Source organism: Loktanella sp. M215 (genome assembly GCF_021735925.1).
Lineage (GTDB): Bacteria > Pseudomonadota > Alphaproteobacteria > Rhodobacterales > Rhodobacteraceae > Loktanella.
This window is the reverse complement of record NZ_WMEA01000001.1, coordinates 1,084,303-1,139,949: the sequence shown is the minus strand read 5'-3', so window position 1 is coordinate 1,139,949 and position 55,647 is coordinate 1,084,303. Positions and strand designations below refer to the sequence as shown.

General features: G+C 63.8%; 54 protein-coding genes, 1 tRNA gene and 2 pseudogenes (2 of these 57 cut by a window edge). 24 read left to right on the top strand and 33 right to left on the bottom strand.

Annotated features, from left to right (window positions below; all coding sequences use genetic code 11):
- From GLR48_RS05500 to GLR48_RS05485, 4 genes are all read left to right on the top strand, one after another.
- A protein-coding gene (locus GLR48_RS05500) for an Hsp70 family protein (protein ID WP_237059456.1) crosses the window boundary here: on the top strand, window positions 1-354 show its 3' end. The gene continues 873 nt to the left of window position 1, outside the view; 354 of the gene's 1,227 nt are visible here — the last part of the coding sequence; its start codon lies off the left edge, out of view; its stop codon occupies window positions 352-354.
- A 32-nt stretch (window positions 355-386) separates the two neighbouring features.
- A complete protein-coding gene (gene trhO, locus GLR48_RS05495; protein ID WP_237064380.1) occupies window positions 387-1,292 on the top strand; it encodes an oxygen-dependent tRNA uridine(34) hydroxylase TrhO in 906 nt (301 codons plus the stop codon).
- The gene (locus GLR48_RS05490; protein WP_237059446.1) at window positions 1,289-2,335 is read left to right on the top strand and encodes an AbrB family transcriptional regulator; all 1,047 of its coding nucleotides are present in this window, start codon (window positions 1,289-1,291) and stop codon (window positions 2,333-2,335) included. Before trhO ends, GLR48_RS05490 begins: the two co-directional genes overlap by 4 nt.
- A gap of 110 nt (window positions 2,336-2,445) precedes the next feature.
- Window positions 2,446-2,898 carry a tellurite resistance TerB family protein gene (locus GLR48_RS05485; RefSeq protein ID WP_237059445.1) on the top strand — a complete coding sequence of 151 codons (453 nt, stop codon included), beginning with the start codon at window positions 2,446-2,448 and terminating at the stop codon, window positions 2,896-2,898.
- A 24-nt stretch (window positions 2,899-2,922) separates the two neighbouring features.
- On the opposite strand, the gene GLR48_RS05480 is transcribed toward GLR48_RS05485, so the two are convergent.
- Genes GLR48_RS05480 through GLR48_RS05470 form a run of 3 tightly spaced genes read right to left on the bottom strand, consistent with a single transcriptional unit; the run spans window position 2,923 to window position 4,248 of the window.
- On the bottom strand, window positions 2,923-3,426 hold the full coding sequence (locus GLR48_RS05480; protein WP_237059443.1) for a helix-turn-helix transcriptional regulator: 504 nt from the start codon (window positions 3,424-3,426) through the stop codon (window positions 2,923-2,925).
- Complete coding sequence (locus GLR48_RS05475; protein WP_237059441.1) at window positions 3,407-3,964, bottom strand: cytochrome b/b6 domain-containing protein; 558 nt, start codon at window positions 3,962-3,964, stop codon at window positions 3,407-3,409. The genes GLR48_RS05480 and GLR48_RS05475 overlap by 20 nt, the downstream gene beginning before the upstream one ends.
- 20 nt (window positions 3,965-3,984) lie before the next feature.
- A complete protein-coding gene (locus GLR48_RS05470; protein WP_237059440.1) occupies window positions 3,985-4,248 on the bottom strand; it encodes a PepSY domain-containing protein in 264 nt (87 codons plus the stop codon).
- Between the two features lie 179 nt (window positions 4,249-4,427).
- Here GLR48_RS05470 and pncB point away from each other — a divergent pair, with 179 nt between their 5' ends.
- The 3 genes from pncB to GLR48_RS05455 all read left to right on the top strand — a co-directional run bounded on the left by pncB (window position 4,428) and on the right by GLR48_RS05455 (window position 7,299).
- The gene (gene pncB, locus GLR48_RS05465) at window positions 4,428-5,720 is read left to right on the top strand and encodes a nicotinate phosphoribosyltransferase (protein WP_237059439.1); all 1,293 of its coding nucleotides are present in this window, start codon (window positions 4,428-4,430) and stop codon (window positions 5,718-5,720) included.
- Window positions 5,721-5,908: 188 nt separating this feature from the next.
- Window positions 5,909-6,295: a hypothetical protein gene (locus GLR48_RS05460; RefSeq protein ID WP_237059438.1), complete on the top strand. Its 387-nt coding sequence runs from the start codon at window positions 5,909-5,911 to the stop codon at window positions 6,293-6,295.
- A 14-nt stretch (window positions 6,296-6,309) separates the two neighbouring features.
- The gene (locus GLR48_RS05455; RefSeq protein WP_237059437.1) at window positions 6,310-7,299 is read left to right on the top strand and encodes a phosphorylase family protein; all 990 of its coding nucleotides are present in this window, start codon (window positions 6,310-6,312) and stop codon (window positions 7,297-7,299) included.
- A 6-nt stretch (window positions 7,300-7,305) separates the two neighbouring features.
- Here the strand turns inward: GLR48_RS05455 and arfB are convergent, their stop codons facing one another.
- The 5 genes from arfB to GLR48_RS05430 form a co-directional block, all read right to left on the bottom strand.
- Window positions 7,306-7,731: an alternative ribosome rescue aminoacyl-tRNA hydrolase ArfB gene (gene arfB / locus GLR48_RS05450; RefSeq protein WP_237059436.1), complete on the bottom strand. Its 426-nt coding sequence runs from the start codon at window positions 7,729-7,731 to the stop codon at window positions 7,306-7,308.
- A gap of 382 nt (window positions 7,732-8,113) precedes the next feature.
- Window positions 8,114-8,743, bottom strand: coding sequence for a queuosine precursor transporter (locus GLR48_RS05445; protein ID WP_237059435.1), 630 nt, complete (start codon window positions 8,741-8,743; stop codon window positions 8,114-8,116).
- Between the two features lie 85 nt (window positions 8,744-8,828).
- Entirely contained in the window at window positions 8,829-9,692 is an 864-nt protein-coding gene (locus GLR48_RS05440) for an esterase-like activity of phytase family protein (protein WP_237059432.1), read from the bottom strand.
- Between the two features lie 2 nt (window positions 9,693-9,694).
- Window positions 9,695-10,627, bottom strand: a complete 933-nt coding sequence (gene mepA / locus GLR48_RS05435) for a penicillin-insensitive murein endopeptidase (RefSeq protein WP_237059431.1) — start codon at window positions 10,625-10,627, stop codon at window positions 9,695-9,697.
- Window positions 10,624-11,991: an MFS transporter gene (locus tag GLR48_RS05430; RefSeq protein WP_237059429.1), complete on the bottom strand. Its 1,368-nt coding sequence runs from the start codon at window positions 11,989-11,991 to the stop codon at window positions 10,624-10,626. Before GLR48_RS05430 ends, mepA begins: the two co-directional genes overlap by 4 nt.
- Before the next feature lie 183 nt (window positions 11,992-12,174).
- Between GLR48_RS05430 and GLR48_RS05425 the strand changes: the two genes are divergently transcribed.
- Entirely contained in the window at window positions 12,175-12,462 is a 288-nt protein-coding gene (locus tag GLR48_RS05425) for a YggT family protein (RefSeq protein ID WP_237059427.1), read from the top strand.
- 42 nt (window positions 12,463-12,504) lie between these two features.
- On the opposite strand, the gene GLR48_RS05420 is transcribed toward GLR48_RS05425, so the two are convergent.
- Complete coding sequence (locus GLR48_RS05420) at window positions 12,505-13,683, bottom strand: acetyl-CoA C-acyltransferase family protein (protein ID WP_237059426.1); 1,179 nt, start codon at window positions 13,681-13,683, stop codon at window positions 12,505-12,507.
- Window positions 13,684-13,828: 145 nt separating this feature from the next.
- On the opposite strand from GLR48_RS05420, the gene GLR48_RS05415 reads away from it, so the two are divergent.
- From GLR48_RS05415 to selD, 5 genes are read left to right on the top strand one after another with little or no spacing between them, the layout of a single operon-like run.
- On the top strand, window positions 13,829-14,485 hold the full coding sequence (locus GLR48_RS05415; protein WP_237059424.1) for an ABC transporter ATP-binding protein: 657 nt from the start codon (window positions 13,829-13,831) through the stop codon (window positions 14,483-14,485).
- Complete coding sequence (locus GLR48_RS05410; RefSeq protein WP_237059422.1) at window positions 14,482-16,869, top strand: ABC transporter permease; 2,388 nt, start codon at window positions 14,482-14,484, stop codon at window positions 16,867-16,869. The genes GLR48_RS05415 and GLR48_RS05410 overlap by 4 nt, the downstream gene beginning before the upstream one ends.
- Window positions 16,859-17,890, top strand: a complete 1,032-nt coding sequence (locus GLR48_RS05405; RefSeq protein ID WP_237059420.1) for a lipocalin-like domain-containing protein — start codon at window positions 16,859-16,861, stop codon at window positions 17,888-17,890. The genes GLR48_RS05410 and GLR48_RS05405 overlap by 11 nt, the downstream gene beginning before the upstream one ends.
- A complete protein-coding gene (locus GLR48_RS05400) occupies window positions 17,883-18,440 on the top strand; it encodes a pyridoxamine 5'-phosphate oxidase family protein (protein ID WP_237059418.1) in 558 nt (185 codons plus the stop codon). Before GLR48_RS05405 ends, GLR48_RS05400 begins: the two co-directional genes overlap by 8 nt.
- The gene (gene selD, locus GLR48_RS05395; RefSeq protein ID WP_237059416.1) at window positions 18,437-20,599 is read left to right on the top strand and encodes a selenide, water dikinase SelD; all 2,163 of its coding nucleotides are present in this window, start codon (window positions 18,437-18,439) and stop codon (window positions 20,597-20,599) included. Before GLR48_RS05400 ends, selD begins: the two co-directional genes overlap by 4 nt.
- On the opposite strand, the gene mnmH is transcribed toward selD, so the two are convergent.
- From mnmH to GLR48_RS05375, 4 genes are all read right to left on the bottom strand, one after another.
- Entirely contained in the window at window positions 20,596-21,648 is a 1,053-nt protein-coding gene (gene mnmH, locus GLR48_RS05390; protein WP_237059414.1) for a tRNA 2-selenouridine(34) synthase MnmH, read from the bottom strand. The genes selD and mnmH overlap by 4 nt on opposite strands.
- Before the next feature lie 3 nt (window positions 21,649-21,651).
- The gene (locus GLR48_RS05385) at window positions 21,652-22,443 is read right to left on the bottom strand and encodes a metallophosphoesterase (protein ID WP_237059412.1); all 792 of its coding nucleotides are present in this window, start codon (window positions 22,441-22,443) and stop codon (window positions 21,652-21,654) included.
- A 135-nt stretch (window positions 22,444-22,578) separates the two neighbouring features.
- Window positions 22,579-24,171 carry a phosphoglycerate dehydrogenase gene (gene serA / locus GLR48_RS05380; protein WP_237059410.1) on the bottom strand — a complete coding sequence of 531 codons (1,593 nt, stop codon included), beginning with the start codon at window positions 24,169-24,171 and terminating at the stop codon, window positions 22,579-22,581.
- Between the two features lie 59 nt (window positions 24,172-24,230).
- A complete protein-coding gene (locus GLR48_RS05375) occupies window positions 24,231-25,370 on the bottom strand; it encodes a phosphoserine transaminase (protein WP_237059408.1) in 1,140 nt (379 codons plus the stop codon).
- Window positions 25,371-25,576: 206 nt separating this feature from the next.
- On the opposite strand from GLR48_RS05375, the gene GLR48_RS05370 reads away from it, so the two are divergent.
- The 4 genes from GLR48_RS05370 (at window position 25,577) to GLR48_RS05355 (ending at window position 28,576) form a co-directional block, all read left to right on the top strand.
- Window positions 25,577-26,323, top strand: coding sequence for a class II aldolase and adducin N-terminal domain-containing protein (locus GLR48_RS05370; RefSeq protein WP_237059406.1), 747 nt, complete (start codon window positions 25,577-25,579; stop codon window positions 26,321-26,323).
- Window positions 26,320-26,805, top strand: coding sequence for a DUF1810 domain-containing protein (locus tag GLR48_RS05365; RefSeq protein ID WP_237059405.1), 486 nt, complete (start codon window positions 26,320-26,322; stop codon window positions 26,803-26,805). Before GLR48_RS05370 ends, GLR48_RS05365 begins: the two co-directional genes overlap by 4 nt.
- A 12-nt stretch (window positions 26,806-26,817) precedes the next feature.
- On the top strand, window positions 26,818-27,672 hold the full coding sequence (locus GLR48_RS05360; protein ID WP_237059403.1) for an SDR family oxidoreductase: 855 nt from the start codon (window positions 26,818-26,820) through the stop codon (window positions 27,670-27,672).
- A gap of 100 nt (window positions 27,673-27,772) precedes the next feature.
- Window positions 27,773-28,576, top strand: a complete 804-nt coding sequence (locus tag GLR48_RS05355; RefSeq protein ID WP_237059401.1) for an ion transporter — start codon at window positions 27,773-27,775, stop codon at window positions 28,574-28,576.
- Here GLR48_RS05355 and dxs read toward each other — a convergent pair.
- The 6 genes from dxs to GLR48_RS05325 all read right to left on the bottom strand — a co-directional run bounded on the left by dxs (window position 28,573) and on the right by GLR48_RS05325 (window position 33,842).
- Window positions 28,573-30,486 carry a 1-deoxy-D-xylulose-5-phosphate synthase gene (gene dxs, locus GLR48_RS05350; RefSeq protein ID WP_237059398.1) on the bottom strand — a complete coding sequence of 638 codons (1,914 nt, stop codon included), beginning with the start codon at window positions 30,484-30,486 and terminating at the stop codon, window positions 28,573-28,575. The genes GLR48_RS05355 and dxs overlap by 4 nt on opposite strands.
- Window positions 30,487-30,495: 9 nt before the next feature.
- Window positions 30,496-31,359, bottom strand: a complete 864-nt coding sequence (locus tag GLR48_RS05345) for a polyprenyl synthetase family protein (RefSeq protein ID WP_237059397.1) — start codon at window positions 31,357-31,359, stop codon at window positions 30,496-30,498.
- Entirely contained in the window at window positions 31,359-31,598 is a 240-nt protein-coding gene (locus tag GLR48_RS05340; protein WP_237059396.1) for an exodeoxyribonuclease VII small subunit, read from the bottom strand. The genes GLR48_RS05345 and GLR48_RS05340 overlap by 1 nt, the downstream gene beginning before the upstream one ends.
- Window positions 31,579-32,520: a histone deacetylase family protein gene (locus GLR48_RS05335; protein WP_237064378.1), complete on the bottom strand. Its 942-nt coding sequence runs from the start codon at window positions 32,518-32,520 to the stop codon at window positions 31,579-31,581. Before GLR48_RS05335 ends, GLR48_RS05340 begins: the two co-directional genes overlap by 20 nt.
- A 112-nt stretch (window positions 32,521-32,632) precedes the next feature.
- Window positions 32,633-33,340: a response regulator gene (locus GLR48_RS05330; RefSeq protein ID WP_237059393.1), complete on the bottom strand. Its 708-nt coding sequence runs from the start codon at window positions 33,338-33,340 to the stop codon at window positions 32,633-32,635.
- Window positions 33,330-33,842 (bottom strand): MarR family winged helix-turn-helix transcriptional regulator, encoded by a 513-nt coding sequence (locus tag GLR48_RS05325; protein ID WP_237059391.1) that lies wholly within the window; start codon window positions 33,840-33,842, stop codon window positions 33,330-33,332. Before GLR48_RS05325 ends, GLR48_RS05330 begins: the two co-directional genes overlap by 11 nt.
- A 150-nt stretch (window positions 33,843-33,992) precedes the next feature.
- Between GLR48_RS05325 and GLR48_RS05320 the strand changes: the two genes are divergently transcribed.
- Entirely contained in the window at window positions 33,993-34,862 is an 870-nt protein-coding gene (locus GLR48_RS05320; protein ID WP_237059389.1) for a branched-chain amino acid aminotransferase, read from the top strand.
- Here the strand turns inward: GLR48_RS05320 and GLR48_RS05315 are convergent, their stop codons facing one another.
- On the bottom strand, window positions 34,863-35,054 hold the full coding sequence (locus tag GLR48_RS05315; RefSeq protein WP_237059387.1) for a hypothetical protein: 192 nt from the start codon (window positions 35,052-35,054) through the stop codon (window positions 34,863-34,865).
- Window positions 35,055-35,218: 164 nt separating this feature from the next.
- Here GLR48_RS05315 and GLR48_RS05310 point away from each other — a divergent pair, with 164 nt between their 5' ends.
- A complete protein-coding gene (locus GLR48_RS05310) occupies window positions 35,219-36,151 on the top strand; it encodes a formate/nitrite transporter family protein (RefSeq protein WP_237059385.1) in 933 nt (310 codons plus the stop codon).
- Here the strand turns inward: GLR48_RS05310 and GLR48_RS05305 are convergent.
- From GLR48_RS05305 to GLR48_RS05250, 11 genes and pseudogenes are all read right to left on the bottom strand, one after another.
- Window positions 36,148-37,071 (bottom strand): DMT family transporter, encoded by a 924-nt coding sequence (locus GLR48_RS05305; RefSeq protein ID WP_237059383.1) that lies wholly within the window; start codon window positions 37,069-37,071, stop codon window positions 36,148-36,150. The genes GLR48_RS05310 and GLR48_RS05305 overlap by 4 nt on opposite strands.
- Window positions 37,072-37,115: 44 nt before the next feature.
- Window positions 37,116-37,675 (bottom strand): annotated as a pseudogene (locus GLR48_RS05300) (phosphatase domain-containing protein).
- Between the two features lie 437 nt (window positions 37,676-38,112).
- Window positions 38,113-39,270, bottom strand: coding sequence for a PQQ-dependent sugar dehydrogenase (locus GLR48_RS05290; protein ID WP_237059378.1), 1,158 nt, complete (start codon window positions 39,268-39,270; stop codon window positions 38,113-38,115).
- The gene (gene queG / locus GLR48_RS05285) at window positions 39,243-40,307 is read right to left on the bottom strand and encodes a tRNA epoxyqueuosine(34) reductase QueG (protein ID WP_237059376.1); all 1,065 of its coding nucleotides are present in this window, start codon (window positions 40,305-40,307) and stop codon (window positions 39,243-39,245) included. Before queG ends, GLR48_RS05290 begins: the two co-directional genes overlap by 28 nt.
- A gap of 81 nt (window positions 40,308-40,388) precedes the next feature.
- On the bottom strand, window positions 40,389-41,054 hold the full coding sequence (gene fzlA / locus GLR48_RS05280; RefSeq protein ID WP_237059374.1) for an FtsZ-binding protein FzlA: 666 nt from the start codon (window positions 41,052-41,054) through the stop codon (window positions 40,389-40,391).
- A 53-nt stretch (window positions 41,055-41,107) separates the two neighbouring features.
- Window positions 41,108-41,827, bottom strand: coding sequence for a monofunctional biosynthetic peptidoglycan transglycosylase (mtgA, locus tag GLR48_RS05275; protein ID WP_237059372.1), 720 nt, complete (start codon window positions 41,825-41,827; stop codon window positions 41,108-41,110).
- Window positions 41,828-41,930: 103 nt separating this feature from the next.
- Window positions 41,931-46,463 (bottom strand): glutamate synthase large subunit, encoded by a 4,533-nt coding sequence (gene gltB, locus GLR48_RS05270; protein WP_237059370.1) that lies wholly within the window; start codon window positions 46,461-46,463, stop codon window positions 41,931-41,933.
- Window positions 46,450-47,163 (bottom strand): hypothetical protein, encoded by a 714-nt coding sequence (locus tag GLR48_RS05265; RefSeq protein ID WP_237059368.1) that lies wholly within the window; start codon window positions 47,161-47,163, stop codon window positions 46,450-46,452. Before GLR48_RS05265 ends, gltB begins: the two co-directional genes overlap by 14 nt.
- Complete coding sequence (locus GLR48_RS05260; RefSeq protein WP_237059365.1) at window positions 47,160-48,629, bottom strand: NAD(P)-dependent oxidoreductase; 1,470 nt, start codon at window positions 48,627-48,629, stop codon at window positions 47,160-47,162. The genes GLR48_RS05265 and GLR48_RS05260 overlap by 4 nt, the downstream gene beginning before the upstream one ends.
- A gap of 153 nt (window positions 48,630-48,782) precedes the next feature.
- Window positions 48,783-49,589, bottom strand: a complete 807-nt coding sequence (locus GLR48_RS05255) for an undecaprenyl-diphosphate phosphatase (protein ID WP_237059364.1) — start codon at window positions 49,587-49,589, stop codon at window positions 48,783-48,785.
- 4 nt (window positions 49,590-49,593) lie between these two features.
- Window positions 49,594-50,577 (bottom strand): complex I NDUFA9 subunit family protein, encoded by a 984-nt coding sequence (locus GLR48_RS05250; protein ID WP_237059363.1) that lies wholly within the window; start codon window positions 50,575-50,577, stop codon window positions 49,594-49,596.
- A gap of 156 nt (window positions 50,578-50,733) precedes the next feature.
- On the opposite strand from GLR48_RS05250, the gene GLR48_RS05245 reads away from it, so the two are divergent.
- The 3 genes and pseudogenes from GLR48_RS05245 to GLR48_RS05235 all read left to right on the top strand — a co-directional run bounded on the left by GLR48_RS05245 (window position 50,734) and on the right by GLR48_RS05235 (window position 52,464).
- A tRNA-Leu gene (locus GLR48_RS05245) sits at window positions 50,734-50,819 on the top strand.
- A 197-nt stretch (window positions 50,820-51,016) separates the two neighbouring features.
- Window positions 51,017-51,187: a hypothetical protein gene (locus GLR48_RS05240; protein ID WP_237059362.1), complete on the top strand. Its 171-nt coding sequence runs from the start codon at window positions 51,017-51,019 to the stop codon at window positions 51,185-51,187.
- Between the two features lie 29 nt (window positions 51,188-51,216).
- Window positions 51,217-52,464, top strand: a pseudogene (locus tag GLR48_RS05235) (IS3 family transposase).
- Here the strand turns inward: GLR48_RS05235 and GLR48_RS05230 are convergent.
- Both GLR48_RS05230 and GLR48_RS26030 read right to left on the bottom strand, forming a co-directional pair.
- Window positions 52,461-53,000, bottom strand: a complete 540-nt coding sequence (locus GLR48_RS05230) for a hypothetical protein (RefSeq protein WP_237059361.1) — start codon at window positions 52,998-53,000, stop codon at window positions 52,461-52,463. The pseudogene GLR48_RS05235 and the gene GLR48_RS05230 overlap by 4 nt on opposite strands.
- A complete protein-coding gene (locus GLR48_RS26030) occupies window positions 52,966-53,430 on the bottom strand; it encodes a DUF6538 domain-containing protein (RefSeq protein WP_442915759.1) in 465 nt (154 codons plus the stop codon). Before GLR48_RS26030 ends, GLR48_RS05230 begins: the two co-directional genes overlap by 35 nt.
- Window positions 53,431-53,832: 402 nt before the next feature.
- Between GLR48_RS26030 and GLR48_RS05225 the strand changes: the two genes are divergently transcribed.
- Both GLR48_RS05225 and GLR48_RS05220 read left to right on the top strand, forming a co-directional pair.
- Window positions 53,833-55,152: an NAD(P)-dependent oxidoreductase gene (locus tag GLR48_RS05225; RefSeq protein ID WP_237059360.1), complete on the top strand. Its 1,320-nt coding sequence runs from the start codon at window positions 53,833-53,835 to the stop codon at window positions 55,150-55,152.
- Window positions 55,145-55,647, top strand: partial view of an Fpg/Nei family DNA glycosylase gene (locus GLR48_RS05220; protein WP_237059359.1) — the 5' portion only. It continues 280 nt past the right edge of the window; 503 of the gene's 783 nt are visible here — the first part of the coding sequence; it begins with the start codon at window positions 55,145-55,147; its stop codon lies beyond the right edge, outside the window. The genes GLR48_RS05225 and GLR48_RS05220 overlap by 8 nt, the downstream gene beginning before the upstream one ends.

Below are 55,647 nucleotides of genomic sequence, written 5' to 3'. Positions count from 1 at the left end.
GGCCACGATATCGCCTTTGCGGTCGAGGCGGGCAAGATTGCCGCCAACGACACGCCGCGTGGGCTGATCGACCTTGGCACGCTGGACCGGGGGCTGAGCGTGCCGCTGAGCGCGCAGGCGCTGGGCAACACGCTGTCCGACCTGACCGCCGACATCAAGGAAGCCGCGTGGGAGACGCTTGGCGACACCGCGCCGCGCGAGGTGACCGCCGTGGTCTTTGTCGGCGGGTCGAGCCTGATGGGGACGGTGACGCAGGCCATGGCAGAGCTCTTTCCGCAGGCACGGCAGGTGCGGGCGCAGGCCTTTACCGCCGTCAGCGACGGGCTTGCCATGGCGGCTGCCCGCCTGACTTGAAGGCCGCCGCGGGCAGGCGTATGGCAGATCCCATGTTCACCGTCGCCGCCCTGTATCACTTCACCCGGTTTCCCGATCCGGCCGCCCTGCGCCAGCCCTTGCTGGACCTGTGTGCGGAACAGGGCATCAGTGGCACCCTGCTGCTGGCCGGTGAAGGCGTGAACGGCACGATTGCCGGCAGCCGCGCGGGCATCGACGCCGTGCTGGCGCATCTGCGCGCCCTGCCCGGCTGTGCGAATCTGGTCCACAAGGAAAGCCATGCGGCGCAGCAGCCGTTCAACCGCATGAAGGTGCGGCTGAAGCGCGAGATCGTGACGATGGGCCAGCCCGACGTGGACCCGTTGCAGGGCACCGGCCATTACGTCGCCCCCGCCGACTGGAACGCGCTGATCACCGCCCCCGATGTGGCCGTCATCGACACGCGCAACGATTACGAGGTCGCGATCGGCACCTTCGACGGTGCCGTCGATCCGCAGACCCGCAGTTTCGGCGAGTTTCCTGCGTGGTGGGAGGCGAACAAGCATCGCTTTCACAACAAGCGGATCGCGATGTTCTGCACCGGCGGCATCCGCTGCGAGAAATCCACGAATTACCTGCGCGGCCAAGGGGTCGAGGATGTCTATCACCTGCAGGGCGGCATCCTGAAGTACCTTGAAGAGGTGCCGCAGGACGACAGCACGTGGCAGGGCGAATGTTTCGTCTTCGACGGGCGGGTCAGTGTCGGGCACGGTCTGGCCGAGGGTCCGCATATCCTGTGCCACGCCTGCCGCCGCCCCCTGCTGCCCACCGACCGCGATCACCCGCAGTTCGAGGACGGCGTCGCCTGCCACCAGTGCGCGGATGACACGACAGAGGCCGACAAGGCCCGGTTCCGCGAACGGCAGCGGCAGGTCGCGCTGGCCCGCGCGCGTGGCGAACGCCACATCGGATCCCTGTGAGGCAGATCCGGCGGCATCAGGATACCGGCCTTGCGCTGACGATCGGGGTGCTGTCGGGGCTGCTGGGCTACTGGTTGCGGATGCCGTTGCCGTGGATGCTGGGTCCGATGATCGGCACCACCACTGCCGCCATGCTGGGCTGGCCGGTGCGCGGTCCGGACAAGCTGCGGCCCATCGTCATTCCGGTGATCGGCGTGCTGCTGGGGTCCGGCATCACGGCAGAGCTGTTCGGCCAGCTGGGCAGCTGGGTCCTGACCCTGACGCTGCTGCCAATTTTCCTCTGCGTGGCCGCCGGGTTTTCCTATGTCGTCTATCGCAAGCTGGGCCACTACGACCCGGTGACCGCGTTCTATGCCGCCATGCCGGGTGGCTTGAACGAGATGCTGATCCTTGGCGGTGCCGCCGGTGGCGATGAAAAGAAGATCGCCCTTGCCCATGCGGCGCGGGTGCTTCTGGTGATCTTTCTGGTCGTGCTTTATTTCGGCGTGTTCCTTGGCGTGCGGTCCGGTGCGGGCGGGCGCGGGTTCGTGCCGCTGAACGCGCTGTCGCTGGCGGATTACCTGATCCTTGGGGCCTGCGCCGTGCTGGGCGTGATCGGGGCGCGGCGGCTGAACCTGCCCGCGGCGGCGGTCTTTGGCCCGATGATCCTGTCCGGTGCAGTGCATATCGCGGGCTGGGTCCATGTCGCGCCGCCGTCGGTCATCATCATCACGGCGCAGATCGTGATCGGCACCGTGATCGGTGCGCGTTTCGTCGGTGCCACGCTGAAAGAAATCAGCCGCGACATCGGTATCGCCGCCGTCGCGACATTCGGCATGCTGGCCATTGCCGTCGCCTTTGCCGAAACCGTGGCCCGCGTCATGGGCATGCCGCTGAGTCAGGCTTTCCTTGCGTATTCCCCCGGCGGGCTGACGGAGATGTCGCTGCTGACGCTGACGCTGGGACAGGACATCGCCTATGTCTCGGTCACGCATATCATTCGCATCACGATCGTCATCGCGATCGCGCCGACGGTCTTTCGTCTGATCCAGCGACGCCCCTGAGCGGGTCTGTTGCAGGCTTGCACCGTGCGGTCCGACATCGTGGCGGGCCTGTTCACTCTGCCCGTTAGCGGGCCTACACACAGGCAAACTGCGACAGACTGGATTTTGCCATGTTCGAACGCCTGCTTTCCCTGTTCCAAGCCGAACGCAAGGTCACGGAATTGCCCGAGGCCGATGCACGCCACGCACTGGGTGCGCTGCTGGTGCGTGCCGCGAAGGTCGACCGCGCCTATCTGTTCGAGGAGGTCGAGGAAATCGACAACCTGCTGGCGCATATGTATGGCCTGAACAAGCTGCAGGCGGCCAAGATGCGCGCCCAGTGCGAAAAGCTGGAAGAGGCGATGCCCGACACCGAGACGCTGGCCCGCGTCCTGCACGACGCCATTCCGCTGGCAGAGCGTGAGGCGGCGGTGAAATCGCTGTGGACCGTCGTGCTGGCCGATGGCAGCGAACAACCCGAGGAAGGCGAGTTCCTGCACCAGATCGAGCGGACGCTGGGTGTGTCGCCCAAGCGCGCGATGCATATCCATGCCGCCGCCGCGATGGAGGCGGGCCAACTTTAGGGCCCGCTCTGCAAGGCCCGATCGTTACGGCAACGGCACGCCGTCGATCAGATCCTCGATCAGGACCGAGATCATCTCGGCCCGGTTCGACACGCCGGCCTTGCGATAGATCGCGGCGGACTGCGCCTTGACCGTGCCGGTGGCCGTCTGGCGCAGGGCGGCAATGTCACCGACCGACAGCCCCTTTACCGACATCAGGGCGACGTCGTGTTCTGCCGCGGTCAGCCCCCAGCGGGTGAACTGCTCTTCCATCATCCGCGTAAATGCGCCGGTCGCGGCGTCCAGACGCGCCTCGACCCGGGCGTTGCGGCGCAGCATGCGGCGATATTCGCCCAAGGTGATCACGACGCTGACCAGCAGGCCCAGAACGCCGACACCTTCGACCGCGGTCATGCGATCGCCGCCGTCCATCTCTTTTGCGACGTCGAGCACGAAGAGGATCAGGCACAAGCCCTGCACCGTCGCCGCGCCCAGAAACAAGACGCGGCGCAGGCGGATGCGGGGACTTTCAGTGGGGGTTGGGATCATGCAGATCCTTCTGACCGTGGATCATCGCCGCGACAAGGTTTTCCTTGTGACGCAGGCTGGCCAGCAGAACGCCCGCCAGATGCAGGACGATCAGCACAAGAAGGCCGTTCACCAGCCCCTTGTGCCAGTGTTCGACCCAGTCCTGCCCGAAATAGCGGTCCATGCCCATCATCACGCCGGTCGCACAGATACCCGAGAGCAGCGCAAGCAGTGCCACGATCATCGCGGCCCCTGCGGGGTTATGCCCCAGTGTCCGCGCCTCGCGGCCCCGGACGATCGCGGCCAGATAGCGGATCAGGCGCCCCGGGCCGGGGATGAAATCGGCCCAGCGCGCGTGCCGTGTGCCGATCAGGCCCCAGACCAGCCGGAACGCGATCAACCCGATCACGACGTATCCGATGCGCCGGTGCAGCCAGCGCGGGTCGGTCAGGACCCAGGCCCCGCCGACCGAGGCCACCAGCGACCAGTGGAAAAGACGCACGCCAAGATCCCAGACCTTGACGCGGGTTCGATACGGTTTTGCGGTTCCGGCCATCATGGCGTGCGTCCTTTCAGCAATCAGGCGTCGATGCGGCCCAGCTCTTCGCCCGTGGTGGGGTCGAAGAAGACTTCCATGTTGGTGCCGTTCAGCGAGCCGTAGATCTCGTTGCAATTGCCGTCGTTGATCTTGAACGACCGCACGACGCCGCCTTCGTCCTCGAATGCCTTGATCGCTTCCCAGACAGGGGCGGCGGCGCCTTCGGCGGGTGCGGTGCATTCCGGTTCCGCGAAGGCAGCGGTGGCGGACAGGGTCATCAGGGCGGCGAGTGTTGCGAACTTCATGAGGGTTGGTCCTTTGACTGACCGGGATCGACATGACCCGGCGATGCGGCTGCCTAGCCCTGTGCCGGACTGTCCCACCATTGGCCAAAGGCTTAATCCGCACCCCCTCAACCCGGGCTTATGCGCTTGCCAGCGCCCGCCTGCCTTGGTCTAACCGCTTGAAACGCCCGGAGGACCCCATGGTCGACATCGCAACCCGTGTCTGGAACCACAAATGGAAGATCGACCCGATCGTCCGGTCCCTGATCGACACCGACTTTTACAAGCTGCTGATGTGCCAGTCGGTGTTCCGCAACAAGCGCGACGTGCAGGTCACATTCTCGCTGATCAACCGCACCAAATCCATCCGCCTCGCCGATCTGGTGGACGAGGGCGAGTTGCGCGAACAGCTGGATTACGTCCGGTCCCTGTCGCTGACCCGCGGCGAGTCGACCTGGATGCGCGGCAATACCTTTTACGGCAAGCGGTCGATGTTCACGCCCGACTTCATGGACTGGTTCGAGAAATTGCGCCTGCCGCCCTACCATCTGGAAAAGCGCGACGGGCAGTATGAACTGACGTTTCAAGGGTCCTGGCCAGAGGTCATGCTGTGGGAAATCCCGGCGCTGGCGATCCTGATGGAACTGCGGTCCCGCGCCGTGCTGCGCGACATGGGGCGGTTCGAGCTGCAGGTGCTGTATGCCCGCGCCATGACGAAGGTCTGGGAAAAGGTCGAACGCCTGCGCGCCCATCCGGGGTTGAAGATCGCGGACTTCGGCACCCGGCGCAGGCACAGCTTCCTCTGGCAGGACTGGTGCGTGCAGGCGCTGCAGGAGGGGTTGGGGGATGCCTTCACCGGCACCTCCAACTGCCTGATCGCCAAAAGCCGCGATATGGAGGCGATCGGCACCAACGCCCATGAATTGCCGATGGTCTATGCGGCCTTGGCCGACGGCGACGCGGCCCTGCGGCAATCGCCCTACGACGTGCTGTCGGACTGGCAGGCGGAACACGACGGCAACCTGCGGATCATTCTGCCCGACACCTATGGCACGCCGGGGTTCCTGTCGGGCGCGCCCGACTGGCTGGCGGGCTGGACCGGCGTCCGCATCGACTCGGGTGATCCGGCGGCGGGGGCAGAGGCCGCGATCCGCTGGTGGCAGTCGCACGGAGAGGACCCTTTGACGAAACTGGTGATCTTCTCCGACGGCCTTGACGTGGACAAGATCGTGGAGCTGCACACCCAGTTCGCCGGCCGCGTCCGCGTCAGCTTTGGCTGGGGCACGATGCTGACCAACGATTTTATCGGGTTGGTGGCGGACGACGCCTTGGCGCCGTTCTCGCTGGTCTGCAAAGCCGTCGCGGCCGACGGACGGCCCACGGTGAAGCTGTCGGACAACCCGAACAAGGCGATGGGACCGGTGGACGAGATCGCACGGTATAAGCGCGTGTTCGGGGTGGGGGCGCAGGAGCGGGTTGAGGTGCTGGTGTGAAGTTTGCCGCTGGCATTTCAAGATGTGGAACATCCATCGGTACCGTGAGTTCCATTAAAGAATCATTGAGTAGTTGTCGGTACAGTTTTAGCGTCCACATCTGATCTTAAAATTTGGCTTCACATTTGGTATTTCTATGGCATACTACCACAAAATATTGGGGCAAATACCCGATGAGGTAGGGCAAAATGGCTAGAGCGCAAGAGTTGGCTGCTTTTGAGTATGCCAGAAAATCATCTCCAATGTTTGTCGAGGTCGGCTATGGCGATAATGTCGATTCGATCATCGGATTTTTTGGAGAAATGAACTCAGCAGCCGTCAATCGTGTTTTATCTTTTCAAGGAACTTTGTACCGAGAATTTCGGTTGTTTTCGAAGATTTCGTCTATTCATGATGGGTGTTTTGAGATTGGGTTTAGTTTGGGTGGGAGGGGTGCTTCCGCTCAACTTTTGACGCTCGCAAAAAACGGGAATCTTGATCCGCTCGCCTATCGGCATAGAATACTCTTTATAAGAGCTTATGGTGCCGGTGGCGAAGAAGAAGTACATTTCCATCGCGACAGCCTGTATAGATAGAAATTGAGCGTTATATGACCATTGACAGGGACCTGAGTTCTTTTGATAAAACTCAGATTGAAGACTATGATGTATTAATTGTTACTGCACTTGATGATTTAGAGCAGGTTGCCGTGGATCTTCATCTGACAGCGAATTCGGCACGCAGAGTTCCGGCAACTGATGCTGAGCTAGACATCGGAATCACAAGGTGGCTGCTTCCGAATGCTCGGATTGGGATGGGCAGTGGTGACCTCAAGGTCTTGACTAAATGTCTTGGAGCTGCGGGAAACGCAAATTCGGCGTTAGAAGTCGCACAGTTGATTTACACGCAGCCTAGACCCAAGCTACTGATATTTTGCGGAATTGGTGGATCGCTTAACCCCACGAAAGCGCAATTGGGAAATGTTATTGTTTCTGAGTCGATTCATTGGCGCGGATACGATAAAATTTCAGGCAAGGAAATGTCCCAACGGATGAGATCTAAAAAGCACTTAGATTATCCTGTTAATGATGTACTGCTGCGACACCTTAGAAAGTATGCAAAAGATATTGAGACTGGTGACGCAAGTAAGTCAGTCGTGAGCTTTGATAGTTCGTCCCGAGATTTTATTCAAAAGGTAACAGCTTGGGCTCAAGCGGTTACGAAGGTAGATGATGCCCTTCGAGACGATCTCATTGGTTTTGACCCCTCAATCTATTTCAATAGAAAGGTGCCAATCGTAAAGTTCGGTAAAATATTTAGTTGGGATTTTGTTTTAAACCAAAAAGATGTGAGAGAGGAAATATATGCGGATGATAATGGATATCGGGTTGTAGAGATGGAGTCGGGCGGTATTTCTAAAGCCGCAAAATGGGCAACCGACTACTTCAAGAATACTCCAACCGTTAATGTTGTTTCTATCAGGGGAATATCTGATCTTTGCAATGAAAAAGTAGATGATTTTTTCAGGGATCTGTCGGCTGACCATGCTGCTTCGTTCTTAGTTGGATTTTTAGCGGAACGTTATAATCCCGATTTCTAATCTTGATCACTCCTCCACCGTCCCCCTTAAAGCCTTCACCTCACCCCTGACCTTCTTCGCTTTCAGGCGGCGCTTCACCGATCCGTAGGTCGGCTTCGTCGCCACGCGGCGTTTGGGTTTCTCAGTCGCGCGGACGATCAGCTCGGCGAGGCGCTCGCGGGCGAGGTCGCGGTTGCGGGCCTGTGACCGGGTGTCCTGCACGAAGAGCACCAGCGCGCCGTCCAGCGTCCAGCGCCGCCCCGCCAGCCGCTTTAGCCGCGCCTTGACCGGGTCGGGCAGGCTGGGCGAGCGTTCCGCCTCGAACCGCAGTTCCACCGCCGTCGAGACCTTGTTCACGTTCTGCCCGCCGGGACCGGAGGCGCGGGTGAACTGCTCTGTCAGCTCCCACCCCTGCAGGGTGATGGTGGGGGTGATGAAAAGGTCGTCGGCCATGGGGGACATCTAGTGGATTTGGGGGGTTTTGCCAGTGTGGTGTGTCACACGCCTGAGTGGGGCCACATTTGGCTGCGCCAAACGTTTACCCCCACCGCTTTTTTGTCATTTGCAATGCAAATGACAAAAAAAGGGCTACCCCGGCGATGGGATAGCCCTTTCCTGAATATCGGAGGTGGGTCGGTTAGGGACCACGCATGGCCACCCACCTGAGGGGAATCTCACCCAGGGGCTGCCCTAGATCAGAACCCCCCAAGCTGTCCCGACACACGTCTCCAGAACTTCATGATGCACTGGATCACCTCCTTTCAAATGTTTCGCCTAAGTCCGAAGGTGGCACACATAAAGTGTATGTCAAATTAAAATATACCACCCATCGCGATTATACGCGCGCCTGTGTGACCCGCCCAACAATCAGGCGAAATGGCACGAGCGCTATGAGGGCGACGGCGATTTTCACCGACCAGTCGGCCACGGCGAGTGACACCCAGAGCGGGACGACCGGCCCCATGTTCAGGAACGGCACGGCGTCCTGCGCCCAGATCACCTGATCGGCGGCCATGGCGCTGACGCCGTTGAAGGTGGCGGCAAAGGCGATGGAGAAGAAGATGACCGTATCGACGACGGAGGACACCAGTGTCGAGCCGAGGGGCGCCACCCACCAGACACCCATGCGCAGGCGGTTGAAGACGGCGATGTCCAGCAGTTGCGCCACACCGAAGGCGGTGGCCGAGGCGATGGCGACGCGGATCGGGACGGCGGGGCCGTATTCCAGCTGGATCTGGCTGCCGATCAGGGAACAGACGATGCCGACGATCAGGCCGACCCCCACGACGCGGCGGGCGGCGGAGACGCCGTAGATGCGGTTCATCAGGTCGGTGACGAGGAACGCCAGCGGATAGGTGAACGCGCCCCAGGTCAGCAGGCCGTCGGCGATGAGGAACTGCACGAGGATGTTGGAGGCCACGACAATGGCGGCCATGGCGATCACGCCGGGAAGGATACGAGTCATGATGTGGTCCGTTTTGACAAGGGTGCGGCACTTGGCCCCCGGATCATCCGGGGACGGCGCGGCTTAGCCCTCTGCCCTGTCCGCGTCAATCGGTGACGCGGTATTCGACGATCTGGGTTTGCTGGAAGAACTTGAAATTGTCGTCGGACACCATGGTTAGCCGGATCGCCCCGGTGGCGTCGCGCCAGACGCTGAGGCCTTCGAGGTTGTCGTAGGTGTTCGTGCTGGTCTGGAACAGGGTTTCGGCCTGACCGCCGGTCATGTCGAACCGCCGCACCCGGGACCGGAAGCCGATGCCGGTGAAATCACGCTCCAACAGATAGAACAGGCCGTCGGGGCCGATGTCGGCCCCCACCGGGACGAAGGCATCGGGGCGCGTGATACTGAAGGGCACCGACCAGACGTCGTTCAGAAAGCGGTAGACCGGAAAGGGGCGTGCGGCCTGCCCGGATCGTTCGGGCATGGTGTAGAGGGCGCCGTCGGGTCCAATCGCCAGCGCCTCCAGCGAGCCGTTCCGTTCCATTCCGTTGAAGTCGCGCGGACGCGGCAGATCGGTCCCCGGGCCATCCGGCGTGGTATAGGCGGCGACGCGGGCCGGACCCTCGAACGAGATGTAGATCGTGCCGTCCGGTGCGAGGGCGATGCCTTCGGAATCGCCATTGAGGCGGTTGTTGGCCGCGTCGTGCAGGCGCGATTTTGTCGTGACGTCCATGCCAGAGACGGCCGGCCCCGTGCGGTCGATGGTCCCCTGCCACACAGTGCCGCGATCGCTGACCGCGACATAGGTGAGACCGTCAGCGCTGAGGTCGATGCCGGACAGGCCGCCGAAGTCAGGATCGGGGTTCGTCCAGACAAAGCGGCCGACTTCGGTCACGCCGGGTGCAGCGGTTTCGCCAAAGACCTGACCGCACCCTGCGAGCAGGGCCAGCATGACCAGAAGATGTCGCACGATCAGTTGGCGACGACAGCCGCGCACTGGCCCGGCAAGCTGGCCATGGTCAATTCACGCTTTGGCGCGGGCCGGGGCGCATTCGGATCGGCGGGCGGCGCGGGGCGTGGATTCAGGATGTTGTTCACCCAGTCCTGCGCATCGGCGCAGCCGTCACCAGGCGGCGGCGGGTCCTGCGGTGCGCAGGTCGTGGACCCGGCCGGGCAGTTCAAGCGAACGTGGAAGTGATAGTTGTGACCGTACCACGGCCGCACCTTGCGCAGCCAGCTGCGGTCGCCGGTGGCAGTCTTGCACATCGCAACCTTGGCGCCCGGAAAGATGAAGATGCGTGCGACACGCGGGTCAGAGGCTGCGGCCTTGACGATCGCCTCTTGCTGCGGGGTCCAGCTGCTGTTGACGTAGGCGCCGCCGTTGCGGTCCATCCGGTCCGAGGAGATGTTCTCGCGCTCTGTCCGGGTCAGTCGCATGTTCGTGGCGGGCTTCAGCCAGATATCCGCGTCGAGGCCGATCTGGTGGCTGGCGTGGCCGGTCAGCATCGGGCCGCCGCGTGGCTGGCTCATGTCGCCGAAGTAAAGGCCGTTCCAGCCCGGCTGGGTGGCGGCGGATCGCGACAGGTCCTGCAGGAAATCGACGAGGACCGGCTGGCCCCAGTTCCGGTTGCGCGACAGGCGCATCGCCTGCCAGGTGGGTCCGGTTTCGGGCAGTTGCGCCGCACCGGCCTGACAGCCCTTGGAATAGAAGCCGACGGGTGCGGGGGCCTGCGCCGACGGGCCGGGGATCGTGCCGAAGACCTGCTTGGCAATCCGGGTGTCGTTGGTGTTCTGGCTGGAATAGACGGGCTGGGTCGCCGTGGCGGTTGCGGTGGCAACCTTGGCGTCCTGCTGGCAGGCGGCGAGGCCGGTCAGCAAGGCAATCAGTGCAGCATAGCGGATCATTCGGCGCGGTCTCCGTCCTTGTTGACCCATCTTAACAGGAACAACCCGAAGAGGAACAGGAAGATCACCGGCAAAAAGCCGAGTTGCACGTTGCCTGTCAGAAACGTGAAGAGCGAGATACTGGCGGGCGCGAGGAAGGCCGTGGCCTTGCCGGTCAGGGCAAAGAGGCCGAACGCCTCGGCCGGGCGATCGGGGTGGGTGTGGCGGACCATCATCGACCGGCTTGCGGCATAGATCGACCCGCCCGCGCCGCCGATGACGATTCCGCAGGCGTAAAAGATCAGGTCCGGCACCCGTGACGTATCGGTCAGCGGAAAGAGGAAGAGGTGATCGCGCGACATGCCGACGATCAGGCAGGCGACAACGATCAGCAGCCAGACGCAGACCCGGATGACAGGCTTCGGGCCGTATCTTTGATCCGCCAGACCGCCCGCCCAGGTGAAGATCGCGGCCGCGATGGCGGCGACGATGCCGAAGACGCCGATCTGGATCGTGGTCCATCCCAGCACGAGGGCAGCGTAGATCCCGCCGAAGGCGTAAAGCGCGTTCAAGGCATCGCGGTAGAACATCGAGGACAGCAGGAAATATTTCAGACTGGGGCGGTGCATCACACCGCGCAGGGTATCCTTTAGCTCGTTCCAGACGGCGCCGATCCGCGTGGACCCACCGCCCAGACGCGGGTCGTCGCGGACGAAAAGGAAGAAGGGGATCATGAAGATCGCATACCAGACGGCGATGAACGGACCGACGCTGCGGGTGCCTTCCATCTGCGCCGCGTCGAGACCGAGCGCCGGGGGGTGACCCAGCAGGGTCAGGCCCGTCTCGGGGCTTTCGACGAAGAGCAGCAGCAGGATGAAAAGCGACACCACGCCGCCCCAGTAGCCGAAGGCCGCGCCAGAGCCGGAGATGCGCCCGATCTCTTTTTCCGTGCCGAGGCTGGGCAGGATCGCGTTGACGAAGTTCAGGCCGGATTCGGCGGCGAAGAAGCCGACATAGAAGATGACGAGGATCGTGAAGAGGCCCAGACCGTCCGGCGTCAGGCCCCAGAGGGCCGCACTGGCGAGCACGTAAATCACGGAAAACCCGGCGATCCACGGCATCTTGCGCCCGGAATTATCGGCAAAGGCGCCAAGAAAGGGCGCGGTCAGCGCGATCAGCAAACCGGCGATCGTCTGTCCCGCCGACCAGATCGACTGCGCCTGCGCGTCGGCGGCCAGCTTTTCCATCCCGTCGGCCATGAAGGCATTGGTGGCGACCAGTGCGAAATAGGGACCGAAAACGAAGGTCAGGCCCAGAGTGTAATAGGGTTGCGACGCCCAGTCGAAGGCCATCCAGCCCCAGATCCGCCTTTTGGAAACCGCCACGCCGATCCTCCGCCCCGTGTGACGGGACTAGACACCGGTGTCGTAGGGACTGGCAAGGGCCGGTATCGCGTGGGCGGCGCCCCTGTGGCAAATCGGGCGTAGGGGCTGCGACGCGAGCCGGCGGGTCTTGCCTGATCGTCCCGCAGCCCTTAGGTCGGCGCAAGTGTTGAAGGAGAACCGCCGATGATGTCCCTGTTCCAGATCCTGATGCTGCTGCTGGGCATCGCGCGGTTCTTTATCTTTGCGCATTTCATCATGAGCTGGCTGATCAGTTTCGACGTGCTGAACGTCCGCCAGCCACTGGTGGGCCAGATCTGGTATACCCTGCAGCGGATTCTGGAGCCGATCTATCGCCCGATCCGGAACATTTTGCCCAGCATGGGGGGGATCGACCTGTCCCCTATCGTGGCGCTGATCACAATCGAGATCATCCGCATCCTGCTCGTGAACAACATCGCCTTGTTCTACTGACGCAGGGTTGGGGCGGAACGCTTTTCCGCCCCGTGTCTGCTGTCACGCGATCCGTTCGATGGCCAGCGCGATGCCCTGACCGCCGCCGATGCACATGGTGATCAAGGCGCGTTTGCCCTCGATCCGGTCGAGTTCGTACATCGCCTTGACCGTGATGATCGCCCCTGTCGCACCCACCGGATGACCCAACGCGATCGCGCCGCCGTTCGGATTGACCTTGGCGGGATCGAAGCCAAGCTCCTTGCTGACCGCGAGCGCCTGCGCGGCAAAGGCCTCGTTGCTTTCGATCACGTCGAAATCGTCGGCCTTCAGGCCGGTCCGGTCCAGCAGCTTGCGCACGGCGGGCACGGGGCCGATCCCCATCACCTCTGGCCGCACGCCGGCGTGGGCGTAGCCCAGCACGCGGAACCGCGGGGTCAGGCCCGCGCGTTCCGCCGCATCCATACGGGCGAGCGTGATCGCCGCCGCGCCGTCATTCAGGCCGGAGGCGTTGCCGGCGGTCACGGTGCCGTCCTTGCGGAAGGCGGGGCGCAGACCGGCCAGCGCTTCTGCCGTGGTGGCCTTGGGGTGTTCGTCAGTTTTGAAGTCATAGGTCTCGCGCCGGGTCTTCAGTTCCACCGGCACGATCTGGCTGTTGAAGCGCCCCTTTGCGATGGCCTTTGCCGCGCGTTGCTGGCTTTCGAGGGCGAAGGCGTCCTGCGCCGCGCGGCTGACGTCGTGTTCCGCGCTGACATTTTCCGCCGTGATCCCCATGTGGCCGGTGCCGAAGGGGCAATTGAGCGCGCCCAGCATCATGTCGCGGGTCTTGATGTCGCCCATCTTGGCGCCCCAGCGCTGGTCGCTGATGATGAAGGGGGACCGCGACATGTTCTCGGCCCCGCCCGCGAGGCCGAAGTCGGCGTCGCCCAGTTGCAGCGCCTGCACGATCGATACGATGGCCTGCACGCCGGACCCGCAGAGGCGGTTGACGTTCATGGCAGGCGTCGTGTCGGGCACGCCCGCCTCGATCGCCGCGACGCGGGACAGGTACATGTCCCGCGGTTCGGTGTTGATGACGTGACCGAAGGCGACGTGACCGATCTGCGCGGCCTCCAGCCCGCTGCGGGCGATGGCCGCGCGCGCGACGGTGGCGCCCAGCGTGATCGGTGGCGTGCCCGCCAACGCCCCGCCGAACGTGCCGATGGCGGTGCGTGCGCCGCCCAGAATAACGATGTCTGTCATGGAATGATCCCCCTGCTTTGGCGGCAAGATGGCAAGCGGTCGCCCCGGACACCAGAGAAACCTTTGGTCACCTGCGGCAAAGGGTACGTCCCCGCTGTGCCGCCTGCGCGGATGCCTTATGTAGCACGTGAAAGAAGGGGCCCAGATGTTGTTGACTGTCACGAACCTGCGCAAGACCTATGCCACCGCCGACGGCGCCTTTGACGTGCTGCGCGGCGTCGACCTGTCACTGGATGCGGGGCAGACGCTGGCCCTGACCGGTGAAAGCGGGTCCGGCAAAAGCACGTTGTTGCACCTGATCGGCGGGCTGGATGTGCCTGACGCCGGGCAGATCATGCTGGACGGCACCGATCTGACCGCGCTGGACGATGCCGGGCGCGCCCGGATGCGGCGCGAGACGGTCGGCGTCGTGTTCCAGCAGTTCAACCTGATCCCGTCGCTGCGGGTGGTGGACAACATCGCATTTCAGGCACGTCTGACGGGGCGTCACGATGCGGACTGGTGTGCGGCACTGGCCGCGCGCATGGGCCTGACCCCGCAGTTACGCAAATACCCCGAGCAGTTGTCAGGGGGTCAGCAACAGCGGGTGGCGATTGCCCGCACGTTGGCGCCGCGTCCACGACTGGTGCTGGCGGATGAACCCACCGGCAACCTGGACGAGGCGGCGGCGGCGCAGGTGCTGGCGCTGATGCTGGAACTGGTGACGGATACGGGCGCTGGCCTGCTGATGGTCACCCACTCTGACAGGCTGGCCGGGCAGATGCAGCGGCGGCTTCACCTGACGACCGGCGTGATTGCATGACGGTCACCGTTTTTCGTGCCTTGCTGTCTCACTGGTGGCGCAACCCGTTGCAATTGTTCACGCTGCTGGCGGGCCTTGCACTGGCGACGGCTCTGTGGTCCGGCGTGCAGGCGATCAATGCCGAGGCGCGCGCCAGTTACGACGCCGCCGCAGCCACGCTGGGTGAAGGCACATTCGATCAGCTGACCCGCACCGATGGCCAACCGATGACGCAAGAGGCCTATGTCGCCCTGCGGCGCGCGGGTTGGCTGGTGTCGCCCGTAACCGAAGGGCGGCTGGACGGCGTGCGGATCGTCGGTCTGGACCCGCTGACGGCCCCCGGCGGATTGGGGCCCGTGCGGATCGCCGACGGGGCCGAGGTCGGTGCGTTCCTGTCCGGCCCCGGTCAGGTCTTTAGTCGGGCAGAGGCGCTGGCCGCTCTGCCGGACGGGCCTGACAAGATACCGTCGCCAGACGTGGCCCCCGATACGGTCATCACCGATATCGGCGTGGCCCAGCGCCTGCTGGATCGGCCCGGTCAGATCGACCGGCTGATCGTCGCAAAGGTGCAGCCCATAGGGCAACCGCCGCTGACCGAGGTCGCGCCCGACCTGACGCGGAAGGTCGCCCAAAGCGGCTCTGATCTGGGGCGTTTGACGGATAGTTTCCATCTGAACCTGACGGCGTTCGGGTTGCTGTCCTTTGCCGTCGGCATCTTCATCGTCAATGGCGCCATCGGATTGGCATTCGAGCAGCGTCGCCCGGTCGTGCGGACCCTGCGGGCACTGGGCGTGCCGCTGCGGCGGCTGATGGTCCTGATGGCCGCGGAACTGGCGGTGATGGCGCTGGTCGCGGGCGGGATCGGGGTCGCGCTGGGCTATGTCATCGCGTCACTGCTGTTGCCCGATGTCGCGGCGACATTGCAGGGGCTTTATGGCGCCACCGTCGCAGGGACGTTGCAGTTGCGGCCCGTTTGGTGGGCATCCGGCCTTGCCATCGCGTTTGGCGGGACGGCGATGGCTTCTGCCGCCGCGTTCTGGCGGCTGGCGCATCTGCCGCTGCTGGCCGGCGGATCGCCCCGCGCGCTGAGCATGGCGGCGGGACGGTCCGCCCGCCTGCAGGCCGCAGTGGCGCTGGTGCTGTTGATCACGTCCGGCGTCCTGGCCCTGACGGCGCAGGGTCTGGTGGCCGGTTTCGCCTTGTTGGGGTCTATGTTGATCGGTGCGGCGCTGGCGCTGCCTTTGATCCTTGACCGGGTGCTTGCCGTGGCAGAGGGGCTGGCAAAGGGGGTCCGCGCCCAGTGGTTCTGGGCCGATACCCGGCAGCAGTTGCCGGGCCTGTCGCTGGCACTGGCGGCCCTGCTGCTGGCGATGGCGGCGAATGTCGGCGTCTCGACCATGGTCAGCAGCTTTCGCCTGACCTTTACGGGGTTCCTCGACCAGCGGCTGGCGTCAGAGCTTTATGTCACCGCCACAGACCCCGCCCAAGCCGCGCAGATGGTGGATTACGCAACGCCGCGCGTTCGGGCGATCTTGCCGATCCAGTCCGCGCCCGCACAGATCGCGGGTTTCCCGGCAGAGGTCTTTGGTGCGCGGGACGATGCGACCTACCGCGACAACTGGACCTTTCTGACGGCGATTGCCGCACCCTGGGACGCGGTCGTCAGCGGTGACGGCATTCTGATCAATGAACAGCTGTCGCGCCGATCCGGACTGTCGCTGGGCGATAAAGTCACCCTGGGCGGTCGGGATTTCGCGGTCGCCGGAGTCTATGGCGATTATGGCAATCCGATCGGGCAGGCGATCCTGACGGAAACCGCCTTCAAGGCCCTTTACCCCGAGATAGAGCCGCTACGCTTTGGCCTGCGGATGCCGGCGGAGGATGTGCCAGCGCTGGTCACGGCGCTGGAGCGTGATGTCGGGATACCTGCGGCGAACACGATCAATCAGGCGGGCATCAAACGGTTTTCCCTTGATATCTTTGACCGGACGTTCACGGTCACGACCGCGCTGAACATTCTGACGTTGACCGTCGCGGGCTTTGCCATCCTGATGAGCCTGCTGACCCTTGCCGCCCTGCGGGTGCCGCAACTTGCCCCTGCCTGGGCGATGGGGCTGACACGGCGGGAGCTTGGGCTGCTTGAACTGGTCCGGGCGGTCCTGCTGGCCGTCCTGACGGCCCTTGTGGCCTTGCCCCTGGGGCTGGCGCTGGCCTGGGCGCTGTTGGCGGTCGTCAATGTCGCGGCCTTCGGCTGGCGGCTGCCGATGTATGTGTTTCCGCTCGATTACCTGCGGCTGGGCGGCTTTGCCCTGCTGGCCGCCGCGCTGGCGGCCCTGTGGCCCGCGTGGCGACTGGCACGCACGCCGCCGAGCGACTTGCTGAAGGTGTTTTCCAATGAACGTTAAGGCTCTGATCCTATGTTTTATGCCTGTGTTCGCGCAGGCGCAGGGATTTTCCGGCATGGCCAGCGATGCGACGGGTTTCACCCTGCCGCAGCCGGATCCTCAGTTCACATTTCCCGCCGATCACGGCGCGCACCCGGATTTCAGGATCGAATGGTGGTATGTGACCGCCAACCTGACGGGTCCGGACGGCACGGCTTATGGTCTGCAATGGACTCTTTTCCGGTCTGCCATGGCGCCCGAGACGCAAGATGGATGGGCCGATCCGCAATTGTGGATGGGTCACGCGGCGGTGACCACACCGACGGCGCATTACGTGACCGAACGGCTGGCGCGGGGCGGGATCGGTCAGGCCGGCGTCGTTGCAGACCCGTTTCAGGCGTGGATCGACGATTGGCGGTTCGACGGGATCGACAGCGGCACCCTGCGCGCGACCGGGCCCGATTTCGGATACGACGTGTCCCTGACCGCGCAGGGTCCGCTGGTGCGGCAGGGCGAGGATGGCTATTCCGTCAAGTCCACCAGCGATCAGGCGTCCTATTACTATTCGCAGCCGTTCTATCGCATCACGGGCACGCTGCATCTGCCGGATGGCGACATTCCGGTGACGGGCACCGGTTGGCTGGACCGCGAATGGTCGAGTCAGCCGTTGGCGGACATCCAGACTGGCTGGGACTGGTTTTCCATCGCGTTCGACGCGGGCACGCGGATGATGGTCTACAGGCTGCGGCAGCGTGACGGCGCGGACTACTATTCCGCCACATGGATCGCCGCGGACGGCACGCCCACCCCCTATACGAACGGCGAGGTTTTGGCCGTGCCTTTGCAGGATACCCGGGTTGACGGTCACACGGTCCCGACGCGCTGGCACGTGACATTGCCAGCGCAGGGTGTTGACGTCACCGTCGCCGCGGTCAACACGGATGCGTGGATGACCACCAGCATTCCGTATTGGGAAGGTCCGGTGACCATCGACGGCAGCGCCAAGGGCGTCGGCTATCTGGAGATGACAGGCTATGAGTGAGTGGTTCGAGACGCTGGCGGGATTGCACGACCAGGTCTGGCAGCGGCTGGGACGCGGCGTTGCGGATCGTCGCGCACCGGGCCGGCAACCGACCCTCGCCACGGTCAGCGCCGATGGCTGGCCAGAGGCGCGCACCGTCGTATTGCGCCGGGCTGAGCGACCAGCTGCGCTGCTGGAGGTCTATACCGACAGCATGTCCGACAAGATCGCCAGCTTGGGTCGGCTGCCCCGCGCCGCCCTGCACGTATGGGAGCCGAAACTGGATTTTCAGATGCGGCTGCAGGCGGATGTAACACTGTTGCAGGGCGATGCCGTCGCCAACCGGTGGGAGTCCGTGCCGGACATCGCGCGTTTGTCCTACGGCGTGACACCGCCGCCGGGCGCACCCATCGCCGCAGCGCTGGATTATGACAAAACCCCGGATCAGAGCCGCTTTTGCGTGCTGTCACTGACGTTGACCCATATCGACGTGGTGCATCTGGGCGATGCTCACCGCCGGGCCGCCTTTCGCGCGGACGATGGCTGGGCCGGCCAGTGGCTCGTCCCGTGAACGGCGACCTGCCTTTCGTCAAGGATCTGGTGCTGGTGGGCGGCGGGCATACGCATGCACTGGTGCTGCGCAAATGGGGCATGAAGGCGCTGTCGGGGGTGCGGGTCACGCTGATCAACCCCGGTTCGACGGCCGCCTATTCAGGCATGTTGCCGGGATTCGTGGCTGGCCATTACAGCCGCGACGATCTGGATATCGACCTCGTGCGGTTGGCACGGTTCGCGGGGGCCCGGCTGATCGACGGGGCCGTGACGGCCATCGACCCGGTGACACGGCTGATCACCGTGCCTGACCGGCCGCCCGTGGCCTACGATGTCCTCAGCCTCGACGTCGGGATCACGTCAGAAATGCCCGCCCTGCCCGGTTTTGCCGAACATGCAGTGCCGGCAAAACCGCTGGGGCCGTTTGCCGGCCGCTGGGATGCGTTCCGAAACGCCGCGACAATGCCGCATGTCGCCGTGATCGGCGGCGGCGTGGCGGGTGCGGAACTGGCGATGGCCATGGCCCACAGCCTGCGCGCGCGCGGGCTGACGCCGGTCCTGCATCTGATCGATCGCGGCAAGGTCGTCGACACGCTGGGGGTGACTGCACGTCGCAAGATGCTGTCGGCGCTGCAACAAAACGGCGTCACGCTGGTCGAGCATGCCGAGGTGACGGAGATCGCTTCGGATCATGTGGCACTGTCCGATGGCCGCAAGATTCCATCCGGCTTTACCACCGGTGCTGCCGGGGCCAGACCGCATGACTGGCAGGCCCGCATCGGGCTGGATGTGCACGACGGGTTCATCGCCGTGGACGGGCATCTGCAATCCTCTGACCCCGCGATCTTTGCCGTGGGCGATTGCGCCCACCTGACACAAGCGCCCCGCCCCAAGGCCGGAGTCTTTGCCGTGCGGCAGGCGCCGGTGTTGTTCGACAACCTGCGCGCCGCGCTGTCCGGCGGGCAGATGCGAACCTACAAGCCGCAAAAGGACTATCTGAAGCTGATCTCGCTGGGCGGCAAGGCGGCACTGGCCGAACGCTTCGGCACGGGGCTGGCGGGGCCGCTGCTGTGGCGGTGGAAGGATCATATCGACCGCAAATTCATGCGGCAATTCGACGATCTGACCTTTATGGGGCAACCGGACCTGCCGCTGACGCGGGCCGAAGGATTGACCGAAGCGCTGGGCGACAAGCCGATGTGCGGCGGCTGCGGGGCCAAGGTCGGTCGCGGTGCGCTGCGCGCGGCGCTGGCGGACCTGCCGCCACCGGACCGGGCGGATGTGGTCGTAGTGCCGGGCGACGATGCGGGGCTGTTGCGGATGGGCGATGTGCGGCAGGTCATCAGCACCGATCACCTGCGCGCGCTGACCGCCGATCCGGTCGTGATGACCCGGATCACCGTCAACCATGCGCTGGGCGACATCTGGGCGATGGGGGCTGCGCCGCAGGCCGCGACGGTCAACCTGATCCTGCCGAAACTGTCGGCCGATCTGCAGACCCGCACCCTGCGCGAGATCATGGAGACGGCCCACGCCGGCCTGACGGCGGCGGGTGCGGCGATCGTGGGTGGTCATACCTCGGTCGGGTCGGAACTGACGATCGGCTTTACGGTGACGGGCCTGTGCACGCGTGCGCCGATCACCCTGCGCGGCGCGCGGCCCGGCGATGCGCTGATCCTGACGAAACCGCTGGGCAGCGGCGTCATCATGGCAGCCGAGATGGCGGGACAGGCGCGCGGCGATACGGTGGCGGCGGCGCTGGTCCAGATGTGTCAGCCGCAGGCGCGAGCGAGCGAGATCCTGTGCGGGGCCCATGCGATGACCGATGTGACGGGGTTCGGGCTGGCGGGGCATCTGTCGGGAATCGGCGACGCCTCTGGCACCGGGGCGCAGCTGACGCTGGCGGATATTCCTGTGATGACAGGAGCAGTGGCGCTGGCGCAGCAAGGTGTGCATTCGACACTGTTGCGGGACAATATCGCCGGAAGTGGTCCCGTGACGGGGCCGATGGGTGCGATGACGGACCTGCTTTACGATCCGCAGACGGCGGGAGGATTGCTGGCTGCGGTCGCGGCAGAGGAGGCGGCAGATCTGGTCCGGCAGTTGCAGGATGCAGGATACACGCAGGCCACGATCATCGGCCATGTGACCGACAGCATCGGCATCACGCTGGTTTAAAGGGTCCGGACAAGGGCTGCCAGATCGTCGGCCGCCCGCGCGCGGCCTGCGGCGTCGAGCGTGTCCGTCGCCACCTCGCCCAGCCAGTCGCGGTCGTCGACCCGGCGGGATCTGGCGTAAGCCGCATCGTAGTGACGGTCCATCAGCGAGGTCGCCAGCCCAGTGAAATCGCCGGCGTCCAGCATGGCTTCCCAGTCGTCGACGACCGCGTGGCCACGCAGGTTCCGCAGGGGCTGCAGGCGGGCGCGCAGGGCGGCGGGGTCGGCAATGATGTCCGCGTAAGCCTCTGTCAGATAGGCGGCCCGTGCGGCCAAGGGGGCCTTGACGTTGATCCGCGGGGCGGCGGTCATGCGCGCCCAGATCTGCTTGGGCAGGACGATCTGGCCGATCTTGCTGCTTTCGGCCTCGACGATCGTGGGCATGTCGGGGTCCAGCGCCGACAGGGCCTGTGCAAGCTGCGATTCAAAGCCCTTCTGCGCCGGTTGCCCGCCCGCCACACCACCCAAAAGCGACCCACGGTGGGCGGCCAATCCTTCCAGATCAAGAATTTGCACGCCCCGATCAGCCAGCAGATGCAGCAAGGCCGTCTTGGCCGTGCCGGTGTAGCCGTCGAGCAGGATCAACCGGTGCGGCACCCGGTCGATATAAAGCGCGTCGTGCACCAGACGGCGGTAGGTCTGGTAGCCGCCCTTGATCGTGTCCGCGCGCCAGCCGATCTGTTGCAGGATCGAGGCGAAGGAGCCGGAGCGTTGGCCGCCGCGCCAGCAATAGACCAGCGGCTGCCATGCGCCGTCGTGCTGCGCCAGCGGCCCGTCGACGTGATCGGCCACGTTGCGGGCGACCATCGCGGCACCGATCTTGCGGGCGTCGAAGGCGCTGACCTGCTTGTAGATCGTGCCGACCTCGGCCCGCTGGTCGTTGGACAGGGCAGGCAGGTTGATGGCACCGGGGATGTGATCCTCGGCGAATTCGGCGGGGCTGCGCACGTCGATCACGGTATCGAACCCGTGGTCCATCAGCGCGCGCAGGGTGTCAAAGGTCTGGGGCATGGGTCAGGCCATGGGGCGCAAGGGCGTGCGGCCATTGTCGTCGAGCGTGAACCACCGACCATCGTCCAGCACCGCAGGCACCAGGGACCGCCCGTAGCCAGCACCGCCATCGAGGTCGATCCTGTTGCCGAAGTGTTCCGGCGCATCAAGCGCCGTGTGCCCGTGCACCACCATGACCCCGTGATCGTCGGTGTTGTCCAGCCAGCCGTCGCGAATCCAGATCAGGTCATCCTCGACCTGATCGGCCAGTGCCACACCGGGGCGGATACCGGCGTGGACGAAAAGCTGCCCCTCTGCCGCGTGGATCAACGGCAGCGTCGCCAGCAACTGCCGGTGCGCCTGCGGCACCAGATCGCGGGCGCGGCCAACCAGTTCCTGAAGCGTCAGGTCACCATCGGTCGTGGGATAGCTGACCAGCACCTCGCGTCCCGCGTCATCCTTGATGAACGCGGCGGGGCCTTCCGGGATGATGCCATAGGATGCGAGGGTCTTGTCGCCGCCCAGACGCGGATTGAGCCATGACAGACCCGACTTGATAGCCACGTCATGCGTCTCTCCGTTTTCGAGGAAGCGTTCGAACATGCGGTCGTGGTTGCCCTTGATCAGATGCCAGTCAAAGCCGGCGTCGCGTCCCTTGATCAATTCGTCCAGAACGCCGCGGCTGTCGGGGCCACGGTCGGTATAGTCGCCCAGAAAGACGACCGGTTTGCCGGCCCCGCCGTCGGCGGCGATCAGCACCAACGCGCGGTCGAGCATGGCGCGCTGGCCGTGAATGTCACCGATGGCGTAGATCATGCTGCAGTCCCTTTGTGCGTCGGGGCCTGACTTAGCAGACGCCGCGCGGATTGACAGCACTGGAGCCTCCGGCGGGCGTTTATTTGGTCAGATCAATGAAGGGCCCCGCGTCAACCGACGCGGGGCCCTGCGTGATCAGACCTGAAAGGTCAGCGGTTTGACCTGCTGGAACATGCCGGTGTCTTCCAGCGCCTTGATCGCGGCGGCGGGGACGGGTTCGTCGACGTAGAGGAGGGCGATGGCCTCGCCCTTGGCGGCGGCGCGGCCCAGGGTGAAGTTGGCGATGTTCACGCCGTGGCTGCCCATCGTCATGCCCAGTTTGCCGATGATGCCGGGCACGTCCTCGTTGGTGGTATAGAGCATGTGCGCACCGATCTCGGCGTCGACATTGATGCCCTTGATCTGGATGAATCGCGGCTTGCCATCGCTGAACACGGTGCCCGCGACGGAGCGTTCACGCTTGTTCGTGACCACGGTGACCTTGATATACCCTTCGAACGCGCCGGACTGGTCCTGCTTGGTCGTGCTGACCTGCACGCCGCTGTCCTTGGCGATCACGGGCGCGCTGACCATGTTCACGTCCGGATTCCGGCGACGCATGATGCCCGCGATGGTCGCAGCAGTCAGGGCCTTGAGGTTCATCTCGGAGGCTTCGCCGTCGAACAGGATGTTGATCGCTTTGATCGGCTCGTCGGTCATCTGACCGACGAAGTTGCCAAGGTGGCCCGACAGGGTGATCCACGGTCCCATGATCTTGGATTCGTCCGCCGTGATCGAGGGCATGTTGATCGCATTGGTCACGGCGCCGGTCAGCAGGAAGTCGGACATCTGTTCGGCGACCTGAAGGGCCACGTTTTCCTGCGCCTCGGTTGTTGCAGCACCCAGATGCGGTGTCACGACGACATTGGGCAGGTTGAACAGCGGGCTTTCGGTGGCGGGTTCGACAGCGAACACGTCAAAGGCGGCACCGGCGACGCGACCGTCCTTGAGCGCCTCGGCCAGTGCGTCCTCGTCCACCAGACCACCACGGGCGCAGTTCACGATCCGCACGCCGGGCTTGAGCTTGGCGATCGCGTCCTTGGACAGGATATTGCGGGTCTGGTCGGTCAGGGGCACGTGGAAGGTGATGAAGTCGGAGCGGCCCAGCAGGTCGTCCAGTTCCACCTTTTCGACGCCCAGTTCGGTCGCGCGGTCTTCGGACAGGAACGGATCATAGGCGATGACTTTCATCCGCAGGCCCTTTGCGCGGTCGATCACGATGGACCCGATGTTGCCTGCACCGATGACGCCCAGCGTCTTGGCGGTCAGTTCGACCCCCATAAAGCGGGACTTTTCCCACTTGCCGGCGTGGGTGGAGGCGTTCGCCTCGGGGATCTGACGTGCCACGGCCATCATCAGCGAAATGGCGTGTTCGGCGGTGGTGATCGAGTTGCCGAAGGGCGTGTTCATCACGATGATGCCCTTTTTCGACGCGGCGGGAATGTCGACGTTGTCGACACCGATGCCGGCGCGGCCGATGACCTTGAGGTTGGTCGCGGCGGCGATCAGCTTTTCCGTCGCCTTGGTGGCAGAGCGGATGGCGAGGCCGTCGTAGTTGCCGATGATGGCGGCGAGCGCCTCTTTATCCTTGCCCAGCTTGGGCTGGAAATCGACGTCGATGCCGCGATCCTTGAAGATCTGGACGGCAGCGTCCGACAGCTCGTCGGAAATGAGAACCTTGGGGGCCATATCTGGCACTCCTCTTTCAACAATGGGGGGTGGCGGGCCGTCACTGGCCCGCCGATATATCAGGCGGCGATCTCGGCCTCGAAGGCCCATTCGATCCACGGCATCAGGGCTGCCACATCGGAATGGTCAACCGTCGCGCCACACCAGATCCGCAGACCGGCGGGAGCATCGCGATAGGCACCGACGTCCAGCGCCACGCCTTCGGCTTCCAGCCGCTTGGCGACGGCCTTGGCGAATGCGGCGCCGTCGGTGATGCGGTCATCGGTGAACTTCAGACACACGCTGGTGTTCGACCGCGTCGCCGGATCGACGGCAAGATTGGCGATCCAATCATGCTTTTCGCAGAAGTCGAAGATCACGCCGGCGTTGGCATCGGCGCGCGCCTTCAGGCCAGGCTGGCCGCCCAGCGTCTGACCCCATTTCAGCGCGACGAGGTAATCCTCGACACAGAGCATGGAGGGCGTGTTGATCGTCTCGCCCTTGAAGATGCCCTCGATCAGCTTGCCCTTGGAGGTCAGGCGGAAAATCTTGGGCAGCGGCCATGCGGGGGTGTAGCTTTCAAGCCGTTCGACGGCGCGGGGGCTGAGGATCAGCATGCCATGCGCGGCCTCGCCGCCCATGACCTTCTGCCAGCTGAACGTGGTCACATCCAGCTTGTCCCACGGCAGGTCCTGCGCGAAGGCGGCAGAGGTCGCGTCGCAAAGCGTCAGGCCGGCGCGATCCGCGGGGATCATGTCGCCATGCGGCATCCGCACGCCAGAGGTCGTGCCGTTCCAAGTAAAGCAGACGTCGTTGTCATAGTTCAGCGCGGCCATATCGACGATTTCGCCGTAGGCGGCTTCGTGGACCGTTGCCTCGATCTTCAGCTGCTTGACCACGTCGGTGACCCAGCCTGCGCCGAAGGATTCCCATGCGACCATTTCCGCGGGGCGTTCGCCCAGCATCGTCCACATCGCCATCTCGAAGGCGCCGGTGTCAGAGGCAGGCACGATCCCGATGCGGTAATCGGCCGGAATGTTCAGAACCTCACGGGTCAGGTCGATAGCCTCGGCCAGTTTGGCCTTGCCAACAGTCGCGCGGTGCGACCGGCCCAAAGGCGCGTCGCCAAGCGATTCGAGTGACCATGTGGGGGGTTTGGCACAAGGGCCAGACGAAAAGCGCGCGTTATCCGGCCGCGTGTCCGGTTTGGTCGTAACCATTGCTGGTATCCTCACAGATATTCGCCCTTCGTTGGGGAAGGGTGTCCCGCCGCCGGATGTAGTCCTGCGTCTGCGCAAAGGCAAATGAAATTCCGGCACGCGCGCCTGTGACGAAAGCGCCGGGCGAAAGCCTGACTTTTGCGGTGGCCTTATGCCGGGCCTTCCTTCAAAATCACGGAAATATCCAAGCAATTTGCGAGGGCCGCATGACAATTCACCAGAACATCTCTCACTGGGCAGAGCGCGTCGATCTGGCCGCCGCGTTTCGCTGGACGGCGCGGCTGGACATGCACGAGGCGGTGTCGAACCATTTCAGCCTTGCGGTCAGCGACGACGGCAGCCAGTTCCTGATGAACCCGAATCAGATGCATTTCGCGCGGATCAAGGCCAGCGACATGCTGATGATCGACGCCAACGATCCCTCGACGATGGAAGGGCCGAACGCCCCGGACCCCACCGCATGGGGCCTGCACGGCGGATTGCACCGGCTGGTGCCGCACGCCCGGTGTGCGATGCACGTCCATTCGATCCACGCGACGGTGTTGGCGTCCCTGGCCGACAGCACCCTGCCCCCCATCGACCAGAACTGCTGCACCTTCTACGACCGCGTCGTGGTCGACGACGGCTACGGCGGTCTGGCGTTCGAGGACGAGGGCGCACGCTGTGCCGCATTGTTCACCGACCCCAAGAAGAAGGTCATGGTGATGGGCAACCACGGCGTGCTGGTGATCGGCGATACCGTGGCCGAGACCTTTAACCGGATGTATTATTTCGAACGGGCGGCCGAGACCTATATCCGCGCCTTGCAGACCGGGCAGCCGCTGCGCATCTTGCCGCACGATATTGCGGAAAAGACCGCCCAACAGATCGAGGCCTACCCCGAACAGGACCAGCGCCACCTGTCGGAATTGAAGGCGCTGCTGGACCGCGAAGGATCGGATTACGCCACATGAGCGACGACCTGGATTTTGACGATGACGATTTTGAAGATGACGAAGACGAGTTCGACCATTTCGTCGCGGCGCAGGACACGGTCTACGACACGGTCGTCGCCGAGCTGACGGCAGGGCGGAAGCAGACCCACTGGATGTGGTTCGTCTTTCCGGTGCTGACCGACATCGGGGAATCGCCCATGGCGATGTTCTATTCCCTGCGCGATGCTGACGAGGCGCGCGCCTATCTGGCGCATCCGCTGCTGGGGCAGCGCCTGACCGATTGCATGCATCTGCTGCTGAATCACGCAGGCACAGACCCGGTCGCGATCATGGGCGAAACCGACGCCTACAAGCTGCGGGCCTGCGCCACCCTGTTCGAGGTGGCCGCGCCCACTACGCCGGTCTTTGCCAAGATGCTGGATAAGATGTTCGGTGGCCAGCGCTGCAACAAGACCCTACGCATCCTGCGCAGACCCGCCGCTGATGACATGTTCGGCTGACAAGGTGCCGCGATGACACAGACACTTTTGTCCTTCGGGCACGGTTATTCGGCGCAGGCGCTGGAGCGTATCCTGCTGCCGCAGGACTGGCGCATCATCGGCACCACGCGGTCAGAGGACAAGGCAGCAAGCCTGATGGCCCGCGGAGTGGAACCGCGGATCTGGCCGGGCGCCGACATGACGCCGGCGCTGGACGCCGCAACACACCTGCTGATCTCGGCCAGTCCCGACGATGGCAGCGACCCGGTGCTGGATGCGCTGCACGACGACATTGCAGCGCGGGCGGGTCAGTTCGCCTGGGTCGGATATTTGTCCACCACCGGCGTTTACGGCGACCATGACGGCGATTGGGTGGACGAAAGCACGCCTTTGACACCAGCCACCAAGCGCGGTCAGGCCCGCGTGGCGGCAGAGGCGGCATGGCAGGCGATCCCCGGACTGCCGCTGCACATCTTTCGACTGGCTGGGATCTACGGTCCCGGTCGCGGGCCGTTTGCCAAGGTGCGCAACGGGACGGCGCGGCGGATCATCAAGGACGGTCAGGTGTTCAGTCGGACCCATGTCGCGGATATCGGGCGCGTGCTGGCCGCGTCGATCAGGCAGCCTAATCCCGGTGCGATCTACAACGTTTGCGACGACGATCCCGCCCCGCCGCAGGACGTCATCGCCTACGCCGCCGAACTGCTCGGCCTGCCGGTGCCAGAGGCCGTGCGGTTCGAGGATGCGGAGATGACGCCGATGGCCCGCAGTTTCTATGCCGAAAGCAAGAAGGTGCGGAACGACAGGATCAAGGAAGAGCTGGGGGTGGACCTGCTGTTTCCTGACTACCGCAGCGGCCTGCGGGCGCTGCTGGCGCAGGACGACTGACCCCCGGCCCGCGCGTCGCGATGCAGCGGCAGATCATCCCCCTTGCGCGGAAACGGCAGCGACCCAACCTGTCACCAAAGACTTTTCTGATAAGGCCGCCATGACCCTGCGCACCACCCTTGCCCACCTGCTGGACCGCCCCGCCGTGACCCGCAGCATCGTCGCGATCATCGTGTTGAACGCCATCCTGCTGGGGTTGGAAACGTCGGATGCCATCATGGCCGCGGCGGGGCCTTTGATCATTGCGCTGGACACCGCCTGCCTTGCCGTCTTCGTGGTCGAGATCGCGGCCAAGCTTTACGTTCAGCGCGGCGCGTTCTTTCGCAACGGCTGGAACGTCTTCGACTTTCTGGTGGTCGGCATCGCTCTGGTGCCTGCTGGCAAGGGTCTATCGGTGTTGCGCGCCCTACGAGTCCTGCGGGCGCTGCGGGTCATCTCGGCGGCGCCGGCCCTGCGCCGTGTCGTCGAAGGCTTCGTCAGCGCCCTGCCCGGTATGGCGTCGGTCTTTCTGCTGATGGGCATCATCTTCTACATTGCATCCGTCATGGCGACACAGCTGTTCGGCGCGGCGTTTCCGGAGTGGTTCGGCACGCTGGCCCATTCGGCCTATTCGCTGTTCCAGATCATGACGCTGGAAAGCTGGTCGATGGGCATCGTGCGCCCGGTGATGGAGCAATTCCCCTACGCCTGGGCCTTCTTTATCCCGTTCATCCTGATCACGACCTTCGCAGTGGTGAACCTTCTCGTCGGTCTGATCGTGAACGCCATGCAGGACGCCCATGCCGAAGAAGGCAATGCCGCCACGGAAACCTACCGTGACGAGGTGATGGCCCGGCTGATCGCCATCGAGCGCCGTCTGGAAGACCGCGCACCCCCGACCGGCGCGCGCAATTCGGAATCCTAGGCGCGCTTGCCGATCACGCCGACGCCCAACACGGCCAGCACCTTCGCCTCGATATCAGAGGCGTTCAGACCCGCCGTCGCATACATGTCCGCCGGGCTGGACTGGTCGATGAAGGTGTCTGGCAAGACCATCGAGCGGAATTTCAGGCCGCTGTCGAAGACGCCTGCGTCAGACAGCAACTGCGCCACGTGACTGCCAAAGCCGCCGACGGCGCCTTCCTCGATGGTGATCAGCGCCTCGTGGTCGGCGGCCAGCTGCAGGATCAGGTCGCGATCCAGCGGCTTGGCGAAACGGGCGTCGGCGATGGTCGGTGTGATGCCCCGCGCGCCCAGCGCCTCGGCGGCCTGCTCGACCTCTTGCAGGCGGGTGCCGAAGGACAAGATGGCGACCCGCTTGCCCTCGCGAATCATGCGACCTTTGCCGATTTCGAGTGGCTGCGCATCGACGGGAATCTCGACCCCCACACCTTCGCCGCGGGGAAAGCGAAACGCGATGGGGCCGCTGTCGTGGGCGGCGGCGGTGACGACCATGCGGACCAGTTCCGCCTCGTCCGCCGCGGCCATGACGACCATGCCGGGCAGGTTCGCCAGAAAGGCGACGTCGAAGGACCCGGCGTGCGTGGCACCGTCCGCGCCGACCAGACCCGCACGGTCGATCGCGAAGCGGACCGGCAGGCGTTGGATCGCGACGTCGTGGACGACCTGATCATAACCGCGCTGCAGAAAAGTGGAATAAAGCGCGCAGAACGGTTTCATCCCGCCCGCGGCGAGGCCCGCGCAGAACGTCACCGCATGCTGTTCGGCGATCCCGACGTCAAAGCAGCGGCTGGCGTAGCGTGCCATGAACTTATCAAGGCCAGTGCCGTCGGGCATCGCGGCCGTGACCGCAACGATCTTGTCGTCTTTCGATGCCAAATTGATCAAAGTATCGGCAAAGACGTTGGTATAGGACGGCGCGTTACTTTTCGCTTTCTGCTGCTCTCCGGTCAGGACGTCGAATTTGCCGCGGGCGTGGCCCCGGTCGGCGGCCCCTTCGGCGGGGGCAAAGCCCTTGCCCTTTTTCGTGATGGCGTGGATCAGGATCGGGCCGGTCGCCCGTTCCTTGACCGTGCGAAGCACCGCCAGCAACTGATCCATGTCGTGTCCGTCGATGGGACCGACATAGGAAAAGCCCAGCTCTTCGAACAGGGTGCCGCCGACGGTCATGTGCTTGAGGATATCCTTGGCGCGCTTCGCGCCCTCGCGGAAGGGCGGCGGCAGGAACGACACGGCACCCTTGGCCGCCGCCTTCAGATCCTGAAACGGACCCTCGGCATAGAGACGCGACAGATAGGATGACATCGCACCCACGGGGGGGGCAATCGACATCTCGTTGTCGTTCAGGATCACGATCAACCGCTTTTTCAGGTGGCCGGCATTGTTCATCGCCTCGTAAGCCATGCCGGCCGACAATGCGCCGTCGCCGATCACGGCAATCGCGTCGCCCGGATCGCCGCCCAGATCGCGGGCCGTGGCAAACCCGAGGGCTGCGGAGATCGAGGTGCTTGAATGTGCGGCACCGAAGGGATCATAGGCGCTTTCGCTGCGCTTGGTGAAACCCGACAACCCGTCCTTCATCCGCAGGGTGCGGATACTGTCGCGGCGTCCCGTCAGGATCTTGTGCGGATAGGATTGGTGGCTGACGTCCCAGATGATCTTGTCGCGCGGCGCGTCGAACACGGCGTGCAGCGCCACGGTGATTTCGACGACCCCCAGACCGGCCCCCAGATGACCGCCAGTGCTGGCGACAGTCGCAATCGTCTCGGCCCGCAACTCGTCCGCAAGGCGTCGCAACTGGACATCCGACAGGCCCTTCATGTCGGCGGGCAGGTGCACGCGGTCCAGCAGCGGCGTCTTGGGGCGGTCGGTCATGTCAGGTCCTCACTTGTCGCGCGCGATCACGAAACGCGCGGCATCCTTCAAGGTGTCGGCGTGGCGTCCATAGCAATCTAGCGCGTCACAGGCCGTGTCCACCAGATCGACCGCCCGCCGCTGCGCGCCTTCCAGCCCCAGCAGCGACACGAAGGTCGCCTTGCCGGCCGCCGCATCCTTACCGACCGCCTTTCCAACGGCGGTGGCATCCCCGGTGACGTCCAGGATGTCGTCCGCAATCTGGAACGCCAGCCCCAGCGCATCACCATAGGTTTTCAGCGGCAGTTCGTCCGCCTGCACGATCCGGGGACCCGCACAGCAGGCCCATGTGATCAACGCACCCGTTTTCCCGGCCTGCAGCGTGGTAATTTGATCCAGCGTCAGCGGCGGGCCGCTTTCGGCCGCGATATCCAGCGCCTGTCCCAGCACCATCCCCTGCGCACCGGCCGCTTGCGCCAGCGTCAGCGCGAGCGTCGCCCGCGCACTGTCGGTCACACCGGAGCCGGGCGTGCAGACCAGTTCGAACGCCAGCGACTGCAGCGCATCGCCAACAAGAATCGCCGTCGCCTCGTCCCACTTGCGGTGCACCGTCGGTTGACCGCGCCGCAGATCGTCGTCGTCCATGGCGGGCAGATCGTCGTGGACCAGCGAATAGGCGTGTAGCGCCTCGATCGCCGCGGCAGCGTGGCCCGCCCGGTCGCCGACGTCATGCAGACGCGCGCCTTCCAGAACCAGAAACGCGCGCAGCCCCTTGCCACCGCGCACGGCGTAAAGCATCGCCTCGCGCAACGGCAGGTCGGGGACCGGCGTCAGCGCGATCTCGATCAACCGCTGCGCCGTGGTGGCATCCAGCGCCAGCTGATTGGTGAACATCACGGGTCGAGCGGTGCCGTGCCCGCAGCCTGACCGTCAGGACCGGTCGTGATCTTGGCGACCTTCTCTTCGGCCTCGCTCAGCTTCGTCTCGCAGCGCTTCTTCAGCGCGGCACCGCGCTCGTACAGCGCGATGCTGTCGTCCAGCGCCACGTCGCCGCGTTCCAGCTTGCCCACGACTTGCTCCAGCTCGCGGATCGCGTCCTCGAATGTCATGCTTTCAACCGGCGTCTCTGCCATGGCTGCGCTCCCTCAACACGTTCACATGCGCGGCGGCCGAGGCCCCCAGCGCCGTCAGGTCATAGCCTCCCTCGAGGCACGACACCACCCGCCCGCCGCAGTGTTTGTCCGCCAGATCACAAAGCTGTTCGGTGATCCACGCAAAATCCGCCTCGACCAGCGCTAGCCCGGCGAGTGGATCGGCGCGGTGGGCATCGAATCCTGCGGAAATCAGGATCAGCTCTGGCCTGAAGGCATCGACGCGCGGCAGCACCCGCCCCTCCATCGCGACGCGGAAACCACGCCCGTTGGTGCCTTCGTCCAAGGGGACGTTGATGACATTGTCGGCGACACCCGTTTCATCCGCCGCCCCGGTCCCCGGGTAAAGCGGGCTCTGGTGGGTCGAGCAGAACAGGATACGGGGATCGTCCTCGACCAGATCCTGCGTGCCGTTCCCGTGGTGCACGTCGAAATCGACGATGGCGACGCGGGCCAGACCGTGGTGATCCAGCGCATGCTTCGCCGCAATGGCGACATTGCCGAAAAAGCAGAACCCCATCGCCGTGGTCCGTTCCGCATGATGGCCGGGCGGGCGCATGGCGACAAAGGCATTGGCCGCGTCGCCGCCCAGCACCAGATCGACGGCGCGCACAGCACCGCCGGCCCCCCGCCAGACCGCCGACAGCGTGCCCGGCGACATATGCGTATCGGCGTCCAGCGACACGAACCCGCTGTCCGGCGCGGCCCTGCGGATCGCGTCAAGGTGCGACTTCGGATGCACGCGCAACACGTCATCCTCGGCCGCATGGGGTGCCTGCACGCGCAGCAGATCCATGTCCTGCAACGCACCCAGCACGGCGTCCATGCGCGCCACCTGTTCCGGATGCCCCGGTGGCGTGACGTGATCCAAACAATCGGGATGAGAAATCAATGCGGTTTTCATGTCGCCCACAAAATCGAAACCCGATCGAAAGGACAAGCACCTTCATTTGGCAAAGTAAGCTCCCGCCGGAGGCTCCGACCTTGGCACGGGGCGCCACACTCGGCCTTGCTGGTCACGCCTCGTCAGGCGCCAGCATGTAACCCGACCCGCGCACCGTCTGCAGATAGCGCGGCTGCTTGGGGTCCGCTTCGATCTTGCGGCGCAGGCGTGTGATCTGGACATCGACCGCACGCTCTTGCGTCTGCCCGCCGGACCGGCTGAGTTCCTCGACCAGCTCCAGCCGGCTGACGGGTTCGTGGGGGCGGGCGGAAAAGATGCGCATCAACTGGCTTTCCGTCGCGGTCAGCCGCACCAGCGCCTCGTCCTGCCGCATCTCTCCCTTGGTGATGTCGTAGCGGACAGGACCAAGGTGCAGCACGGTCTGCGGGATCGGCTTCGCCTCGGCCTGCGGGGCGCGACGCAGGATCGCGTTGATCCGCAACAGCAGTTCCTTCGGCTCGAACGGCTTGGCGAGGTAATCATCGGCCCCAGCCTCGAGGCCGGCAATCCGGTCTTCGGTCTCGCCGCGGGCGGTCAGCAGCAGAACGGGCGTGCCGGACTGGTGCCGCAGGGCGCGGCAGAAGCTGATCCCGTCCTCGCCCGGCATCATCACGTCCAGCACGACCAGATCGAATTCCAGCCCTGCCAGAATGCGCCGCGCGTGTGCCGCGTCGCGGGCCGTCGTCACCAGAAAGCCGGACCGCATCAAAAACTTGCGCAAAAGCGTGCGGATGCGCTCGTCGTCATCGACAACCAGCAGGTGCGCGTCGTCAGCGGCCATCGGGTTTGTCCACCATGGCCTTGTAGTGATGCCGCATCTCGTCGTCCATCATCGCCTCCAGCACCTGTCTGAACCCTGCGACGGCCACGGGTCCCGCCGCGCGGTAGGCACTGCGCATGCGCTCGCGCTGGGAATCCGACAGGCTACGCTCTAACGCGGCGCCCTTTTCGGTCAGATGCAGATGACGCTCGCGCTTGTCGCGGTGACCCACGGTACTGGATACAAGACCGTCAGCGATCAGCGTGCGCAACACACGGTTCAGCGACTGCTTTGTCACACCGAGGATTCCCAGCAGGTTGTTGACCGTGGTGCCGGGGCTGCGGTGGATGAAATGGATCGCGCGGTGGTGTGCGCGACCGTAGGCCATATCCTCCAGAATCCGGTCGGGATCGGCGGTGAAGCCGCGGTAGGCAAAGAACATCGCCTCGATGCCCTTGCGCAGCTGCTCGTCGGTCAGAAACAGCAGCGCCTGCCCCGAGGGGCCTTGTTGTGGCTGGTTCATGGGCCTCGTCCCCCTCGGTTCGTGGGCACAATACGTCAGCGATGTTGACATGACTAGAGTCAACTGGTAGCGAGACGGCACAAATCGCGCAACTTTATGTCCGAAACGGACTTAGTCACGATACAAATGGAAATGTGAAGGGGTTTCGCCATGGAAGGCGCCTACGACGACCGCGACGGTAAAATCTGGATGGACGGCCAATTGGTCGAGTGGCGCGATGCCAAGATCCATGTCCTGACCCACGCCCTGCACTACGCCTCGTCCGTGTTCGAGGGCGAGCGCTGCTACAACGGCAAAATCTTCAAGGACCGCGAACATGCAGAACGGCTGCACTTCTCGGCCAACTGCCTCGATTTCGAGATCCCCTATTCGGTCGAAGACCTGATCGCGGCCAAAGCCGAGACGTTGAAAGCCAACGGGTTGACGGACGCCTATGTCCGCGCCTTCGCCTGGCGCGGTGCGGGGCCTGACATGGGTGTCGCCTCTGCCCGTAACCCGGTCCGCACGGCAATCGCCGTCTGGTCCTGGGGCAACTACTATGGCGAGGCCAAGACCAAGGGTGCCAAGCTGGACATCGCCAAGTGGAAGCGCCCCTCGCCCGAGACGATCCCGCATCAGGCGAAGGCCGCCGGTCTTTACATGATCTGCACCATGTCCAAGCACGCCGCAGAGGCGAAGGGCTGTTCCGACGCCATGATGTTCGACTATCGCGGCTACGTGGCCGAGGCGACGGGCGCCAATATCTTCTTCGTCAAGGACGGCGAAGTGCACACGCCCAAGCCCGACTGCTTTCTGAACGGGCTGACCCGTCAGACCGTCGTCGGAATGCTGCGCGAAAAGGGCGTTACCGTCCACGAGCGGCACATCATGCCGGAAGAGCTGGAAGGCTTTCAGCAGTGCTGGCTGACCGGCACCGCCGCCGAAGTGACGCCCGTGGGCCAGATCGGCGACTATAACTTCGAAGTCGGTCAACTGACGCTGGATATCGCGTCCGATTACGAAAAGCTGGTCCGCGCCTGATCAGGCGGTCTGGCCGCGCTGCGGCCGCAACAGACCTGCAACGCGTCCGCTGTCGTCAAAGCGGGCGCGTGGCCGCCGCAAAAGCTGTTCGATCGCCCGGTGACGCAGGTTGCCGTGGGCGATCTGCACAAACCGACGGAGCCGTGTGTTGCTGTCGGTTTCGTGGCTTGCATCTAGGATATGTCTGGACATGATGGGTTCCTCCATCCGTCAGCCATACCACATCACGGCATTTTCCCCAAATCACGACTGATGATCGCAACCGGCAGCTGGCCGGTGCCATCATTGCTGCAATGCAATAGGCTTGACGCGGCAACGGGTCGCGCCACTTTAAAGCGATCATCACGAGGACCGCCATGTCAGAGAACATCGAACCGGAAATAAGACGTGCCGTCGAGGAAAACGAATCCCGCCGACAGCAGAAAGAATCGGAACGCCGGGAAAAGGAAAGCAACGAGCCGGACGAGGAAGAGGCCGTCCGCGAGGCGTCGCATCTGTCCGCCAAGCTGGTCTATCAGGTCGTCCGCCGCGAAGGCGACGAGGAACTGCGCCGCCCGCAGACCTCTCTGTTCTGGTCAGGTATCGCGGCCGGTGTCTGCATCAGCTTTTCCGTCATCGGCGAGGCGCTGTTCAAGACCTATCTGCCCGACAGCACGTGGCTGCCACTGCTGGAAAGCCTTGGCTATACCTTCGGTTTCCTGATCGTCATCGTCGGCCGGATGCAGCTGTTCACCGAGAACACGCTGACGACCGTGCTGCCGCTGTTCGCGCGACCCAGCCTTTACAATCTGTGGTGCGTCGGACGTCTGTGGGGGATCGTGCTGGGCGCCAACGTGATCGGCTGCTTCATCGCGGCGGCCTTCATCGCCTTCATGCCGACGTTCGAACCCGATATTCTGGCCAGCATCACCGAGATCAGTAAACACGCGACCGAACACGGCGCGTGGATCGGCTTTGCCAAGGCGGTGCCCGCCGGTCTGCTGATCGCGGCGCTGGTCTGGATGCTGGCCGCGGGCGAGCAGGAAAACTTCTTCATCATCATCCTGATGACGTGGCTGATCGCCGCTGGCGGCTTTACCCACATCATTGCCGGATCGGTGGAAATGGCGTTCCTGCTGATGACCGGCGAACTGGGACTGATGGCCGCGATCTTCGGCTTCTTTATTCCGGTGTTCCTTGGCAACGTCTTTGGCGGCACGGTCGTCTTTGGCCTGATCACATGGGGTCAGGTCCGTGAAGAGGTGAAGGACGCCAGCGACAAGCATGCGGCCACGACCAAGTCCGACTAGTTGTGACCGACGGTCCCGGTGACCTTGCGTTGCCGGGCCCGCTTCAGCCCCAGATGACGTTCGCGCAGGATGATCATCACGCCCGCCGAAATGACGATCGCCGCTCCGATCATCATCGTGACCGTCGGCACCTCGTCAAAGATGAAGTAGCCCACGATCAGGGCGAGGATCATCGAGGTGTAGTCAAAAGGTGCGACCAGCGAGGCATCGGCAAAGCGGTAGCTTGAGGTCAGAAAGATCTGCCCGATCCCGCCCAGAAGCCCCGCCATGATCAGCATGACCCATTGCGCGGGCGTGGGCCACGCCCAGCCCCACGGCAGGGTCAGCAGCGACAGGACCGTCGCGGTGATCGAAAACCAGAATACGATGGCGGCGGTATCTTCGGTAAAGACCAGCTTGCGCACGAAGACCTGCGCCAAGGCTGCACAGACCGCCCCCATCAACACCAGCACGGCGCCCAGCGTCTGCGCATGATCGACCTGCGCGCCCAGCGACAGGCGCGGGCTGAGGACGATCAGCACCCCGATCAGGCCCAGCGCCACGGCGGACAGGCGAAAGGCGCGCACCTCCTCGTTCAGGAACATGGCGGCGAAGATGACGACCAGAAGGGGGGCGGCATAGCCGATGGCCGTGACCTCTGGCAAAGGCAGCAGGCCAAGGCCCGCAAAGCCAAGGCCCATGGCAGAGGTCCCGACCAGCCCGCGCCAGACGTGTCCCATCGGGTGCGCCGTTTTCCAGCCGTTGCGCAACTCGTGCCGCATCGCCAGCCAGCCGACGATGACCGGAAGCGCGAAAGCACTGCGAAAGAAGACCGCCTGACCGGGGGGCACGTTTTCGGACACCGCCTTGATCAGGGACGACATGGCCACGAAGACCATGACCGAGACGATCTTGTAGGAAATACCGCGCAAAGGCTGCATGGACGGCCCCTTTCGGCGGCACCCTAGGCGCGCTGCCCGGCAGGTTAAACCCCGTCCGGCGCCTGTGCTGTCAATTCCCGCAGAACCGGCCCGAAATCCGGTCCCACGAAGACGGGAATCGCAAGCGACCGCAGGCGTTCCACCTGCAGCAGGTCGTCGGTACCCGCCCCGCGACCCGGCGCGCGCAGGATGACCCGCGCGATCCGCCCCGGATGGCGCACGGCTGCGTCCGCATAGATCTGCGCGTCGTGCTGGCCGGTGTCGCCCACCAGCACCACGGGCAGGTCGGGATGGGCCGCAAGAAGACGGTCGATGGCGCTTCCCTTGTGATCCCCATGTCGACCGGTGATGAACTGATCCTTGCCAAAGCCGTAATCCCGCAGGAACTTTGGCGCCACCGGCAGGCCGGCGCGGGCAAAGACCGCATTCAGAATCCGTGGAAATTCCACGGCGATGAACTGACGAAATAGACCGGGTTGCGATCCCGTTGCGACAGCGTCCGGATCAGCGCGACGGCATCCACGAACACCTCGCGGCTTTCGACGCTGCCGGTAAAGGAGGTCCAGAGGTTACGGACCGTTGACCATGCGCCGGTGTGGATCATCGTGTCGTCGATGTCCGAGATCACGGCGAAATCGGCATCCGGCCGCGCAACCAGCACCGGGCAGATCGCCGCGTGACCGGGGATCGACACTTCCACATCAACCCAACCCGCCTGATCCCTGCGCGGCAGCAGGAGCGTGAAATACCCCTCTGCATCCGTCACGGCGGAACAGGCACCGCTCGTCACGGTCACGTCCGCCACCTCGTGCGTGGCGAACAGGCGCATCATCTGGCGCGCGTTGGCCAGCTTGCTTTGACCGTCGATCTTCTCGACCTCGCGCGCGGCCAGCACCCGGCCGCGCGCGATCAGGTGATCGGGTGTGGCGTAACCGTGGTAAGGTTCGATGGTCAGCTTTTCGAGGTTGCCCTGAAAGAAGACGCGTTCCGCCGCGACCTCGACGATCGCGGCCGCGCGCAGAAGGCTTCGACCCAGCCGCATCAGGTACCGGGGCTGACGCGCAGCACCTGACCGGGGTCAGCGTCGATCAGGACCAGCAGATCGCCATCCTCCAGCACCTCGACATCGCGGATACGGCCGACGTCCTGCAACAGCCGCTCTTCTCCGGTGACGCGGTCGCCCTCCAACCGTAGACGGGTCAGCGATCCGGGGTTGAGACCGGCGATCAGCAGATCGCCCTGCCAATCGGCGTAATCGCCATCATAAAAGGCCATGCCGCCCGGTGCGATCACCGGATCCCAGTAATAGACCGGCTGCTCCATCCCCTCCATTGCGGACTCGCCAGAGCCGACCGGGCTGCCGTTGTAGTTCACGCCGTAGGAGATCACAGGCCAGCCATAGTTCCGGCCCGCCTGCGGGTGGTTCAGCTCGTCACCCCCGGCAGGCCCATGTTCCATTGTCCACAGCGTGCCGTCCGGCCCCAGCGTGGCCCCCTGCACGTTGCGATGACCATAGGACCAGATGCTGTCGACACCTTCCTTGCCGACAAAGGGGTTATCCTGCGGCACGCCGCCATCCGCGTTCAGGCGAATGGTCTTGCCGTACGTCGTTGTGACGTCCTGCGCCAACTGGCGGTTCCGTTCGGTAAAGTGCTCTCCGGTCGTGATGAAGACCTTGCCGTCCGGGGTCGGCACGACACGGCTGCCATAGTGGGCATAGGTGTCGGCGGGGGGATCCTGCACGAAGATGTCGCGCACCTGCGTCAGCCTATCGCCCTGCAACACGGCGCGCGCGGCGGCGGTCACGGTGCCGCCATCGACCCCCTTGGCGTAGGTCAGATAGAGGACGCCGGTGTCCGAGAAGTCGGGGGCGATTGCCACGTCAAGCAAGCCGCCCTGCTGCTGCGCACCCACCTGCGGCACGCCGCTCATCGGGTCGGATAAAGTCCCGTCGCTGGCGATGCGCCGCAGGCTGCCGGACCGTTCCGTCACCAGAAACGATCCGTCCGGCAGTGCGGCAATGCCCCAGGGGTTCGCCAGCCCGTCTGCAAACGTGGTGACGGTTACAAATGTGTCCGGCAAAGCCGGTGCACGGGTCTGGTTTTCAAAGGCGGGCGTGAATTCGGCGTTGCGTTCGCCTTGATCGACCTGCGCGCAGGACAGTGTCGGGATCAGGGCGAGGAAAGCAGCGGTGCGCATGGGTCATCCTTTTCAAGGCGCGCCAAAGCCCAGACTGCGGCGTCGGCCACGGTGGGGTCGGCGTCTGTCATCAGGGGTTTCAACACCCCCGCCAGCGCAGGGTTCCCGCTGTTGCCGATCGCATAACACACGTTGCGGATGAACTGGTCCCGCCCGATCCGCTTGATCGGACTGCCGGAAAAGCGCGCGCGGAAGGCGGCATCGTCGAGCGCCGCCAACTCCGCCAGCGGCGGCGCGCGCAGATCGTCCCGCGCCGCCAGCCGTGCGTCCCGCCCCGCCACCGCGAATTTGTTCCAGGGACAGACCGCAAGACAATCGTCGCAGCCATAGATGCGATTGCCCATCAGGGGACGCAACGCCGGGTCCACCGGACCACGATGTTCAATGGTCAGGTAAGAGATGCAGCGCCGCGCATCCAATTGATAAGGCGCCGGAAAAGCCTGTGTCGGACAAATGTCGAGGCAGGCCGTGCAGGATCCGCAGTGGCTGACCTCTGCCGCGTCCGGTTCCAATGCGACGGTGGTAAAGATCGCGCCCAGAAAGATCCAGTTCCCCAGATCGCGCCCCAACAGGTTGGTGTGCTTGCCCTGCCAGCCCAGCCCCGCCGCCTGTGCCAGCGGCTTTTCCATCACGGGCGCCGTGTCGACAAAGACCTTGATCTCGGCCCCCGGCACCCGGTCGATCAGCCAGCGGCCGACGACCTTCAGCCGCTTCTTGACCACATCGTGATAATCGCGCCCCTGCGCATAGACGGAAATCGCCGCCCGATCCCGCTCGGCCAAGACCGCAAGCGGATCGACATCCGGCGCGTAATTCTCTGCCAGCATGATGACCGACCGCGCTTGCGGCCAGAGCGCTGTCGGATCGCCGCGCCAGGCCATCCGCTCTGCCATCCACCCCATTTGCCCGTGACGCCCGGCATCCACAAAGGCCGCCAGCCGAGCCGCAGTCTCCGGCACCGCGTCGGGGCGACAGATTCCGACCTTGGCAAAACCGGACTCGATGGCAAAGGCGGACAGGTCCTCCTTCAGTCCCATCGGTCTTCCGGTTTCAAACACTTCGGGGTCCGGGGCAGCGCCCCGAAAAGGGGTGGGCGGGCGGGCCCGCCCCACCCCCGATCAGAAATCAAGGTTGGCATAATGCGACGGCGGCAGGAATCCCGGCACCTGATCGGCCAGCAAAGACCGGAACGCCGGACGCGACTTGATCTTCGCATACCAGTCCTTGACGATCTCCGACCGGTTCCAGTCCACGTCAGAGATATAGTCGAGGCAGGACAACTGAGCCGCCGCCGCGAAATCCGCCAGCGTCATCTCGTTCCCGGCCAGCCAGCGGCGATGCTCCAGTATCTTCGTCATGTAGTCGAGGTGAAACCGCATGGCGCGGCTGCCCGCCTTGACGTTGGTGCTGTCGGGATAGCCCGTGCCCTTGACCTTGCGAAACACCCGCTCGCCCAGCAGCTTTTCGGTGCAGTCGCGATAGAACTTGTCGTCGAACCAGCCGACCAGACGCCGCACCTCGTAGCGCGCATCGGCGTCCCGCGGCATCAGCGGCGGATTGGGGTGCGTGTCTTCCAGATATTCGCAGATCGCGGCGCTCTCGCTCAGCATGCGGTTGCCAAGCCGCAGCACAGGCACCTTGCCCGCCGGGTTGCGGTGCAGGAAATCGCTGTCCTGCTCCCAATAGCGCTCTTCGACCAGTTCCACCTCGATGCGCTTTTCCGCAAGGCTCAGCCTGACCTTGCGCGAAAATGGGGACAGCGGAAAATGATAGAGGCGGTTCATGACACTCTCGCAATTCAGGATTGCGTCCTCAATGCCGCACCTTGGGCCTGCATTCAACTCTGGAAACAGGACGCACGCCCGTCAACGGCGATCGTGGCAGCCCCGTCCATGATGCCCGCCGCCCGCCGGCGCTGCCACGCGGTCGGATTGGCAGCGTCGCGCCCCTTGGGATCCGGCAGCACCATCGCAAGCCGAGCGGCTTGCACGCCGCTCAGGCTCCGGGCATCGACGCCGAAATAATGCTGCGCCGCCGCCTGCACGCCAAAGACGCCGGTATCGAATTCAGCGACATTCATGTAAAGTTCCAGGATACGCCGCTTGCTCCACAAGAATTCGGTCAGCGGCGTCCAGACTGCTTCCAGTGCCTTGCGGACCCAGTTTCGCCCCTGCCAGAGGTAGACATTCTTGACCACCTGCTGAGAGATGGTCGATGCCCCGCGATCGCCGCCCGCTGCCAGCGCCGCCCGGATCGCGCCGATATCAAGCCCCCAATGCAGGCAGAAATTCGCATCCTCGGCCGCGACGACGGATCGCGCCATGACCGGTGCGATATCGTCCATCGCCACCCAGTCCTGCGTGACGCCCCCCAGCCTGTGGCCCTCGGTCAGCATGTAGGGCGTCGTCGGCGGGTTCACGAGTTTGTAAAGCAGTGTCACCAGCACCACGAGCCCGATCACGCCCAGCACCGCCTGCCGCAGCCTGCGCCGGATCAACCGGCCGGTCAGGCGCGGCGCGGGTGTGTCGGACTTTGCGGATTTGCGGGTTTTCGCCATGGCCCCATAAGTCACGCCACACGACCCATGGTCAAGATTGCCGGAACGAAAACACCCCGCAGCGACGGGCGCTGCGGGGTGTCACATGGTCATCGTGCCACTATCATTCCGCCGGGATGGCCTGATCCTCGATGCTCAGCGGCGCCTTGAGGTGGATCAGCATCTCCTTCGGGCAGACCTGGATGAAATTCTGCCGCTCGGTTTCCCAATGCTGCAGGATGTCCTGCGCCTTGCGACTTGCGGTTTCCGTGGCATGACGCTCGATCAGCGTCATCAACTGGTTTTCCCAATGCGGCACCGTGACCGGACAGGTCACCAGCGTTTCCATGTTGATCAACTCTGCCGCAGTGCCATCCGGATCATAAAGGTACGCCATGCCCCCGGTCATGCCCGCGCCAAAGTTCGCACCGATGCTGCCAAGGATGACCGCCACACCGCCGGTCATGTATTCGCAGCCGTTGGTGCCGCAGCCTTCGATCACCACATGCGCGCCAGAGTTGCGCACGCCAAAGCGTTCGCCAGCGCGACCCGAGGCAAAGAGGAACCCCTTTGTCGCACCGTAAAGCACCGTGTTGCCGATGATCGTGTTTTCAGAGGCCACCAGCGGGCTTTGCATCTGCGGACGCACGACGATCGTCCCGCCCGACAGACCCTTGCCGACATAGTCGTTGGCATCGCCAGAGACTTCCAGTTTCAGCCCGTGGACGAGGAACGCGCCCAGCGACTGACCGGCCGACCCGCGCAGCTTGACCGTCAGATGGTCGTCCTGCAGGTCGTTGTTCATCCCGAACCGGCTGACAATGTGGCTCGACGTTCGCGTGCCGATGGTGCGCAGCGTGTTCTGCACCGCGTATTCCAGCTGCATCTTCTCGCCGTCCTTCAGGAAGCGTTCGGCGTCCTTCACGATTTCGACGTCCAGCGTGTCCAGCACGACATTGCGCGGCTGCGCGCGGTCGTACTTGATCTTGGACGCGCCATCGACGGTGATCAGCAGCGGGTTCAGGTCCAGATCGTCGAGGTGGGCAGAGCCGCGCGAGACCTGCGTCAGCAGATCGGCCCGACCAATGACCTCCTGGATCGACCGCGCGCCGATGGACGCGAGGATTTCCCGCACTTCGGTCGCGTAGAAGGTAATCAGGTTCACGACCTTGTCTGCGTTGCCCACGAACTTTTCGCGCAACGCCGGGTCCTGCGTGCAGACGCCCACCGGGCAGGTGTTCGACTGGCACTGACGGACCATGATGCAGCCCATGGCGATCAGGGCGGCGGTGCCGATGCCGTATTCCTCGGCCCCCATCATCGCGGCCATGACGATGTCACGACCCGTGCGCAGACCACCGTCGGTCCGCAGGATCACGCGTTCGCGCAGCTTGTTCATCGCCAGAACCTGATGCGCCTCGGTCAGACCCATTTCCCACGGCAGACCCGCGTATTTGATGGACGTAGCAGGCGAGGCCCCGGTGCCGCCGTTGTGGCCCGAGATCAGGATGACGTCGGCCTTGGCCTTGGCCACACCCGCGGCAATCGTGCCGACGCCGCTGGAGGCCACGAGCTTCACCGTGACCTTGGCGCGCGGGTTGATCTGCTTGAGGTCGTAGATCAGCTGCGCGAGGTCTTCGATCGAGTAGATGTCGTGGTGCGGCGGCGGAGAGATCAGCGTGACCCCCTTGGTCGAATGCCGCAGCCGGGCGATCAGGTCGGTGACCTTCATGCCGGGCAACTGGCCACCCTCGCCGGGCTTGGCACCTTGGGCGACCTTGATCTCAAGCTCTTCACAGGCGTTCAGATATTCCGCCGTGACGCCGAAACGCCCCGATGCAACCTGCTTGATCTTGGCGGACGGGTTGTCGCCGTTCGCCTCTGGCAGGAAGTGCGCGGGGTCTTCGCCGCCCTCACCGCTGTCAGACTTTGCGCCGATCCGGTTCATGGCGACGTTCAGCGTCTTGTGCGCCTCGGGCGACAGGGCGCCCAGAGACATGCCCGGCGTCACGAACCGCTTGCGGATCGAAGTGATGCTCTCGACTTCCTCGATGGGAATGGCCTTTCCCATCGGCTTGATCGCCAGCAGGTCGCGCAGGTGGATCGGCGGGTTCGACTGCATCGCCTTGGAGAATTGCTGCCACATCGCATAGGAAGACTTGGCGCAGGCCGCCTGCAGCATGTGCATCGTCTGCGCTTCCCAGGCGTGCTTTTCACCCGAACGCCGCGCCTTGTAGAAGCCGCCGATGGGCAGGACCTGATCGGTCTGACGCCAGCCGTGGGCGTGCACCTCTTCCAGCTTGGCCTGAATACCGCTGATGCCGATGCCGGAAATCCGCGACTGCATGCCAGGGAAGTATTCGGCGACCATGGCGCGGGACAGGCCGACCGCCTCGAAGTTCAGACCACCGCGATAGGACGACAGGACCGAAATGCCCATCTTGGACATGATCTTGAGCAGACCGGCGTCGATGGCGGCGCGGTAACGGCCCACGGCTTCGGTCAGGGTTCCGTCCACAAGGCCACGGTTCAGACGGTCCGCGATGCTGTCCTGTGCCAGATAGGCGTTCACCGTGGTCGCACCGCAGCCGATCAGGACCGCGAAGTAATGCGGATCCATACATTCGGCAGAGCGCACGTTGACGGAACAGAAGGTCCGCAAACCGTTCCGGGTCAGACCCGAATGGACAGCGCTGGTGGCCAGGATCATCGGCATCGCGACACGGGATTCGGACTGGTGCTGATCGGTCAGCACCAGATGCCCGGCGCCGGACCGGACGGCGTCCTCTGCCTCTGACCGGATGCGTTCAAGGGCATGGGCCAGTGCATGATCGCCGGGGGCAAAGGTACAGTCGATGATCGCGACGCTTTCACCGAAATGCTTCACCATCTCGTCGAACTCGGCGTTCGCGACAAAGGGGCTTTCCAGAACGAGGATCTCGGTCTGGCTGCTGTCTTCGTCCAGCACGTTCTTGAGGTTGCCGAACCGCGTCTTGAGGCTCATCACCCGGCTTTCGCGCAGGCTGTCGATCGGCGGGTTCGTGACCTGGCTGAAGTTCTGGCGGAAGAAGTGCGACAGCGGGCGGAAGGTCGTGGACAGCACCGCAGAGGGCGTATCGTCGCCCATCGAGGCGATCATTTCCTTACCGTCCTCGGCCATCGGGGCCAGCACCTGCTCCAGCTCTTCGATGCTATAGCCGGCAGCGCGCTGGCGGCGACGCAGGACTTCGCCTTCGAACAGCGCCTGTTCCGGCACGTTCTTCAGCAAGTCGGACAGTTCGACGACCTTTTCGACCCAGTCGCCGAAGGGCTGGCCGACTGCCAGTTTGTTCTTCAGTTCGGTGTCGTGGTAAAGCCGCCCTTCGGTCATGTCGACGGCGATCATCTGCCCCGGACCCAGCGCACCCTTTTCGACGACGGTGGATTCGTCCACCGGGACCATCCCGGCTTCTGACCCGGCGACCAGCAGGCCGTCACCGGTCACGACATAGCGCAGCGGGCGCAGGCCGTTACGGTCAAGCCCGCCGCAGACCCAGCGGCCGTCGGTCATGGCAAGGGCGGCGGGGCCGTCCCAGGGTTCCATGACGGCGTTGCAGTATCCGTACATGTCCTGCCAGCTTTGCGGCATTTCGGCCTGCTGCTTGGACCACGCTTCCGGCACCATCATCGTCTTGGCCATCGGCGCGGTGCGGCCGGCACGCACCAGCACCTCGAACACGGAATCGAGTGCGGCAGAGTCGGAGGCCCCCGACGGGATGATCGGCTTGATGTCTCCCGCCGCTTCTCCGAACGCCGAGGAGGCCATGCGAATCTCGTGGCTGCGCATCCAGTTGATGTTGCCCTTCAGCGTGTTGATCTCGCCATTGTGGGCCAGCATGCGGAAGGGCTGGGCCAGCGACCACTGGGGGAAGGTGTTGGTGGAATAGCGCTGGTGGTAGATCGCAAAAGCGGACTCGAACCGCTGGTCCATCAGGTCGGGGTAGAAGACGGCGACCTGTTCGGCCAGCATCATGCCCTTGTAGATGATCGACCGGGTGGACATCGAACAGATGTAGAAGCCCGCGACGCCCGCGGCCGTCACGGCCTTCTCGATCCGGCGGCGGATGATGTAGAGTTCGCGCTCGAACTGCTCCTCGTCCATCTCACCTTCGCAGCGGATCAGGATCTGCTCGATCTCGGGCCGGGTCGCGTTGGCCTTTTCACCCAGCACGTCGATATTCACGGGCACATGGCGCCAGCCATAGATCCAGTGCCCCATGCGCAGCACTTCGGATTCCACGATCGTGCGGCAGCGTTCCTGTGCGGCAAAATCCGTGCGCGGCAGAAAGATCTGGCCGACGGCGATGCGTTCGCCTTCGGCGTGTTCGTGACCCGTCCGGCGGATCTGGTCGTGAAAGAACGCCTGCGGGATCTGGACGTGGATGCCGGCACCGTCGCCCGTCTTGCCGTCGGCATCGACAGCACCGCGGTGCCAGATCGCCTTCAGCGCATTGATGCCCTTTTCGACGACGTCGCGCGACGCCTCGCCCTTGATCGACACGACAAGGCCGACCCCGCAGGAGGAATGTTCATCCTCGTCCCGGTACAGGCTGTTTTCGGCCATCCACTTGCGCTTGGCTTCTTCGGCGGCGACCCAGGTTTCATCATAGGTTGTCATCGGAAATCTCCTTGGGTGTCACGGACGGTGCGGACGACAGGATCGCGCCGCAGTCAAATTTCGGGTTGGCGGACAGAAAGCCGGGCTCGCCCGGATAGATGAACTGCACCGGGCGGTCGTCCTTGTCGAACGGCCCTTCCGGCACGGTCACGGTGCCTGTGCCGCCGATGAACATGCGGTCCTTGGCGTTGACGAACTCGTTGCCCTTTGACGACCAGAGCGTGCTGCCGTCGGCACCGAACGCGGTGATATTGTATTCCGTCTGCTGCAGCGCCACGTCGTCGATGGTCACGATCTGCCCGGTCAGGCGGTCCTCGCCGACATAGCGGGTCGTGCCGATCTCGTCCGACAGGGTCTGGAAATCATAGCTGTCGGATCCGGTTTTCAGCAGCGCGCCGAGGGACGCGGGATCCTTGGGATTGTCCTCCAGCCGCTCGCGGTGGTTGGTGAAGGGATAGAAGCTGGACAGCCATTGGGCATCTTCATCGGTGCTGCCCAGATAGGTCAGCCCGTCTTCGGACAGGCTGACCCGGCGCTTCACGCCCTCGGGGTCAGCGGCACAGGTGAAGTGATGTTCGACCGAACAGCTGTGGCTTTGGATCGTCAGAAAGGCGGTGCAGCCCTGCGGCAACGCAAAGCTGTCGGCCGCTGCCGCCTGCGATCCGATCAGCGACAGGACGACCAGCGCCCCGCGCATCATTCCGCCGCCACCGCATCGGACTGGGACAGATAATCGAGGATCGCCGTCGCGCAATCGCGCCCGTCCTTGATCGCCCAGACCACGAGGCTGGCCCCGCGCACGATGTCGCCGGCCGCAAAGACGCCGTCCAGCGTGGTCTTGCCCGTGGTGAAGTCGGCCTTGACCGTGCCCCAACGCGTGACCTCCAGCCCCTCGACACCCCAAAGCGTCGGCAAATCCTCTGGCTCGAACCCCAGCGCCTTGACGACAAGGTCAGCCTCTTCGACGTAATGGGCGCCGTCGATCAGCTCTGGGCTGCGGCGACCGGTGGCATCGGGCTGGCCCAGACGCATCTTGTCGACGACGACGCCGCGCAGCGGGCCGGTGATGGCGCGGGTGTCGTTCAGGTTGGCCGCGTCATCCACGAACATCTTCGGCGCGGACAGCCAGACGAATTCGACACCCTCTTCCTCGGCATTCTGCACCTCGCGCTGCGATCCCGGCATGTTGGCGCGGTCGCGGCGATAAAGGCATTTCACGGACGTCGCGCCCTGACGGATCGCGGTGCGCACACAGTCCATCGCCGTATCGCCGCCGCCAATCACGACGACCTTCTTGCCCGCGGCATTCAGCTCGCCAGAGGTGAACTCGGCCACATCGTCACCAAAGCTGACGCGGTTGCTGGCGGTCAGATAGTCGATGGCGTTGACGATGCCGTCAGCGTCAGACCCATGGTTGTCCAGATCGCGCGTCTTGTAGACGCCTGTGGCGATCAGGACCGCATCGTGCTTGCCGCGGATCGCGTCGAATGACAGATCCTCGCCCACATTGCAGTTCATCACGAACTCGACGCCGCCGTCTTCCAGCTGCGCCATGCGCTGCATGACGATGTCCTTTTCCAGCTTGAAGCCGGGGATGCCGTAGGTCAGCAGACCGCCGCCGCGGTCGTAGCGATCATAGACCGTAACCTGCACGCCCTGACGGCGCAACATGTCGGCCGCCGCAAGACCACCCGGACCGGCACCGATGATGCCGACGCTTTCTGTGCGCTCCGCATAGGGGCGGATCGGCTTGACCCAGCCCTCCTCGAACGCGGTATCGGTGATGTATTTCTCGACCGACCCGATGGTCACGGTGCCGTGGCCGGATTGTTCGATGACGCAGTTGCCTTCGCACAGACGGTCCTGCGGGCAGATGCGGCCGCAGATCTCTGGGAAAGTATTCGTGGCCTGGCTGATCTCGTAGGCTTCCTGAAGCCGCCCTTCCGCCGTCAGGCGGAGCCAGTCGGGAATGTTGTTCTGGAGGGGGCAATGGCTCTGGCAATAGGGCACGCCGCATTGGCTGCAGCGGCTCGCCTGTTCTTCGGCCTTGGCGGTCGCATATTCGGCGTAGATTTCATGAAAATCCTCGCGCCGCAGGTTCGGCGGCCGCTTTTCCGGCATGTCCCGGCTGACGGTCGTGAACTTCAGCATTTTCTGGCCGGCCATTGTCTTCTCCATCCTCGCGTTGCCGACGTTTTACGGCGGGTCAAAGAGAATGAAAAGGCAGCAATACTGACCTATATACCGGAAAATCGCAGTCCACCTGACTTACCAGGGCGAAATCTAGCCCAAATAGGTCAGCACGAGTTACCTATTTGGTCAGAGACCCATGGAAAGTGCGACGAATGCGACAGAGCCGACGATGATTCGCCACCAGCCGAACGGCGCGTAGCCATGGCGGCTGACGAACCCCAGCAGCCAGCGCACGACCAGCACGGCGCTGATGAACGCGCAGATCAGGCCGATCGCGATCTCGTTCACGGCGCTGGCGTCAAGGACATCACGGTTCTTGTAGATGTCATAGGCAAAAGCACCCGCCATCGTCGGCAGTGACAGGAAAAAGCTGAATTCCGCGGCAGCGCGCTTGCTGGCGCCCATCATCAAGGCACCGACGATGGTCGCACCGGAGCGTGAGACGCCGGGGATCATCGCCAGACACTGAATGAATCCGATGACCAGCGACATGCCCATCGGGAAGGCAGTGGCGTCGTCGTGACGTTCCGGTGGGGCGATCCGTTCGACGAACAGCAGCACGATGCCACCCAGCACCAGCATGACGGCGATCAGGCGGGGCGTCTCGAACAGGACGTTCTTGATGAAATCATGGGCCAGCACGCCGATCACGACGGCTGGCAGAAAGGCGATCAGCACGGACAGGATGAACCGCCGCGCGGCGGGATCGCGGGGCGCGTCACGAAAGACCTGCCACAGCTTGCCAAAATAGACGGTCAGCAGCGCCAGAACGGCGCCCAGTTGGATCACGACCTCGAAGGTCTTGCCGGCGCTTTCGAACCCCAGAAAATGACCGGCCAGCAAAAGGTGACCCGTCGACGAGACGGGAATGAATTCCGTCAGCCCCTCGATCAATCCCAAAAGTGCGGAGATGAGGGTGGTGTGGGTATCCATGACGTTATGACTTCTTCAGATTCTTGGCGCTGTTCTTGATCGCCGTGTATTGTCCCGATGGTCGGAACCGCCACAGGTAATCCGGCAGGACAGAGTCGATCGACGTCGGCGTCACGCCCAGATCGCGCAGTCCGCGCGCGCCATCCGACACGACATTGTCGACGCCCAGGTTACGCACCTGATCGGTGGTCAGCGGCGGCGTCACGAGGCCGAGCGTCACGGTCTTGAGCAGGCCAAAGCCGCCAGCCATGAGACGCGCGATGGGAAAGGGGATGTTCGCCACGATGCGTTTGCGCTGCACGACGGCCAGCATTCTGTGCATCAGGTCACGGAAGGTCGCCACATCGGGACCGCCCAGTTCATAGACACCCTGTGCCGTGTGATCGTCCAATGCAGCCACAGCCGCCGCGGCGACGTCATCGACATAGACGGGCTGGAACAGCGTGTCGGCGCCGACAACCGGCAGCACCGGCCCCATGCGCGACATACCGGCAAAGCGGTTGAAGAATTCGTCTTCCGGCCCGAAAACGACCGAGGGGCGCAGGATCACGGCACCCGGCATCTGTTCGATCACGGCAGCCTCGCCGGCGGCCTTCGTGCGGGCATAGGCGCTGGCGGACTCGCTGTCGGCGCCGATGGCTGAAATCTGGATCATGCGCGTCACGGCCTCTTCACGCGCGATGCGGGCGATGCGCCCGGGTGCTTCGGCCTGAACGGCCTTGAAGGTATTCTTGCCGGACTCGGCCAACACGCCCACGCAGTTGATCACGGCATCGACGCCGCGGGTCACGCTGCGGACGCTGTCGTCATTGCGGATGTTGCAGAACACGGGTTCGACCTGACCCACGGCGCCATAGGTCCGGACAAAACCCGCCTCTTCCGGCGAGCGGCAGGCGACGCGGATGCGCCAGCCGTCCTGCGCCAGACGTCGCGTGATATACCGCCCGACAAAACCGGAACCGCCGAAGATGGTGACAAGCTTGGACATGAGAGGCCTCTTTCGCTGCTGATCGGGGTTTAGACCTCACCCCTGTGCCAGACAAGCCGAAACACCCTTTCGCATTGCGCGACGAAATATCGATGTTGCGTGAAATTCGCGTTGACACTCCTCTTGGCCACCTCTAAATCGCCCTTCACGACACCTGCCCAGGTGGCGGAATGGTAGACGCGCTAGCTTCAGGTGCTAGTGTTCGCAAGGACGTGGAGGTTCGAGTCCTCTCCTGGGCACCAAAGCAAAGCGAAAAAGCCCAGCAATGCTGGGTTTTTTGCTTTTTTACTGAGCTTTCGTCTCGAAACTGCTCCACAAGTCACCCGACGCTTGTCGCCGCGCCCCAGTCGCAAGCTACCGAAGAGTTCAGCTCATCGATTTCCGCGCTGAAGCCATCGGACCGATCTCAGCTTCAACCCTGATTTGGGGGATGGAGCAGATGAACGAGACATTGGGAAGGCTGGAAGCCGCAAGAAGAGTGATGGTGCGCATCGTGCAAGCAAGGGAGGACAGGGCGAAGTTCGTGCCGATCGTCCTCGAAATCGAGAGACAGATTGCGGCCCAAACAGACCTCAGTGAGCTGCTGCCGGTTTTGTGGACACGAAGATAAGATCGTGACCATTGAACTGGAGAGTGGATATGACGAGACGGAAGTTTAGCCGCGAGTTCAAGATCGAGGCGGTAAGGCTGGTGACCGAGCGAGGCGTTGCGGTCGCTCAGGCGTGCCGGGACCTGGATCTTGCGGAGAGCGTGGCTCGCGTCGCTGGATGCGGGAATTGATGGGAGCGCCTGTTGCGGCGTTTCCCGGCAATGGCTTGCAACGCGCAGAATTGGCCGAGATTGCGACCCTGAAGAGAGAGGTCGCCAAGCTCAAGGCGGAGCGTGACATCCTAAAAAAAGGCGGCAGCTTACTTCGCGCGGGAAGCGACATGACGTTCGCTTACGTGGCAAAGCATCGGCACATTTGGCCGGTCAGCTGGATGTGCGCGGTGCTGGGCGTCTCCCGATCCGGCTTTCATGCCTGGCTCAGAAGGCCGATAAGCGAACGCGCGGCTCAGGATGCAAAGCTCGTCCAGTCGATCGACAAGAGCTTCAAGGCCAGCGATCGCACCTATGGCGCCCGCCGGGTCTGGCGTGACGTTCTGGAAGAAGGTCTCGCATGTGGACTGCACCGGATCGAACGCTTGATGCGGCTAAATGCAATGAGAGCGCGGCCCAAACGCCGCGGGAACCCGAAGGATGACGGCGAGCGGTCGGTCATCGCCGACAACATCCTTGACCGCGACTTCACAGCAGACCGGCCGAACCAGAAGTGGCTTGCCGACTTCACCTACATCTGGACCGCAGAGGGCTGGCTCTACGTGGCGGTCGTGCTGGACCTGTTCTCCAGGGTTCGCCATTGTGCTTGAACCAATGGCGCATCAATGGCTCACCGTCGGCTGGTCCATGAAGGCGGAACGGGATGCTTCACTGGTCATGGATGCGCTGATCCCTCTCATGGTTTGCCAGTCATTCCACCGGAATGACCTGCAAACCACTGCCGGGCAGCGGATGGCCGTCTGGCGGCGCGGAAAGGCTGACGCGCTGCTCCATCACTCAGACCAAGGATCGCAATATACCAGTGAGCAGTTTCAGCGCCTGCTGCTGGACAACGGCATCATTTGCCGGGTGAGCCGTGCAGGCAATGTGTGGGACAACTCAGCAATGGAGAGCTTCTTCTCGTCGCTGAAGATCGAACGGACAGCCCGCAAGGTCTACCGCACCCGTGACGCGGCACGCGCCGACGTGTTCGACTACATCGAGCGCTTTTACAATCCGAGGCGACGGCATTCGAAGCTGGGCTATCTCAGCCCTATGGCGTTCGAGGACCGAGCTATGCAAACCTAACCCGGTGTCCACGAAACCGGCAGCAGCTCATCGAGGCGAATATCCTCCGCCGGTAGGTCATAAATCTCCGATGCCCTGCACCCACACACAGCTGCGACGATTGCAATATCGGAGGCCTCTTGATTGAAGGGTTCCAAGATCCTTCCGCCGACCAATTGGTTTCTGATCCAGTTTTCCGGCAGCGGCAGCTTCGAGCGCTCGCTGTCGGCAGAATCATATGCATTCTTCGACACGCTCATCCCCCTGAAGGGGTTGACTCGCTTGCTCACGGGTATGCGGATGTCCTCAAAGTGGGCGTCGATCATCTGTCTGACATAGCGGATTTGCTTGTTCGCGTAGTTAGGCGTGACGTCTTCACGGGCCCGCTTTTTCCAGAACTCCCAGTAGTCTGTGGCATCCTGCTCTGAGATCGTCATGATCGTCCGCTCTCCGATCTCCGCGGCGAAATCCGTTGCCGCCCGCAGAAAGTTCCCGCACCACTCCCGGCGTTGGCGCGGGTTCTTAGCTCGGATCTCTGCTGCCTTCAGTTCTGACATTCGCTCTGCCATCTCTGCCAGAGTGTGGTCCGGGCGATCGACCGCTCCAAGGATTGCGTGCACGGCGGGGGATGCAGGATCGACGTTGGCAATCTTTTTCGATTCGGCGAAGCAATTCGTCGATCTCGCCAGTGAGTAAGTCAGTCATCGGGCTAAATGACATGCCCCATGATCGCAGCAGCTCCGTCGACGTATCGAAGACGGCGCGGACGTCGGCCTTCTGAGCCGCACGCGCGGCATCCCATTCGACCCGAAGGGCGAGACGAGCATTGGCGCACTTTGCCTGGGCCTCATGAAGATCACTCGTATTGAGCGACCGAAAGACCTCGTTGCGCGGCTCGACGTCAGCATATGCGGCCGGGACGCGGATTCGGATGTAGTAGACGTTGCCTCGCAGCTTGAGACCTGGGGTATTGTTCTTCTTTGGCATCTGGACTGCCCCACATGGTGCTCCACAACGGAGCGTTTCTCAGGAACCCCGCCCTGAAGAGGGAGGGGCGGTTTGTTCCGAGAAATTGGGAGCTTATGAGCCCGGACGGAAAAACCTTGCTGTCCGGATGCTTGCGTCTACTGGGCACCAAAAATGACACGACAAAAAGTCCCTGAAAACTTCGGTTTTCGGGGCTTTTTGTTTTCATGCGTCCTGCTTTGTGGAAACGGCGCGGGCGTGACAACTGACAAATATTCCAATAGGCGCAGCCAGAGATATGCGAGAAGGTTACAGCGTTGCATTGCGGCTTATCCGACCGTTCGCAATCCGCCTAAAATTTACCGTTTGATAAAAAATGAACCTGTGGCAGGCTGCTGGTGATGAATGCACCGGAGTTCGCCCATGACATCGCCCACCGCCCCCGGAATTGCCGCAGGCCGCCTGACCGCTGACCAGATTGCCGCCGGTTTCACAGACCTGCACAGCCCCCTTGACGACCACGAGGTTCTGGTCGCCGCTGATCGCTGCTATTTCTGCTACGATGCGCCCTGTGTGACGGCCTGCCCGACGTCGATCGATATTCCACTGTTCATCCGGCAGATCACGACCGGCACATCCGAGGCCGCGGCGCGCACGATCTTTGAGAGCAACATCCTTGGCGGCATGTGCGCCCGTGTCTGCCCGACCGAGGATTTGTGCGAGGGCGCCTGCGTGCGCGAGGCGGCAGAGGGCAAGCCTGTGGAGATCGGTCGCCTGCAGCGCCACGCCACGGATACGCTGATGGCACGACAGGGGCATCCGTTCACCCGCGCGCCAGAGACGGGCAAGCGCGTCGCCGTCGTGGGCGCTGGTCCCGCCGGCTTGTCCTGTGCGCACCGTCTGGCGATGCTGGGGCACGCCGTGACTCTTTATGACGCGCGGCCGAAGCCCGGCGGCCTGAATGAATACGGTATTGCCGCCTATAAATCGACCGACGGTTTTGCCGCGCGAGAGGTCGAGTGGCTGTTGGGCATTGGCGGGATCGATCTTGAGACAGGCAAGGCACTTGGCAGCGATCTGAGCCTCGACGATCTGGCGACGGCTTTCGACGCGGTGTTTCTTGGCGTCGGTCTGGGGGGCGTCAATGCCCTGGGGATCGCGGGCGACGATCGTGACGGCGTGGCCAACGCGGTCAGCTTCATCGCGGACCTGCGGCAGAGCGCGGATCTGACCACCCTTCCCGTCGGGCGCAATGTTGTCGTCATCGGTGGCGGCATGACGGCCGTGGACGCGGCAGTGCAGTCGAAACTGCTGGGGGCCGAGAATGTCACCATCGCCTATCGGCGTGGACGCGATGCGATGGGGGCCAGCCGGTACGAACAAGATCTGGCGGCCAGCCACGGTGTGCGGCTGATGTTCAACGTGCAGCCGCACGGCGTCCATGACGGCGGGATCGATCTGGAATACACTGCTGGCGACGGCAGCGGCCTGAAGGGGACCGGAGAGACGGTGACCCTGCCCGCCGATCAGGTCTTTCGCGCCATCGGCCAGACCCTGACGACCGACGGCGGCCTGACCGTCGAGGGGCGCAAGATCAAGGTGACCGGTGCCGGACGCACGACGCGCGATGGCGTCTGGGCCGGTGGCGATTGTGCGCTGGGCGGCGATGACCTGACGGTGACAGCCGTCGCGGAAGGACGAGATGCCGCGATGGATATCCATGCGGTGCTGACCGGTGCCTGAACTGCCCGAAGCGGACGCCGCCCGGCGGCGCATCGCGGACACCTGCCTGCACCGCACGATCGCGGGCTTCACGCTGGGCGAGGTCACCCATGTCGATCTTCCGTCAGAGGCAGAGCGGGCGCGGCTGATCGGCACGCAGTTCAGCCAGACCCGGCGGCACGGCAAATACATCTTTGCCGGATCGAAGGATGGCCCGTGGATGCATATCCATCTTGGCATGTCGGGCTCCTTGCGCGTCTACGACGACGGCGACACGCCGCCGGACTACGCCCGGCTAACGGTGGTGTTCGAGGGCGACCGGCGGCTGACCTTTCGCGATCCGCGTAAGTTCGGGCACGTGAAGATTGTCGAGGACGTCGATGACTTCATCGCCGCAAAGGGCCTTGGCCCCGATGCCATGCAGATCGGCGACAATGCCTTTGCCCAAGTGATCGGGGGCACACGTGGGGCCGTGAAGTCCGCACTGCTGGATCAGGGCAAGCTGGCGGGCGTCGG

What these genes read in the sequence shown, in the direction of transcription:
- trhO (WP_237064380.1), top strand. Translation starts at nt 387, where the DNA reads ATGTTCACCGTCGCCGCCCTGTATCACTTCACCCGGTTTCCCGATCCG.
- GLR48_RS05485 (WP_237059445.1), top strand. Translation starts at nt 2,446, where the DNA reads ATGTTCGAACGCCTGCTTTCCCTGTTCCAAGCCGAACGCAAGGTCACG.
- GLR48_RS05480 (WP_237059443.1), bottom strand. Translation starts at nt 3,426, where the DNA reads ATGATCCCAACCCCCACTGAAAGTCCCCGCATCCGCCTGCGCCGCGTC.
- GLR48_RS05475 (WP_237059441.1), bottom strand. Translation starts at nt 3,964, where the DNA reads ATGATGGCCGGAACCGCAAAACCGTATCGAACCCGCGTCAAGGTCTGG.
- GLR48_RS05470 (WP_237059440.1), bottom strand. Translation starts at nt 4,248, where the DNA reads ATGAAGTTCGCAACACTCGCCGCCCTGATGACCCTGTCCGCCACCGCT.
- pncB (WP_237059439.1), top strand. Translation starts at nt 4,428, where the DNA reads ATGGTCGACATCGCAACCCGTGTCTGGAACCACAAATGGAAGATCGAC.
- GLR48_RS05460 (WP_237059438.1), top strand. Translation starts at nt 5,909, where the DNA reads ATGGCTAGAGCGCAAGAGTTGGCTGCTTTTGAGTATGCCAGAAAATCA.
- GLR48_RS05455 (WP_237059437.1), top strand. Translation starts at nt 6,310, where the DNA reads ATGACCATTGACAGGGACCTGAGTTCTTTTGATAAAACTCAGATTGAA.
- arfB (WP_237059436.1), bottom strand. Translation starts at nt 7,731, where the DNA reads ATGGCCGACGACCTTTTCATCACCCCCACCATCACCCTGCAGGGGTGG.
- GLR48_RS05445 (WP_237059435.1), bottom strand. Translation starts at nt 8,743, where the DNA reads ATGACTCGTATCCTTCCCGGCGTGATCGCCATGGCCGCCATTGTCGTG.
- mepA (WP_237059431.1), bottom strand. Translation starts at nt 10,627, where the DNA reads ATGATCCGCTATGCTGCACTGATTGCCTTGCTGACCGGCCTCGCCGCC.
- GLR48_RS05425 (WP_237059427.1), top strand. Translation starts at nt 12,175, where the DNA reads ATGATGTCCCTGTTCCAGATCCTGATGCTGCTGCTGGGCATCGCGCGG.
- GLR48_RS05420 (WP_237059426.1), bottom strand. Translation starts at nt 13,683, where the DNA reads ATGACAGACATCGTTATTCTGGGCGGCGCACGCACCGCCATCGGCACG.
- GLR48_RS05415 (WP_237059424.1), top strand. Translation starts at nt 13,829, where the DNA reads ATGTTGTTGACTGTCACGAACCTGCGCAAGACCTATGCCACCGCCGAC.
- GLR48_RS05410 (WP_237059422.1), top strand. Translation starts at nt 14,482, where the DNA reads ATGACGGTCACCGTTTTTCGTGCCTTGCTGTCTCACTGGTGGCGCAAC.
- GLR48_RS05405 (WP_237059420.1), top strand. Translation starts at nt 16,859, where the DNA reads ATGAACGTTAAGGCTCTGATCCTATGTTTTATGCCTGTGTTCGCGCAG.
- GLR48_RS05400 (WP_237059418.1), top strand. Translation starts at nt 17,883, where the DNA reads ATGAGTGAGTGGTTCGAGACGCTGGCGGGATTGCACGACCAGGTCTGG.
- mnmH (WP_237059414.1), bottom strand. Translation starts at nt 21,648, where the DNA reads ATGCCCCAGACCTTTGACACCCTGCGCGCGCTGATGGACCACGGGTTC.
- GLR48_RS05385 (WP_237059412.1), bottom strand. Translation starts at nt 22,443, where the DNA reads ATGATCTACGCCATCGGTGACATTCACGGCCAGCGCGCCATGCTCGAC.
- serA (WP_237059410.1), bottom strand. Translation starts at nt 24,171, where the DNA reads ATGGCCCCCAAGGTTCTCATTTCCGACGAGCTGTCGGACGCTGCCGTC.
- GLR48_RS05375 (WP_237059408.1), bottom strand. Translation starts at nt 25,370, where the DNA reads ATGGTTACGACCAAACCGGACACGCGGCCGGATAACGCGCGCTTTTCG.
- GLR48_RS05370 (WP_237059406.1), top strand. Translation starts at nt 25,577, where the DNA reads ATGACAATTCACCAGAACATCTCTCACTGGGCAGAGCGCGTCGATCTG.
- GLR48_RS05365 (WP_237059405.1), top strand. Translation starts at nt 26,320, where the DNA reads ATGAGCGACGACCTGGATTTTGACGATGACGATTTTGAAGATGACGAA.
- GLR48_RS05360 (WP_237059403.1), top strand. Translation starts at nt 26,818, where the DNA reads ATGACACAGACACTTTTGTCCTTCGGGCACGGTTATTCGGCGCAGGCG.
- GLR48_RS05355 (WP_237059401.1), top strand. Translation starts at nt 27,773, where the DNA reads ATGACCCTGCGCACCACCCTTGCCCACCTGCTGGACCGCCCCGCCGTG.
- dxs (WP_237059398.1), bottom strand. Translation starts at nt 30,486, where the DNA reads ATGACCGACCGCCCCAAGACGCCGCTGCTGGACCGCGTGCACCTGCCC.
- GLR48_RS05345 (WP_237059397.1), bottom strand. Translation starts at nt 31,359, where the DNA reads ATGTTCACCAATCAGCTGGCGCTGGATGCCACCACGGCGCAGCGGTTG.
- GLR48_RS05340 (WP_237059396.1), bottom strand. Translation starts at nt 31,598, where the DNA reads ATGGCAGAGACGCCGGTTGAAAGCATGACATTCGAGGACGCGATCCGC.
- GLR48_RS05335 (WP_237064378.1), bottom strand. Translation starts at nt 32,520, where the DNA reads ATGAAAACCGCATTGATTTCTCATCCCGATTGTTTGGATCACGTCACG.
- GLR48_RS05330 (WP_237059393.1), bottom strand. Translation starts at nt 33,340, where the DNA reads ATGGCCGCTGACGACGCGCACCTGCTGGTTGTCGATGACGACGAGCGC.
- GLR48_RS05325 (WP_237059391.1), bottom strand. Translation starts at nt 33,842, where the DNA reads ATGAACCAGCCACAACAAGGCCCCTCGGGGCAGGCGCTGCTGTTTCTG.
- GLR48_RS05320 (WP_237059389.1), top strand. Translation starts at nt 33,993, where the DNA reads ATGGAAGGCGCCTACGACGACCGCGACGGTAAAATCTGGATGGACGGC.
- GLR48_RS05315 (WP_237059387.1), bottom strand. Translation starts at nt 35,054, where the DNA reads ATGTCCAGACATATCCTAGATGCAAGCCACGAAACCGACAGCAACACA.
- GLR48_RS05310 (WP_237059385.1), top strand. Translation starts at nt 35,219, where the DNA reads ATGTCAGAGAACATCGAACCGGAAATAAGACGTGCCGTCGAGGAAAAC.
- GLR48_RS05305 (WP_237059383.1), bottom strand. Translation starts at nt 37,071, where the DNA reads ATGCAGCCTTTGCGCGGTATTTCCTACAAGATCGTCTCGGTCATGGTC.
- GLR48_RS05290 (WP_237059378.1), bottom strand. Translation starts at nt 39,270, where the DNA reads ATGCGCACCGCTGCTTTCCTCGCCCTGATCCCGACACTGTCCTGCGCG.
- queG (WP_237059376.1), bottom strand. Translation starts at nt 40,307, where the DNA reads ATGGGACTGAAGGAGGACCTGTCCGCCTTTGCCATCGAGTCCGGTTTT.
- fzlA (WP_237059374.1), bottom strand. Translation starts at nt 41,054, where the DNA reads ATGAACCGCCTCTATCATTTTCCGCTGTCCCCATTTTCGCGCAAGGTC.
- mtgA (WP_237059372.1), bottom strand. Translation starts at nt 41,827, where the DNA reads ATGGCGAAAACCCGCAAATCCGCAAAGTCCGACACACCCGCGCCGCGC.
- gltB (WP_237059370.1), bottom strand. Translation starts at nt 46,463, where the DNA reads ATGACAACCTATGATGAAACCTGGGTCGCCGCCGAAGAAGCCAAGCGC.
- GLR48_RS05265 (WP_237059368.1), bottom strand. Translation starts at nt 47,163, where the DNA reads ATGATGCGCGGGGCGCTGGTCGTCCTGTCGCTGATCGGATCGCAGGCG.
- GLR48_RS05260 (WP_237059365.1), bottom strand. Translation starts at nt 48,629, where the DNA reads ATGGCCGGCCAGAAAATGCTGAAGTTCACGACCGTCAGCCGGGACATG.
- GLR48_RS05255 (WP_237059364.1), bottom strand. Translation starts at nt 49,589, where the DNA reads ATGGATACCCACACCACCCTCATCTCCGCACTTTTGGGATTGATCGAG.
- GLR48_RS05250 (WP_237059363.1), bottom strand. Translation starts at nt 50,577, where the DNA reads ATGTCCAAGCTTGTCACCATCTTCGGCGGTTCCGGTTTTGTCGGGCGG.
- GLR48_RS05240 (WP_237059362.1), top strand. Translation starts at nt 51,017, where the DNA reads ATGAACGAGACATTGGGAAGGCTGGAAGCCGCAAGAAGAGTGATGGTG.
- GLR48_RS05230 (WP_237059361.1), bottom strand. Translation starts at nt 53,000, where the DNA reads ATGTCAGAACTGAAGGCAGCAGAGATCCGAGCTAAGAACCCGCGCCAA.
- GLR48_RS26030 (WP_442915759.1), bottom strand. Translation starts at nt 53,430, where the DNA reads ATGCCAAAGAAGAACAATACCCCAGGTCTCAAGCTGCGAGGCAACGTC.
- GLR48_RS05225 (WP_237059360.1), top strand. Translation starts at nt 53,833, where the DNA reads ATGACATCGCCCACCGCCCCCGGAATTGCCGCAGGCCGCCTGACCGCT.